This is a genomic window from Citrobacter rodentium NBRC 105723 = DSM 16636, assembly GCF_021278985.1.
Taxonomy (GTDB): domain Bacteria; phylum Pseudomonadota; class Gammaproteobacteria; order Enterobacterales; family Enterobacteriaceae; genus Citrobacter_A; species Citrobacter_A rodentium.
This window is the reverse complement of the sequence record NZ_CP082833.1, coordinates 1,951,109-2,008,779: the sequence shown is the minus strand read 5'-3', so window position 1 is coordinate 2,008,779 and position 57,671 is coordinate 1,951,109. Positions and strand designations below refer to the sequence as shown.

Genomic DNA, 57,671 nt, shown 5'->3' with positions numbered 1-57,671 from the left:
TTTGCGGACCGCTTTAACCGCATCGATCGCCTTTTCAGTCAGTTAACTGGCAGTACGCCGTTACCCACCACGCCTGCGTATAATATCCGGCGGCTGGGGGATAATCGCTATGAACTGACGCTCAGCGTACCGGGCTGGAAAGAGAGCGAACTGGAAATTGAAACCGTCGGCGCACAGCTGAACATCAGCGGGAAACGCGAAGAGGAGAAAACGGAAAACGGCGATGAAGGCTGGATCCATCGCGGCATCAGCCGTAGCGACTTCCGGGCCAGCTACAGCCTGCCGGAACATGTAAAAGTGACTGGCGCGTCGCTGAAGAATGGCTTGCTGACGGTTGAACTGTTCCAGGATATACCGGAAGAGGAGAAACCGCAGCGAATCGCCATAAATAATAGCCCGGCGATTGAGCACAAGCCGTAATCCTTGGGTGAAGTTATTTTCGCGCCCGGCAAACGCCGGGCGTTTTGTTTGGCTCTACGCTACCACCGTTGTCACCTGTCCCGGAAACACGATTTGAATCACTCCGCCCCAGTTGCACATCAGCTTCGACTGTGCGGTGAGTGCAGGCATGCCGCCTGTCAGCACCGTTGGCGAACCGGGCACCCAGGGGGCCATGGTCATGGGAAGGCAGGGCATCGGCGTCAGCACCCCAAGCGCTGCGGCGGTGGCGGCGGCCACGCTCGGGTTAGCCATGCTGTTGCACATCCCGAACGGTAAAATATTCACGAACGGTTGGTTGTCCATGATATTTGCCATCGGTACGCCGTTTACCAGCGTTCGGCTTTTCGGTAGCACCATTAAGGAAGCTGGCGCGAGGCCAAACGAGCATTGCAGCATCGCGCCCTGACAAACTCCCGGACAGCTCATGGTAAGACTCCCAGTTGCCGCCACAGTTGGCGGGCGGCCTCATCGCCGCTAATCAGTTCATTCAGTAGCTCCGGCAGCGGCGTATTTCCCCACACGAAGGCGCGCTGCAACAGATAGGGCACCGGACTGTGCGGCTCGGTGCGCTGCAAATAGTCAGCGACCTGCTTAATCATCCGGTAGGCCTCCTCGCGACTGTGAAAGGTTGCGCTGCAGGCGGGCGCTGGGGCAACCGCCTGCTCAACCACTGGCGTAGGTTCAGGCAGGGTGCCGCCCAGCGCCTGCTGACAGGTCTTAATTTTTTGCTCCAGCCCGCTAAAGGAGGGCGCTGAATCCTCCGGCCAGTGTCGACAGACGGCGTTCAAACGCTGTAGCCATTCCAGACTTGCCGCCAGCGCCTGAACGATCGATGCCTGTATTTCCGGGGATATCTGTCCGGCCGTTTTACCCTGCTGCCACTCGGCCAACGACACGCTCTCTTCTGAAGAGTAAAACAACGGGGCCTCAGCCACCAGCGTCGCGTAGTGCTGCGCCAGCCAACTGAGCGGCGCGGCGCGATAGTCGTAATCGCCTTCTTTAATCTGTGGGTGGAGCGCCTCCGGGTAACGCTCCAGCGCCAGTACCGGCAGCGCCAGCGCATCGGGCAGCGCAAGCAGACCACGCAGGCGGAGCCACGCTTCACCCAGCCAGCCCATAATGACCAGATCCTTACTGCCGTTAAGCGTCAGCTCGCGGGCGATATGGGCGACCTCATCCCAGTCGGCTCGCCGGAGCGTGCTCTGCCAGACGCCGGTGGGTAGCGACTCATCGTCCTGCTGTCGGGCGGCGACCAGCCGATCAAATTCCGGCGAGTAGCGCATCGATTCGCCGCAGGGGTTATCGGCGCGAATGGGCGCCAGCAGTGCTTCAATCTGTTCCATGAATATTCTCCTTATACTCCCTGCCCGTGAGCGTCACCCAGGGCAGCGGCGCTTTGCCTTCCGCATCCAGCAGCGCGACCTGTAAGTAAACTGTAGCATTTGCGCGCTGCTGTCCGTCGCCGACCGGCAGCGAGAAGCGCAGCGGCAGCGGCTGGGCCAGCGCGCCGCCGACGCGCTGCTGAGCAATCATCCGCAGTAGCGCCCAGCTCCCTTGCCAGCGCCAGCGTCCGGTGTCGCCGGTAACCGTCACGCCCGGCAGTGCAGCGCCGGGCAACGGTCGCCACGCAGAGTTGGCGGCCCAGCGCAGGCTAAAGCTCAGCGCGTCGCCGCTGCGCCAGTGCAGCTCCGCCTCTGCGCCACCGGGGTAGCTGAGGCTTTGCTGATTGCCGGTCAATTGCCAGTCGGCTATCTGATCCGCGCCGGACTCATTATTGCGCGAAGTGCGCCAGACCACCCGCAGCGCTATGCCCTGTGGCGAGACAAGCGCCGCCAGCAGCGGTTTAGCCGCCGCCAGCTGCTGGATCAGCGATGGCTGTTCGGGTAACGATTCCGGCGGCAGCGCCGCCAGCAGCGCGATAAGCTCGCGTACCCGATCGACATCGGCATCCGGCGCGTGCGGTGCGGCGGTAAACGGAAAGCGCCCCGACAGCCAGACGTTATACAGCGTGAAGATTTTTTGCGTCGCGCTGATGCCTGCCTGCTGGCGTAGTTGCCGACAGTTTTGCTGCGCGGCGGCGACCAGCGAATTCAGCGACTGGCTGTAAAAATCATTACTGACGGAGGCGGCGAACGGCGCCAGTTCGCTCTGGCAATTTTGCGCGGTCAGGGTCGGCAGCGCGGTGGCGAGAGAGGACATCTGCGCAGGCGGGCTGGTCGGATCCTGCTGCTGCAGGCGCTGCATAGTATTCAGAGAGTTAACCCAGCGGGCGATCTGCTGATTCTCCGCCGCCGACAGCCACGGACGCTGCCCGTCGAGCCAGGCGATATCCTGCTGGTAGCGGCTGAGCGTGGCGGAAATCTGCGCCGCCTGTGTGTTTGACCAGGCGGCGGCTTTTTCGCCGCTGGACTGCGCCTGTTGAGGCGTGGCGTAATGTATTGTGGTCGGCGCGACGTCAGGCAGCAGCGCGCCGCCCTGTTGACTGACGCGGGCGAGCACCTGGGCGGCGGTCTGCTGGCGCAGACGGACGGCAGACTGCGGGCGGGCAAGCTGACTGAAGGCGTCGATAACCCGATCCGCATCGGCGGTGCTGATGACGCTTCCCTGCGCCGATTCCAGCGCGTCGGCATACAGCGCCTGGCTCATGGCATTGTCTGTCGCATTCTGCGCCAGCGTAACCAGCTTTGGTCGCCACAGGCTGTCCGGTAGCTGCTGAAGGTAGCGCTGGTAGCCGCTGAACAGCAGTTGCGCCTGCTGTAGCTGCGGGGCGCCAGGATAGCCCGTCGCGGGAACCGGCGTCGGGTCTGCGCCGCGCTGCCAGAAGGGCTGGTTGAGCAGGTCGCGCAGGCTTTTTTGCAGGGCAAGTACGTCCGGCGAAACGCTGAAGCTGCCGTCCGGCGACTGCTCTGTTAGCGATGAAAAGTGCAGCCGGGAGTCGTCAACCTGCGCAAGGAAGCGCTGGCGCAGTAGGGCCTCATGGCGCTGCAGTTCCTGGATCACGCGGTTGTCGATAAGCCGCAGGCCGCGCGCCTGGGCCAGCAGTTCATCAAGCGGCAGACGAATAGGGGAGTGCGCCGCATCGCGGCTCAGGTTATTTATGGTCGTCAGGGTAGTCTGCAAACGACTAATCTGGCGCACCAGCGAACGAACAGCGGCGTGACCCGCGTGTCGTTGCTGAACAGCGAGAGTAGCTTTTCCAGCTGTTCTTCGCTGTCGTCAAGACGGGTGTTGCCATAGCTCTGCTCCAGCCAGCGCATTATCCCATGCGAGAAACGCTCGTTGTTGCGCCGCGTCAACTCGCTGGCGTCGGGCAACTGTAAACGGCTCACGTTGAGGGTCGCGAACAGTGGCTTCAGCTGCTCCTGCCCGGGCAGAGCATCGACGTCAACGGTCATTCCCCAGACAGAAGAAGAGACGTTCGCCAGCGTCGATACCGTCGGCTGTTTCACCTGTAGCAACTGGAGCAGCGGCAGATAGCGGGTCTCCATCTGTTTTATCTGGTTCAGCAACGCCTCGATTTGCCGGTAGCGCTCTTCCGGCAGGAGATCCTCACGAGTGTCCTTTTCGTCGCGCAGGTCGTTCTGGTTTTGCTGGCAGACGCCGTTGGCGGCGGGCAGCAGCAGGCTGGACATGGTCGCGTTGTGAAACGTTTCGCGCAGTTTGCTGTCGGTGCGGCTGAACAGCGAACCTGGCCAGATCGCTGAACGAAACTGCCACTGTGGAATAGCGTTGAGCATGCGCCAGTATAAGGCGGCGGTACGTTCGCCGGAGGTCCCGCTCTCCGCGCTCCTGGCGAGCAGTTGCAGCTGATCGTGTAACACCAGGGCGTTGGTGTGCTGATACTGCCAGCGCCAGCTCATCACCACCAGCCATAGCACGCACAGGCAGCTGTAGCAGGCGAGAGTAAAAAACTGGCGGCGCAGATTCAGACGCAGCAGACGACGAACCGGCAGCGCCAGACCGCGCTCGGCGGCGATTTTGCCGCTCAGCAGGCGCTGGCAGAACTGCATCTGCGCTCTGTCGTCCGTTACGCTGCGGGCGACGAACCAGATGCCGCGCAGCAGCGGCGGTTCATCGCGGGCGTTACTGTTGAGCAGCGAATCAAAATAGTCATGCAGCGGCGCGGCGAGAGACGGAAAAAATTCCGGTAGCCGGAACAGCGCCTGCGGCGTCTGCCCGTTCAGGGTGCCGAGTTCGCTAATCGCCTGGCGCAGAGTGTGTCGGGTATTGTCCAGCGCCTCGTCGATCCACTGCGGCTTCCATACCGCTTCCCGGGCCAGCGGTATGGCGCTGCCGAGGGCGCAGCGCCGTGCCTGTTCCGGCAGGAGCTCCAGGAGTTCCTGCGCGCCGTCGACGCTTTCCAGACCGCCAATCAGCAAATAGATCGGCAGACTCAGCCCGCACACCTGTTGGATCTGCTGACAGTTATTAATCAGCTGAATGTGCGCGTGAGCGTCGCCGCACAGCGCTTCCAGCGGCAGGGTAATAATCAACGCGTCGAGAGGGCGCTGGGGGCGGCTTCTGACTAATGCCGCCAGGGTTTTTTGCCATTCGTTCTGGCGAAACAGATGCTTTTTACCGGGGCTTTGCAGCGCATGAGGTACGCAAAGCAAACTGCACTGCGCGTTAAACCACCACTGTCCGAACCAGTATTCCAGCCCGTCAGAGAGTGACCAACTGCGACACAGCAGGCGATTTTCCTCTTCGTCGCCCAGCATCAGAATGCGCGTGCTGTCATAGGGATCCTGCCCGCCGCAGGCGCGCTGGATCTCCTTTTGCGCGCGGGTAAAGGCGTTATTACGGTAATCCCACTGCCACCAGACGGCCCACAGGGTGAGCGCCAGCAGTAACAGCACGATAATCACCAGCGTCAGCCAGGGCTGAGTCATGATTTTTCGCCTCCGCAGAACGTGCTGACCGGGAAGACCGGTAACGTGTCGACGCCAATGGCATCTTCAATACTCAGCCACAAACGTTGACTTAACAGCAGCAGCGCCAGCAGCACAACGACGGCGATCAGGTGCAGGCGCGAGTTGTCCGGCAGACGTCGACGGGGCGGAAGCAGCAGCGGCGACCCCAGCGAACTGGCGTCAAGACGCGTCACGATGTCGCCAGGCTCGGCATCCTGCTGGAAGGCGAAATGCCAGAGCATCCGGCAGGTTTCCTTATGCGCCAGCGGATTAAAATCGCTGCGTCTGGCGCCGAAGCCAAGCGTCAGGCAGCGCAGGTAAAGCGCCGCCAGATCGCGGCTGGCCGGATTACGTTCGTCGAGCAGAGTCTGTACGCATACCGGAAAACGATCGCCCGCGCAGTGGGTCTGCCACAGGTGAAATTCCAGCGGGCACGCCTGCCAGAACGTCAGGGCGGGCCAGTCGCCGTAAAGAACGGTTTCGTCAATCAGCGCCACCAGCGCATAAACCGCGGCGTCAATGTGCGCGCGAAACGGCGCGCCCAGTTCCCGGGACAGGCGTCGACTATATTCCGCTACCGCCTGACAGCTGTAATCAAACGCCTGGCGATGCAGTTCGTCGGGGGGCAGAGGGGCACTTTTCCACTGTTCGAACTGCGCCAGCCAGCGGGAAAATAGGTCGTCGAACAGACGGCAGGCGGGCATATCAGGCGTGACCGACATCGTGATTCTCTTGGCAGTAAAGCGTAATTCGTTCCGGCGCGCCGTCCGTTTTATGCAGCGGCGCAACGATCAGCGGCATTTCTTTTGCAAACCACTGGGCAGTGAGAGTCAGCGTGAACAGGGCGATAGCGGGGTCGGTTTCCCATTCGCCGCGCTGTTGTGTCGCCAGTGGCGCAATATTCATGCCGTGCATCCGCTGGCGCCGCAACGTCGCCAGAAACGGTTGGCTGGCGATCAGGCACTGATGCAGCCAGGTCTCCGCCGGTAACGCGCAGCCGTTCGGCATCAGCACGCCGATGGTGACCCGATCGCCCGCGTTAAGGCCTTTCGGCAGCGACAGGGCGAAGTGATTCTCCTCGCTGCTGAAGTTCAGCCGCAGCAGGCGGCGTCGGATGCTGGCAAGCTGTGCTTTCAGCAGGCTAAAGAGCGAGATGAAAGCGGGCAGCATATTCTGGTAGTCAAAGCCCGGCAGCAGCGGCAGCGTTTTCTCTTCGTTGAGAATCGCCGTCTGGCCGAGGAACAGACAGAGGGCGCGCCAGAGATCCACCGGATGGGGCTTGCCGCTGTTCAGCAGGCATTCCAGCAGCGGCAAAGCGCCCTGCAGGCTTTGCAGCGACAGGGCCAGGCTCAGCCAGTCGGTGGTCTGCTGATTCTGCTGCGCCAGCTGCATCTCCCGACTGAGAAAAAGGATTTTTTCCCGCGCCTGCAGGCAGAGCTGGCGGGTATGACGGATAAGATAGCTATTTTTGTCCAGCGCCGGGGTGGGAGCGAACCAGTCGTTCTGCTGGAATCCCCCCTCGGTATAAACCACCTGTATCAGCGGCAGGCAGACGAAATCGGCGCGTTCATGCTGGCTGACCAGCCGTGGCGCGGGCTGCCAGAGCGGAATGCTCTCAGGGAACTCGCCGCTGGTGAGATCGGGCAGCGGTGCGCTGCTAATGGATCGGTAGCGACCGTCCATGGGTTGCCAGATCCCGGCGCGATTCGCCGGGGGCACGGCCAGATACAGAGTGTGCGCGCTGTCGGGCAGCGCGGGCAGCAGGCTGACGCAGTCGAATTCCAGCGGCGGATCGCGGCTGATGTCATAATCCACCGGCATGCCGTCGGGCATGATTGCCTCCAGACGCAGAAGGCGCAGCGTGCCTGCGCACAGCGACGCGTTATCCACTTCCATCCGCTTAACGCCCCAGAAGTAGGGGTTAGCGCTATGGGCAAGAGCCGCAGCGAGCGCCTCATTGCGCAGCGACTGCAGTTGAAAATGCTGCGGCAGCATCGCCATTCCTTCATACCAGCAGACCATTTCGGGAATTGCGTTCATATTACTTTCCTTGTACAGGCGCGATAACCGCCTCATCCGTCATTAACAGCAAATGCAGTGAATCAAGATTATCCAGCCGCAGCCGGTGATCGCCTGCGCTGCGGTAGCGGGCGAACAATACGATGGCCTCCGCCGGCGCGTCGCGCAGCGGGTTTTCTTCGCTGATGTAGCGAGAACCGGGAACCAGTTCCAGTGACCAGACGCGGAGACCATCGGGCGCGTCGCGCAGCAGTTGCGATTTTGCGTTAAACCACTGCGCCGCCGGGAGCGACTGAACGGTGGGGACCAGAGCGGCGTCGGCAATGGCGACGATATCCACCGCAACGGGCGCGTTATCATTGGCATCAGGCGCTGTGTCTATCTGTACCGCATTCAATTCCACTCGTTTTTGCCAGAATGCGCAGCCGCCCGTTTGCATACAGAATAAAATCAATAAAATAAGATATATTGAACGGCTGATGCTGTGGCTCATATAAATTCCCTTTATATTCCGGTAAAGAAAGTAATTAATATCGATGATTTGTTTTTTGATTTAAGTCATTATACTGCGTTGCGTATAAATAAAAACGTTCGGCCAGTTATTTGAAATATGAATATCCCAGCATGTAAATATCAATAACCTAAATAGATTGTTTTATAATGTTTTGATTTTAAGGTGAAAAGTGTATTGTCCTGTTGGTTTGTCAGCCAGGCGATTTTCTTGCGAAAAAAATCCGATTGATATTTGCTTATTGTTATGTTTTTTTATAATAAAAGAAGCTGTTAATAGACCGTGTTTTCGAATAAATGGTACCGTATTTATGGTGTCAGGGATACTTTGCTCAAAAAGGATTTGATTATGGCCGAAAGCATTCAACATAAACTCAACCAAATAAGACCGCCGCGCGTTCAAATTACCTATGACGTGGAAACCGGCGGGGCCGTTGAGAAAAAAGAACTGCCTATGGTGGTGGGGATTCTGGCCGATCTGTCCGGTCAGCCAGCCTCCCCGCCGCAGAAACTTCGCGAACGTCGCTTCGTCGAAATCGACCGCGATAACTTTGATGACGTACTTTCCTCGATCTCCCCCCGCCTGGCGATTCAGGTGGATAACCGCCTGGCGAACGATGACAGCAAGCTCAACGTTGAACTGAATTTCAGAACATTCGAAGACTTTACCCCTCTCAACATTATCAACCAGGTTAAGCCGCTTCAGCGTCTTTTTCTTGCCCGCCAGCGCCTGCGCGATCTGTTGACCAAGCTGGACGGCAACGACGATCTGGACACGCTGCTGCAGCAGGTGGTCAATGACAATGCGGAGCTGCAGGCGCTGCGTCCGGCAGAGAAAAACTCTACGACGGAAAACGTTTAACCGAAGAGGTGACGAACAATGGAAAATGTTCAGGAACAGGCTGAAACCAGCGGCCAGACGGTCACGCTGAGCGTGCTGGATCGCATTATTCAGGAAGGCCGCATGGCGCGGGATGAGCTTCAGCAAACCTACGCTCGCGACATGCTGGAAGAGCTGGCTACGCAAATTCTCGATGAAGGCATGGCGGTGGAAAACGACACTGTCGCGATGATCAACCATCGCATCGCGCAGATTGATGAACTGATTAGCGCCCAGCTTAACGAAGTGCTGCATCACCCCGACATGCAGAGGCTGGAGGCCAGCTGGCGCGGCCTGCATCAGTTTGTGATGAATACCGAAACCAGCGCCCGCCTGAAGCTGCGCCTGCTCAACGTCTCGCGTAAAGAGCTGCAGGACGATCTGGAAAAGGCGGTTGAATTTGACCAGAGCACGCTGTTTAAAAAGCTGTATGAAGAGGAGTACGGCACTTTCGGCGGCAATCCGTACAGCGTCCTGGTTGGCGACTTTGAGTTTGGCCGCCACCCGCAGGATGTGGCGCTGCTGGAAAAAATCTCGCAGGTTGCCGCCGCGGCCCACGCGCCGTTTATCGCTGCCGCCAGCCCGCGCCTGTTCGACATGGGATCGTTTGCCGAGCTGAGCGTCCCGCGCGATCTGGCGAAAATCTTCGAGAGCAGCGAGTTAATCAAATGGCGGGCCTTCCGCGAAAGCGAAGATTCACGCTACGTGTCGCTGGTGCTGCCGCACGTGCTGCAACGTTTGCCCTATGGGCCGGATACTCTGCCGGTGGAAGGGATTAACTTTGTTGAAGACGTGGATGGACTGGATGCCAGCAAATACCTGTGGGGCAACGCCGCCTGGGCGCTGGCTAACCGGATCACCGAAGCATTTACCCTCTATGGCTGGTGTGCGGCAATCCGCGGTGTGGAAGGCGGCGGGCTGGTGCAGCATCTACCGGCTCACACTTTTTCCACCCCTTCCGGCGATATCAGCCTGCGCTGCCCGACGGAGATCGCCATTACCGATCGTCGTGAGAAAGAGCTTAACGATCTCGGTTTTATCGCGCTGTGCCACAAAAAGAACACCGATACGGCGGCCTTTTTTGGCGGGCAGACGACCAATCAGGCAAAAATCTACAACACGCCGGAAGCCAACGCCAACGCGCGTATTTCAGCGATGCTGCCCTATGTTTTCGCCGCTTCCCGCTTTGCGCACTACCTGAAGGTGATCATGCGCGATAAGGTCGGCAGCTTTCTGAGTCGCGACGAGGTGGAAAGCTATCTTAATAACTGGATCGCTGACTACGTGCTGCTGCGTGATACCGCTCCTCAGGAGATCAAGGCGCGTTATCCGCTACGTGAAGCGCGTATCGACGTGAGTGAAGTGCCCGGCAAACCTGGGGTTTACCGCGCCGTTGTGTTCCTGCGCCCGCACTTCCAGCTCGAAGAACTCACTACTTCAATTCGCCTGGTCGCGGAACTGCCGCCGCCAGCTGCGGCCTGATCGATAAGGAAATAAATGATGGATGCAATTTTTTTAAAGCTGGAAGGCATTGATGGCGAGAGCTTGGTAAAAGGATTTGAGAAACAGCTCGAGATCATGTCCTACAGCCATAACGTGGCGATGCAGGTGACGAACGACGTCAGTAACACCGAGCGCACCTCCGGGCGCGCCCATGTTGGCGAATTTTCTCTGACCAAGTTTGTCGATCTCTCTACCCCGGTGCTCAACGAATACTGCTGCTGCGGGAAGGTGATCCCCACGGCGGTACTGACGCTGTGCCGTAACGACAATGGCAATATGCTGCCGTTTATTGTCTACACCTTAAACAATGTCATTATTTCTCAGCTCAACGTCAGCGGCGGATCCGGCGGTAAGCCAGTGGAGACAATGTCGCTGAACTTCACCAAAATCAAATGGGAGATCACCGCTCAGAAATCGGCCGGGCAAAAAGAGGGTAACTCTTCTTCCGTTTGGGATATGGCGATGAACCAGAAAGGGCGTTGATGAAGCAGCCCGCCATTCCGGTTGCGCTATTCGACAGACTGGTGGATGAGAATATTTCGCCGCGTGAATCGGTACGCCGTGAACTGATCTGCCTGTTTAATACCCGCGCCCCGCAGCAGACCGAAGGATTACCGCCGCTGCTTATCTGGGGCGCTCCCGAGTGGCATGGTCTGAACGTGAGCGACAAACGGGTGCTTAACGGCGTCTGCCGCCAGTTGCGCAGCGCGATCTTGCGTCTTGAACCGCGAATTGTGGCGCTGACGGTGAGCGTGAAAGAGGCGGGCCAGCAGGCATTGGCGCTGCATATCGATGCGCAGCTCTGGCACGACGACGCCCCGCTACAACTGGAGTTAGCCTGGCGCAACGGTAGTTGGCAATAGACGATACAAGGGGTGATCAATGGACGATCGACTGCTTGATAATTACCTGCAGGAGCTACGCTGGCTGCGTTCGGTTAGCGGCGACTTTGCCCGCCGTCATCCGCAGGTGGCCGCGCGCCTGCGTTTAAGCGAATTTGACTGCCCGGACCCTCACGTTGAGCGTCTGCTGGAAGGTTTCGCGTTGCAAAGCGCCCGCCTGCACCAGCGGCTGGACGACGGCTTCGGCGAACTGAGCGAGTCGCTGCTGGAACAGCTCTCTCCGCATCTGATGCGTCCTTTTCCCTCAACCGCTACCGCCTGTTTCATCCCCGATCCGTTAGCAGGCGATCTGACGCGTGGCTATACGATGCCCGCAGGAACGCCGCTGTATGCGCTGAACGCCGAAGGGAAAACGGTCTGGTGGCGGACCGCGCTGGAGCAGACCCTGTGGCCGGTGGCGATCGACGAGCTTGCCTGGTGCGACGCCGCGACCGCACAGCTTCACAGCGGGCTGGCGGATGCGCGAAGCGCGTTGCGTATTCGGCTGCGCTGCCTGGCGCCGTATCGTTTTTCGCAACTGGCGATGAGTTCGCTGCGCGTACATCTTTGTGGTTCACCGCAGGTTAACGCCGCTCTTTTCGATTTACTTTATGCCCACGCTATCGGACCCCGGCGTCCGCAGCCCGTGGGCGTACGCAATGCGTCAGATATTTTGCCTTTCGATGCCGCTACGGCGGCCAGCGGAGTGGCGCTGAGCGCGTGGATGCATTGCCCACAGGCGCTGATGTATTTCGATCTGCCGATGCCGCCAGGCGCGGAAGACGACACTATGACGTTACTGATCCCGTTTGATTGCGCTCCGCCAACCGCGCAGCCTCTGCAGCCGGATGATATACGCCCCGGCTGCGCGCCCCTGGTTAATCTTTTTGCCCGCACCTCGGAACCGCTGATCGCTGAACATACCCGCAGCGAACAGCGGCTGGTAGCGGACCATAACGACAGCGCCGTGCAGATTTATCGCGTCCAGGCGCTGTGGATGAGCAATCAGGAGTCGGCATGGCGCGTCCCCCCTTATTATTCGGCGCAGGGACACAGTGAAAGCCGCTGGTTCTGGCATACGCGCCGTCATCGCATGCAGGACAATACGCTGTGGTTGACCCTGGTGGACAGCTGTTTTGATCCGGCAGAGCCAGCGGAGGAGGCCAGTCTGACGGCCCGGCTGTGGTGTAGCAACGGCGAGACGGCGCTGTCGCTGGCGGCGGGCACCCCTCTCGCATTCGCACTGCCTGGTCCGGTAGCGCAGGCGCGTCTTCTGGGAACGCCAACGGCGCCTTCCTCTCCCATTGCCCGGCGTGACGCGCGCTGGCGGTTGGTCTCGTCGCTGGCGCTTAATCATCTGTCGCTCACCGATGGCGAAACGGCGCTCGCTTCGTTGAAGGAGATGCTGTCGCTCTACGCTCCGTCCAGCGCGTCGTCTGCCGTCTGGCAGCAGATCAACGGCATCAGCGACCTGCGCTGCGAACGGGTAAGCGAACATCGCGGCGGCGAGGCCTGGCGCGGGTGGCATAACGGCCTTCGTGTGACGTTGACGCTCGATCCGAAAGCTTTTACGGCCAGTAGCCGCCTGCTGTTTGCCGCGATTATCGCCCGCTATCTGGCGCGGAACGCCACGGCGAACTGCTTTGTTCAATGTGTCTTACAGGATGACGGGAGGACGTTGCCGCTATGGCGCGACACCGGAGAAACGGCGCTATCAGCGTAATTGAGCGTCTGCGTCGCGAGCCGTGGAGCTTCTCGCTGGAGCAATACGTCAGGCTGATTGAACTGAGCGGCATCCTCCCCGAACTGTACGGTGACACGGGACTGGCCTTCGCGCCTGCGGAGGTTGGCGTACAGCGTGATGGTCATCTGCGGGTATGCAGCCTTGGACCGGGCGGCGCCGACGGCGTGCTGCCTTACGACTGGCTGGAGTGGCTGCAGCAGGCGACTCAGGATAAAAATGCCGCTCCGCAGGATTTTCTCAGCCTGTTTCAGCGGCGGCTGATTGAACACCATTGCCGCAGCCTGAGTCTCTGGCGGCTGGCGCCCCCCTATGCCACGCGGGAACAGGCGCCAGGGTTCGCGATTATGCGCGCGCTGTGCGGCTTTGATTCACCGGCAATGCGGTATGGATCGCCCCGATTGCTGGCGCAGAGCGGATTGCTGGCAAATCGCAGGCGTTCGACAGAGGGCTTTATCGCTCTCGCGGCAGCGGTATTGAACGTCACGCTGCGCGCTGAAGAATTTATTGGTCGCTGGCAGACGTTGCCGCCTGCTTCACAGGGACGTATCGGTTGCCGCCTTGGGCGGGACAGCGTGGCGGGAAGGCGCGCCTGGAACCAGCATGCGGCTTTGCGGGTGCATCTGCAGGTCGACAGCGAGACGCAGTGGCGGACATTTTTACCCGGCGGCGAGGGATTTCAGACCCTGGCCTGGCTGGGCCAGGTCTGGTTTGGCGCAGGAATAACACTGGAACTGGTATTAAGCGGCACGCTGGCGCTCGACGCTATGCTCACCCGCAACAACCCGCCGCGACTCGGACGCACCGCACAGCTCGGTGGACGCAGGAAGTCATCATTCAGCTGCCGACAGCATCTTAAGGAGAATACAACATGGACTTAAAAGCGCTGGTACAGCGGCTGAACCCGGTTTGTCTGTACGCGCTGGAACAGGCCGCCGGGCGTAGCCGGGCGCAGGGGCACTGGTTTGTGGAGCCGGAACATCTGCTGCTGGCATTGCTGGACGACGAGCACTGCGATCTGGCGTGCTGCCTTGACGGCGCGGGGATTCCTGTCGACGCGCTGCGCGATGAGATCCGGCGCGCCCAGTCGCAGTTCAGAACCGGCTGTACGCGAATGCCGGTCTTTTCTGCGCAGTTGGTGGAGCTGCTGGAGGGGGCGCTGTTACTGACCACTTTCCGTCAGTTGAAGCAGGTGCGCTCCGCGCTGCTGCTGCTGACTCTGCTCACCCGCGATCGCCTGCGCGCCCAGTTGGCGCAGGGGCTACCGCTGCTGTTAAAGATCTCCGCAGAACAACTGGAAGATCATTGGCTGAATTGGTGTCGTGGATCCGCTGAAGCGGTGAGCGATAGATCGGACGCTGACGCGGCGGTTCGCGGCGACAGCGTGCTGGATCAATACACACACGATCTTACCCGTGAAGCCCGGCAAGGACGGATCGACCCGATCATCGGGCGTGATGCTGAAATCCGTCAGTGCATTGACATTCTGCTGCGCCGTCGGCAGAACAACCCGATTCTGGTAGGCGCGCCGGGCGTCGGGAAAACCGCCGTCGCCGAAGGGCTGGCGCTGCGTATCGCCGAAGGCAGCGTGCCGCCGCCTCTGCGTGATGTGGCGCTGCTTTCACTCGATCTCGGCCTGTTACAGGCGGGGGCGGGAGTGAAAGGCGAATTTGAGCAGCGCCTGAAAGGGGTGATTGAGGCGGTCAAAAAATCCTCTCAGCCGATCGTCTTGTTTATCGACGAAGCCCATACGCTGATTGGCGCAGGCGGCGCCGAGGGCGGCAGCGATGCCGCCAACCTGCTGAAGCCAGCGCTGGCGCGTGGCGAGCTGCGAACCATTGCCGCTACCACCTGGCAGGAGTACAAAAAATATTTTGAGAAGGACCCGGCGCTGGATCGCCGTTTTCAGCGCATTCATATTGAAGAGCCGGACGAGGATAGCGCGGTGATGATGCTGCGGGCGGTGGCCGATAAGCTGGAAGCGCACCACGGGGTGCAGATTCTGGATACCGCTATTCGAGAGGCGGTGCGCCTGTCGCAACGCTACATCTCCGGGCGTCAGCTACCGGATAAGGCTATCAGCGTCCTTGATACCGCCTGTTCGCGGGTGGCGCTGGCGCAGCATGATATCCCTCCGGCGTTGGAGGAGGTTCGCCAGCAGCTGGCTACCATTGAGGAAGAGAGCGTGCGTCTGAATCGCGAGCTGCTGGTGGGCATCGATCATCACGATCGGCTATGCGATCTGGAGGCGCAGGCGAAGCTGTTGCAGCTTCAGGCGCAGGAGGTGGAGGAACGCTGGCAGGATGAACGCCAGCGGGTCGGCGAACTGCTGGCTGCCCGTCAACGGATGCTGGCGCTGAACGCGCGGCTGGACGACGAGGAAGAACTGGAACAGGAGCTGGTGGAGTGCGCGGCACTGATCGGCAAACTGGAAACCGCCGCCGTCCAACTCCGCGATGAAGTGCCGCTGGTACCAGACTGCGTTGATGCCGCCACCGTTGCAGCAGTGATCGGCGGCTGGACCGGGATACCGATCGGGCAGATGCTTACTGATGAAGCGCACGCGCTGCGTACGCTGGTCGAACGGATGAGCGAGCGGGTGATGGGGCAACGGGCAGCGCTTGAGACTATCGCCCGGCGGCTGCGCGCCTACCGCAGCGGCCTGACCGATCCGCAAAAGCCGGTTGGCGTATTCCTGCTGGTGGGGCCAACCGGCGTTGGCAAAACTGAAACCGCCTATGCGCTGGCCGATGCGCTCTACGGCGGCGAACGAAATCTCATCACCATCAACCTCTCCGAATACCAGGAAGCGCACACCGTCAGCCAGTTAAAAGGCGCGCCGCCGGGTTACGTCGGCTATGGCAGCGGTGGGGCGCTAACTGAAGCCGTGCGCCGCCGTCCTTACTCTGTGGTTCTGCTGGATGAAATCGAAAAGGCGCATCCGGACGTGCTGGAGGCGTTTTATAACGTCTTCGACAAAGGCGTCATGGAGGACGGTACCGGATTAATTGTCGACTTCAAAAACACGGTGATGCTGGCGACCAGCAACGTCGGGGCGGAGTTAATTCTTGAAACGCCGACTTCTGAATTCAATAGCGAGTGGTTTAATACGGCGATGCGCGAAGAGTTGTTGCGCCATTTTCGTCCGGCGTTTTTAGCGAGGATGACCACAGTAGCCTATCGCGCGTTGGATGAAGAAACATTAAAAGGCATTGTGCTGGCGAAACTGGAGAAATTAGCTCAACGGTATCTGGTGGCGACAGGTGAGAAATTAAATATGGAGGATGGGCTGGTCGAAAGGGTAATGGATCAATGTAAGGGAGTGGGGGCCAGAGATATTGAGAATCTGGTGATTGGGGCAGTAATGGGCGATAAATAAATGCGTGGAGGAAAAGAACTTCGGATAGCTATTGAAAATGCCTTTACAGATGAAAAGCTTAGTGAAAATTTCGAGCTGCTGGCGCTCATGCTCTTAAGGAGTTAAAACTTAAGTGAACTGAGCGCTTATTCTTCGCTGAAGGGTATTGCTATGAAAATTGACCAGTCTACAGATTTTCTCTTATGAACAAGAAAGGAATTTCCAATGTCCGATACCGCCATTATCAGACTCAGCGCTCCATTGCTGACCGGCCTGACTGTCTCCTCAGCGCAGACTGAATCACAGCTCAACGCGCTCACTACCGCCACCGTCGCAGGAACCAGCTGTGCGCCGTTAACGTTAGACAGCGCGCTGGCAACCCATCTGACCGCCACGATAAACAATGCCGACTACGATGGGCTGATTGCCGGGGCGTACCAGCTTCCGGCGACCGGTAACGCTGACCGCTATCAGTTTGTGTTACGTCCGTGGTTGTGGTGGCTGACGCTCTCCAGCAATAACCGCGTTTTTCAGAACCTGAACGTTCAGGAGATTGTCGGAAATATATTTAAAGATGCAGGTTTTTCCGATTATAAATTCCAGCTTAAAACCACACCGGTGAAGCGTGAATACTGTCTGCAATATAATGAAAGCGACTTTAATTTTGTTTCCCGTCTGCTGGAGCAGGAGGGGATCTTCTGGTTCTTCACTCATCAGGAAGGTAAGCATACGCTGGTGCTGGCTGACGATAACAGCGCCTTCCCGCCGATTCCAGGCGACAAAAAGGTAAAATATCAGGCTGCGCAGAGCGGTGAGCGGGAAATCGGGGCGATTCGCTCGGCAGAGCTGCGTTTACAGGCTACCGCTCAGGGCTTCCAGAGCAGCGATTATAATTACGAGCAGCCGAAAGCGCCGCTGTTCTCCTGGGCGGGTGAACAGAAGGGGGGCATGCACTATCAGCATCCGGGGCGCTTTAGCGCCAAAGACGCTGGCGATGCGCTGGCGGCGTGGAAGGTTAATGCGCTGAAGACGCAGGCGAAACAGCTGGTAGGTGAAAGCGACTGCGCGGCGCTGATGGCCGGGCACTGGTTTACGCTTACCGATCATGACGACAAATCCCTGAACATCGACTGGCTGATTATCGCGGTTAACCATGAATATGATGGTTCCCGATACCATAACCGTTTTACCGCCATTCCGAAGTCCACGCCGTATCGTCCGCTGTCCGCGACGCCTGCGCCGTTTATGCATACGCAAACGGCGACGGTGGTTGGCAAAAGCGGCGAAGAGATCTGGACCGACAAACTTGGGCGGGTAAAAGTGCAGTTCCCGTGGGACAGAGAAGGCAATAATAACGAAACCAGCTCCTGCTGGTTACGGGTAGCTACCGCCTGGAGCGGCAACGGATTTGGCGCGCAGTTTATCCCGCGTATCGGCCAGGAGGTCGTCGTGAGCTTTATCGACGGCGACCCGGATAAGCCGTTGATAACAGGCTGCGTCTACAACGGCGCGAATGCCTTGCCGTATGCGCTGCCGGCAAACCAGACCCAGTCCGGCATTAAAACGAAAAGTGAAAAAGGCTTCAATGAACTGCGCTTCGACGACAAAAAAGACGCCGAGTTACTGGCTATGCAGGCGCAGAAAGATTTTCATCTTATGGTGCTTAACGACAGCAAAACCACCATCGGCCACGATGAGATTCACAGCGTCAAAAACGATCGCACCCACACCGTTGAAGAGGGGAACGAAACCGTCACCGTGAAAAAAGGTCACCGGACGGTAAAAATCGAGAAGGGTAGCGACACGCTGGAGGTGAAGGACAAGCGCAGTGTGACGGTGGAGGGCGATCAGGAACACGCGGTGGAGGGTAACGAAACGCATAAGGTAAAAGGCAACTATACCCTCAATGTTGACGGCAATCTGACCATTAAGGTAAACGGCACGCTAACCCTGGAAAGCGGTAAAAATTTGGAGGTGAAGAGCGGGGCAAATCTTAACGCCAGAGCTTCGGCCAGCCTGAAAATGAACGCCACTAGCATTGCCAGCGAAGCAGAATCCTCTTTGACTCAGAAAGCCGCCACCATTAGCCAGGAAGCGAAAGCGACCCTGACCAGCAAAGCCAGCGCCACCCAGACCGTAGACGGCGGCGGTATGTTGGTGATTAAAGGCGGGATGGTGAAGATCAACTGACGGAGACATGATGATCGAAACGCTGGAACTACAGCAGGATCGTACCCGTATGCAGGCCGCGCTGAGCGACGGCCTGCTTAACGGCGAGATGCGGATTGAGGAACAGGGACGGTTGCTGACGATCCTGCGCTATCAGCAGGGCGTGCTCCACGGCAAAATGGAGAACTGGCATCCTAACGGGCAGCTGGCGCTGGAGCAGATGTATCAACATGGCAGACTCCATGGCGTTGCGCGCTATTTTTCACCGGAAGGGAAGCTGGTGCGCGAGGAGCACTGGCATGACGGTGAGCAGCACGGTGAAAGCCGAAGCTTTTACCCTTCCGGCGCGCTGCATCTGCGCGAACAATGGCTACATGGTTTGCGACATCAGTGTAGTGAACAGTTTTATCCGGACGGCGCGCTGGCGCTACGGCAATATTATGAACAAGGAAAGCTTAAAAAAGAGACCGAACGCTGGCTACCGGATGGTCGCATCATCGGCGCTGATGGCAAACTCCAGTCGCGGCTGAGCAAATGGACGGAGCGGTTGTAAAACGTCACCCTGCGCTTTCAGTCAGTGCTCGGGCGTTCCGCCTAATACATAGCTGAGGCGTGCAGGACGTGGGTAAAGCGCCCATTCAGGCCAACGTTCATTTCTTTGTCCTGTATCGTTTGCGATAGTCCTCGTAGCAGGTATTATTTTGCGCACTGCATTCCAAAATTGAATTTTTGCCTGAGCATTTTGCTCCAGGGCTGCGATCTCTTCTGAGGGCTTCATGACTAACACTAACTTTTCTCAAACGGCTGCGTTTATCTGGTCGGTGGCTGATTTGCTGCGCGGTGATTTTAAACAATCTCAGTACGGGCGCGTGATCCTTCCCTTTACGCTGCTCCGCCGCCTTGAATGTGTGTTGGCAGAGACCAAAGACGCGGTGGTGGCGAAATATGATGAATTAAAAACCAGTCCATTGCCGGAAGATGCCAAAGAGAAGTTTCTGCTGCGCGCCAGCGGGCTCTCCTTCTTCAACACCTCGAAGATGGATCTGGGCAAGATGGGCCAGAACGACATCAAAGCCAACCTGGAAAGCTACGTACAGGCGTTCTCCCCGGATGCGCGTGAAATCTTCGAGCACTTCAAGTTCAGCGAGTTCGTCGGCCTGCTGGAAGATGCCAATCTGCTGTTTAAAGTAGTGAAGAAATTCGCCACCACCGATCTCAGCCCGAAAGCCATTTCCAACTATGAAATGGGCCTGGTGTTTGAAGAGCTTATCCGTCGTTTCGCGGAAAGTTCTAATGAGACCGCCGGTGAGCACTTTACCCCACGCGATATCGTGCGTCTGACCACTTCACTGGTGTTTATGGAAGATGATGAAGCGCTGACGCAGGACGGTATTATCCGCACCATTTATGACCCGACGGCCGGAACAGGCGGCTTCCTCTCTGCCGGTATGGAATATGTGCACGAGCTGAATCCTAATGCGGTCATGCGTGCCTTTGGTCAGGAGCTGAACCCGGAATCCTACGCTATCTGTAAAGCCGACATGCTGATCAAAGGTCAGGACGTCAGCCGAATCAAGCTGGGTAACACCCTCTCTAACGACCAGTTACCGCAGGACCAGTTCGACTACATGCTCTCTAACCCGCCGTTTGGCGTAGACTGGAAAAAGATTGAGGGCGAGATTAACGACGAACATACGCAGAAAGGCTTTAACGGTCGCTTTGGCCCGGGCCTGCCGCGTGTTTCCGACGGTTCGCTGCTGTTCCTGATGCACCTGATCAGCAAAATGCGCGACAGCCACAATGTGGATGGCACCGTGAGCAACGGCGGGCGTATCGGGATTATCCTTAACGGTTCCCCACTGTTTACCGGTGGTGCGGGCAGCGGTGAGAGCGAAATCCGTCGCTACATTCTGGAAGCCGATTTGCTGGAAGGCATCGTCGCGCTGCCAACGGATATGTTCTACAACACCGGCATTGCCACCTACGTCTGGATCCTCTCAAACAAGAAAGCGCCTGAGCGTAAAGGTAAAGTGCAGCTGATTGACGGCACCAACCTGTGCGGCAAGATGCGTAAGTCGCTGGGTTCGAAGCGTAACCTGATGGGCGAAGACGATATCAAGCTGATCACCCAGACTTTCGGTGATTTTAAGGTGGTGGATGCCACAACCCTGGAAGAACTGGGTCTTGAAAAAGCCGCCGAGCAAAAATCCAGCCGTGGCCGTCAGCCAGCCACCGCCAAAACCGAAGCGACTAAAACCTTTGCCAGCAAAATCTTTAACAGCACCGACTTTGGCTATCGCCGCCTGACCATTGAGCGTCCGCTGCGGTTATCCGCTCAGGTGACGGATGAAGCGATTACGACTCTGCGCTTTGCGCCGAAACCGTTTAACGCACCGATGGAACGCCTGTATGACGAGTTTGCGGCCCAGTGGCAGGAGGAAACCTATGGTGACTTCTCCGAACTGGAAGCAGAAGCGCGCGCCATCATCAAAGCTGAATTTGCCGAGCTGAAAGAGAAGCAGATTAAAGACCTGCTCGACAGCAAACTGTGGCTGGCGCAGCGCGCCTTGCTGGAAAAAGCGCAGCAGATTCAGGCTGCTCTGGGTACGCAGGCGGGTGGTAAAACGCTGGTGAGTAATGACTTCAACCAGTTCCAGATGACCCTGAAAGGGGCTATCAAAACGGCTGGCGTGAAGCTGGACGCTAAAGAGAACAAGCAGTTTATCGATGCTATCACCACGAAAAACCCGGATGCCGAGCCGGTGGTGAAGAAGGTGCTGAAGGAAGCCGCTCAGCCGCTGTACGGTGCGTTTGAATACAAAGGCAAGGTTGTTGAGTTTGAGCAGGACGGCGAGCTGCGTGATAACGAAAACGTGCCGCTAAACCCGGCAGTGTCCACCAGTGACCTGATTGAAAACTATTTCAAAGCTGAAGTGCTGCCGCATGTGAATGACGCGTGGATCAACGCTGATAAGCGAGACGCGAAAGATGGTGAGGTGGGGATTGTCGGTTACGAGATCCCGTTTAACCGCCATTTCTACGTCTATCAGCCACCGCGCCCGCTCGAAGAGATTGATGCCGATTTGGATGCTGTCAGCGCCGAGATTATGAAGCTGCTGCAGGAGGTACATTCCTGATGGCTAAGTATAAAGCGTATCCGGAGTATAAGGATTCTGGGGTGGAGTGGTTAGGAGAGATCCCTATACACTGGAAAATGTTACGACATAAATATGTGGCATTTTTTACAAAGGGTAAAAACCCAACGAATTTACTTGAACAACCGTTAAAAAATACACTTCCTTATCTTTCAATGGAATGTTTGAGGAACAACACTACTGATAAGTATGCATTAATATCGAATGATGTACGTGTTGCTTTGGAAGGACAACCTTTAGTTATATGGGATGGTTCAAATGCAGGGGAGTTCCTCAAAGGAAAGTCAGGGATTTTATCCTCGACTATGGCTGCCGCGACATTAATATATCCTTTGCATTCACAATATTACTGGTATTTATGTATTTCTATAGAGCCAGAAATGCGTAAGAATGCAGTTGGTATGGGTATCCCGCATGTAAACGGTGATGAATTAAGAAGTATTAGTTTCGGCATCCCTTCGATCTATGAACAAAAGCAAGTAGCAGATTTCCTCGATCACGAAACCGCAAAAATCGATAATCTGATCGAGAAGCAACAGCAACTGATTGAACTGCTGAAAGAAAAGCGTCAGGCAGTGATTAGCCATGCCGTCACCAAAGGGTTAAACCCTGATGTACCGATGAAAGATTCTGGCGTTGAGTGGTTGGGAGATGTGCCGGAGCATTGGCGTGTAAGTCGTATTAAAAATTATGCAAAAATAGAAAGTGGACATACGCCTAGCAGAACAAAACCAGAATACTGGATCAGTTGTAATATCCCGTGGGTGTCGTTAAATGACTCAAAACAATTGAAGGAAATAGACTACATAGAAGATACTTTTTATAAAATAAGTGAACTTGGAATGGCTAATTCTTCCGCTCATTTATTACCAGCACGTGCTGTAGTTTTCACACGTGATGCATCCATTGGACTTAGTGCGATAACAACAAAATCAATGGCGGTTTCGCAACATTTGATTGCATGGATCTGTGATGAAAAATTTATCATTCCAGAATTTTTACTCCTTGTTTTTTATGCGATGGAAAAAGAGTTCGAACGTTATACTTTTGGTGCTACTATAAAAACTATCGGAATGGACAATGTTAGAGGGTTAAAATCTACGTTTCCACCTGTTGAAGAACAGCGTAATTTAATCGACTGGGCATTTAGCAAAATTGAGAAAATTAAAAGCAGCATAAATAAAGTTGAGGATATGCTTTCTTTACTCCAGGAACGCCGCACTGCCCTTATCTCCGCTGCCGTCACCGGCAAAATCGACGTCCGCGATTGGGTTGCTCCTGACACGCAGGATATTGAGATAATTCAGGAGGCCATCTCATGATCATGGACAGCACCAAAGAGCTGATTTTCCAGGATGAGATAATCGCTCAGATGATCGATCGAGGCTGGGTTCGTGGAAAAACCGACGACTATGATCGCGAACGTGCGCTGTACTCGCAGGATGCGTTGACCTTTGTGCAAACCACGCAGCCGCAGGAATGGGAGAAGTTTGCCAAAATTTACCCTACTGATACCGAGCGTCATTTTCTCGATGCGCTGGTGGCTCAGCTGAAAAAAGCGGATATCAACGCTACCGATATGCTGTCGCGCACTTACGGCACGCTCGGCGTGCTACGTCATGGTATCAAAAGCCATAATGCGCGTTTTTCCCTATGTCAGTTTAAGCCGGAACATAACCTTAATCCGGAAACCCTTGCGCGCTACAAACAGAATATCTGCCGTATTGTGCCGGAGCTGGTTTACAGCCCGCATGCCTCGAACGCCGCATTTGAAGAAGCAGGCGTTAAGGCGAAGAAATGGCGTATCGACCTGGTGTTGTTCGTTAATGGTCTGCCGGTAGCGACACTGGAACTAAAGTCTGAATTTAAGCAGACGGTGCAAAACGCCATCACGCAATATAAGAAAACGCGTTTGCCAAAGGACCCAGGCACCAATAAGCCTGAGCCGCTGCTGACCTTTAAACGCGGCGCGCTGGTGCACTTCGCTGTCAGCCAGTACGAAGTTTTTATGGCGACCAAACTCGAGGGCGATAAAACCTTCTTCCTGCCGTTTAACAAAGGCACCCATGACGGCGGCGCGGGGAACGATATTCCGGAAGATGCCAACGACTATGCCACCAGCTACCTGTGGAATGAGGTACTGCAGCCGGACAATCTGCTGAAAATTCTTGCCAGCTTCGTGCATCTGCAAATCGTCGAAAAAGAAAACGCCCTTGGCCTGAAATACAAAAGCGAGAGCCTGATTTTCCCACGCTATCACCAGTGGGACGTGGTGAATAAGCTGATCACCGCTGCAACGCTGGAAGGGACCGGCAATAAATACCTGATTCAGCACAGTGCGGGGTCGGGCAAATCGAACTCTATCGCCTGGACGGCCCACCAGCTTTCCCGCCTGTACGATGAAAATGGCGAGAAGCAGTTCCACTCGGTGATTGTGGTGACGGACCGTACTGTGCTCGACGATCAGTTGCAGGACACCATCTATCAGTTCGAGCATCAGGATGGCGTGGTCGGGCGTATCAATAACAAAGAAGGCGACGGTTCTAAATCGGAGAAGCTGGCGAGCGCACTGGAAAACTCGCAGCCGATTATCATCGTCACCATTCAGACCTTCCCGTTTGTCCTGAAGGCGATTGAAAACAGCGTCAGCCTCAAGCAGCGTAAATACGCGGTCATTGCCGATGAAGCGCACTCCTCGCAGAGCGGCTCTACGGCGCGTCAGCTGAAAGAAGTGCTGATGACCGAAGAAACGGACGACGATGTGGAGATGTCTTCAGAAGATATTCTGGACGCCACCGTCGCCGCACGCAAAGGCAGCAACAATCTCAACTATTACGCCTTTACCGCCACGCCGAAAGCCAAAACCCTGGAGCTGTTTGGCCGTCGTCCTAATCCGCAGGAACCCGCATCGAAAACGAACAAACCGGAAGCGTTCCATGTTTACTCCATGCGTCAGGCCATCGAAGAAGGCTTTATTCTTGATGTGTTGAAGAACTACACCAACTACAAGGTGGCGTACAAGCTGCTGCAAAAGCTGGACGACTCTGACCGGGAAGTGGACAGTAAGAAAGCGAAGATCAAACTGAACCAGTGGGTCTCGCTGCACGACCATAACGTGTCGCAGAAGGTGATTGTTGAGCACTTCCGTAAGCATGTGATGCACCTGTTGGGCGGGCAGGCAAAAGCCATGGTGGTGACCAGCTCCCGGAAAGTGGCGGTGCGCTACAAGCTGGCATTTGATAAATATATCGCTGACCATAAGTACGACAAAATCAGCGCCATGGTGGCATTTTCCGGTGAAGTGGAGTTCCAGGAAAATGACCACGGCGGCCTTGCGCTGCTCAACCAGAAGTTTACCGAGATCAACATGAACCCAGGCCTCAAAGGCCGGGATATGCGTAAAGCGTTTGATACCGACGACTACCAGGTGTTGCTGGTGGCCAACAAATTCCAGACCGGTTTTGACCAGCCCAAGCTGTGCGCCATGTACGTGGATAAAAAGCTGGGCGGCGTTGAGTGCGTACAGACTCTGTCGCGCCTGAACCGTACCTATCCCGGTAAAGCTGAGTCGGGCACGTTTGTACTTGATTTCGTTAACGAGCCGGAAGAGATTCTGGGTGCTTTCCAGCCGTATTACCAGACGGCGGAGTTGATGGACGTCAGCGATCCGCAGCTTGTTTTTGAGCTGTATGAAAAGCTGCGGGCCAGCGGTATTTTCCTGTGGAGCGAAGTGGAACAGTTCTGCGAAGCGTTTTTCAGCAAAAACAAATCCAATGCGGCGATTAGCAATATCTGCAAACCTGCGGTAGAGCGCTGGAAGCATCGTTATACCTCAGCGATTGATGCGTATGTGCTGGCTAAAGAGATGTTTGAACGCACCAAAAAGACCGGCGATATTGTGCTGATCACCAATGCGGAGAATACCTTTAAGGACTGTGAAAAAGAAAAAAGTAAGCTGGATATCTTCAAGAAAGATCTCGGTAGCTTTGTCCGTTTTTACGAGTTTATGTCGCAAATCATCGATTATGATGACAAGAATCTGGAAAAGCTGAGCCTGTTTGCCCGTCACCTGCGCCCGCTACTGCATGAACAACGTATCGAAGAAGATGAGATTGATTTAAGCAACGTGGAAATGAGCCATTATCGCTTATCGAAGCTTCACGAGCAGCACCTGAAGCTGCAGGAAGATGCGGCGGAGTACAAAATCAAACCGGGTAATGATATCGGTACGGCGAAGCCGAAGGATAAGAAAGAAGAATTTCTGTCGAATATCCTGGCGCGTCTTAACGAGCTGTTCGTCACCGACAATCTGACCGATAAAGACATGATCAATTATGCCTTCGCAGTGCGCGACAAGCTGTCAGAAAACCAAGCGGTGATGACCCAGATTGCCAACAATACGCGCGAGCAGGCGATGCTGGGCGATTTCCCGAAAGCCATTGATGATGCCGTCATGGACAGCAACGACGCCCAGCAGGAGATGATGGTGCAATACCTGTCTAACCCTGAGCTGGCGAAGGGCTTTGCCCGCGTGGTGTTTGATATGTTGAAAGGAGCTTAATTGTTTCACTGATTGGGAGCAATAGGCCAGGAAATCACCGAGAACGGATGATGTGCCTGCTTTATTCCTTCTTACTTCTTGAGTTATTTGCGTTCATTTACAGGAGCAAGCTATGCCTACCGTAGGCTGGATTCAGGAGACGGCCATTGACCTCTTTCTTGAACGAGGTTTTTCAGCGCAAGAAAAAGGGTCTACGACCAAATTTAAATGTCGTGAATGCCCGATGGAATTTTCTTCTATGGCAGAGCGTAGCCAACATGAACGCCTTCATCCTGTTGCAAATCCTATGCTTACCATCGATGGACGAGAGGTCATGGGAGATAACTTCAAGCTTACTCGAGCGGTGGGTCCGGAAGACATTGTATTGAGTTGTGTTGATGAAATTGAACTGAACGGTAATGTTCTCGATCACCCGGACGAGTTATTGAAGCAACTCAGTTCAGCGAAGAAAGGCTTTTTTGATATCAAGTTATCGCGCCGGGGGATACGCCCTAAGCGCATTAAGATTGATTTGCTGGTGGCCTCCCTGACTCAGCTTGAACAGGTCGATCAGAGTTTCTTGCGCCTGTTTGGCCGGGATGATTTTGATGGCGATACGATATCTCACTTCATAAGTGAAACGGAGGGCTGCGATGAAGTCATCTGGTACAGAGATGGGCTTGTTCGTTATTTACATGGCGTGATGGCGAAGGATCAGCGCGCTGAACGATTAACCACTGAAGACTTTGCAAAGTGTTTTAATCGATCACATCAGTTGCTTGTGCAGTATCCCACGGCGTTATCGTATTCACTATCTCAACTCATTAAATTCTCATTTAATGATTTTTCAGATTTCCGTAGCCGAACGTCTATTTCTCGTTTGGATGACGCGTTGATGCTCTTCCGGGGGGATACTATTTCGACCAATGCTGGCGACCAGAATGCCATTTTAAAATTACCGACAGACCATATTACCAGCCGTATTCTGAATGATTATGTTGCCCATTTTCCGCGCTATACACTGGAAAGCCTTGAGCTGGCTATCGATCAAATTAACACCTCGAAACTGGTTAATCAGGATCGCCAAAAACTGAATTACCTTCGTTATCTCAAGGCGTCAGAGGAAGGTAATCTTAAAGCTCAGCGTAACTACGGTACAAAATTGAAATATAGTGAAGTTTTTAACGTTACAGTCCCAGAATCAGAGGCTTCAGATGTCTGAAAATAAAGAAAAAAAGATGGGGACCTTATCCTTGAAACGAAACAGGGATCATGCGGAACCTCAAGTTAATCCAGCTACCACTGAAACTGAATCAGTGATTGCCGAAACCCAGGCCGAGTTCGACAAGGCAGAACGTTTTTCAGACAAAGCGTCGTCAGAAGTAGTTGTGAGCAGTAGCAAAGCGAATGATGCTGAAAAAATAAAAACACTAGAGAATATCTTAAGCCAGCTGTTTATTCCTGTGACGAATAAGGACGGCAAGGTGCGTGCAAGTGCGCTAACTCAGGCATTGCAGTCTGATTTAAAGCGCATACAGCAGCCGGGGAGAATACCTAACGAGGTACTTGAGAAGCTGGTTGCATCTGTCGGGATGTCAGATCCTGAGTTCAACAAACTGTCGCAAATAGTGATTCTCACTCAAGGGAATCATGAGGTTAGCAAGGTAGTACTCGATTTTGCCGTAAAGGCATTAAGTGCGCATTGGGTGGGTAAACACCTGGGGTACTCAAATCTCTTTCTGTCGGCGGCTGAATCTCTGAGTTTGAGTAATCCGGGGATTCTGGCGCACTTGACCCGTAGCTTTAGTGAACGCTATGAAGCAAGAATTAGGTCGATTAAGGAGCAGCTTAAGCAGAAAGAGGGCTCAGACACATCCTCTTCTTCGCTTCGCTCTTTAACTCCGGAGCATCTTCGCCAACAATGCGAAAATTTGCTGACTATCTGTTATTTGTGGGCGGTAGAAACAGGCAAATGTGATGTAAAAATAGGTATTCAGGCATTCGAAAAACGCATCGTAGAGCGCGGCGATGGCTTAATCAATGAGAAGAATTCCTGAGGGGACATTGCTGCCGACCCGTGGAAATTCGATTAGCTATCCACAATCCATGTATTGCACCGACCCTCGAGATGGGAATGCACTTGCTTCGTTTAAACGACCACAAATGGTAGGTAAAACAGCTGCCGCAGATCCGCGTACCAACTATGGTGAATTGGTTATCCCGATTAACCCGGATTTTCCCCCTCTGGAAGAGAGGATTGAGCTGGAAATTAGCATCGATGAAAATCTGATTGTTCATGTTTCTGGTGTTGGTGGGGATATGCAGATCCCGCGTTCGACCGAGTTTTATGATCTTGAATTCGGTCTTGCAACGATGACGGTTCAGCCGGAATCAAAAAAAAAACGGCTTAAGTTAAAAGGCGAAAAAAAACTTCCTCATGGCTTGATGATCAGAGCTAATGTGACGCCTGATAAAGAAAACTGGGGGCTTGTACCTGGAGAACTTTTGAAAGCTTACAATGACGAACATCCGTTTCTGAGGAAGACTTTGACGGAACAACAGAGAACCGAATTTGTTCGTTATCAGCCATGCAGTATTTGTGGTGCCAGGTGGGGCAAAAATTGTTGCTCGAACGGTTGAGAAAGCTGATTAACCTACCTACGGCCTTTTATCGTTGTGATTCGACGCAAACAATAAATATCCTCCGGCATAGCCGGAGGTTTTTCTGATGCGCCTGTAAGGCTCTCTTACCAGCCGCGCCCTAACAGGCGCATACGATCTGACATTTGCATCAAGATTAGTCACTTACGGCCCGTAAACGGGCTACCCGGATATGGGATCGATAACTGCTCTCCCATTTTATCCTCTTCAAGCTGGTGCTTTGTAAGCGGCTCGCCAGAACCGTATTGATATTTACTGAGAGCTCAGATCAACTTTCCAGGGCAACAGATCGCGTACCCGATTTGCCGGCCAGTCCTGGATATGCTCAATGACGTAACGCAGCCATTTTTCTGGCTCCACATTGTTCAGACGGCATGTGCCGATCAGCGAGTACAACACCGCCGCATGTTCGCCACCGCTGTCAGAACCCGCGAACAGCCAGTTTTTCCGGCCTACGGCCACTCCCCTTAAGGCGTTCTCTGCGATGTTGTTGTCGATTTCCACCCAGCCATTACTGCAGTACACGTTCAGGCTATCCCACTGTTTCAGCAGGTATGCGAACGCTTTTGCCGTATCCGAGTGACGCGACAGTGTTTTCATCTGAGTCTGTATCCAGTCATACAGTGACTGCATCAGTGACGCAGCTCTGGCTTTTCTTGCCGCCAGACGCTGTTCTGCTGAACATCCCCGGACTTCTGCTTCGATGGCATACAGTTCACCGATACGCTGCAGGGCTTCCGTGGTGATATCGGTTGGCGCTCTTGCATGCACATCGTGGATTTTTCTCCGGGCATGGGCCATACACGCGGCTTCCGTTATTCTGCCGGATTCGTATAACGCCCGGTAGCCACCGTAAGCATCGGCCTGAAGCACTCCGCTGTAACCGGACAGGTGATTCTGTGGATGTATGCCTTTCCGGTCCGGGCTGTACGCGAACCAGACCGCCGGGGGCATCTGTGAACCGGCGTTACGGTCATCACGGACGTAGACCCACAGCCGGGCTGTCCGGGTTTTACCGCTGCCCGGCTCCTGGACCGGGACGGGGATATCATCAGCATGGACTTTACCGGGCATCAGCACATACTGGCGCAGGACGTCATACAGCGGCTCCAGCAGTTCAGCAACAGCACCTGTCCAGCGCCCCAGTGTGGCACGGCTCAGCTCCACTCCCTGACGACGGTATATTTCTGACTGGCGGTATAACGGCAGATGGTCTGCATATTTCCCGGTGACAACATGGGCCAGAAGCCCCGCTCCGGCATAACTGCGTGCAATGGGTTTTGAAGGTACTGGTGCCTGCACGATATGGTCGCACCGGCAACAGGCCAGTTTCGGACGTTGTGTTTCGATAACCTTAAAGGCGCTGCTGATAAGCTCCAGTTGCTCTGACACATCACATCCCAGAGAACTGAGTTCACCACCACAGGCAGGACAGCATTCCTCTTCCGGCCGGATAACCCGGGTTTCACGGGGAAGTGAGGCCGGTAACGGTTTACGGGCTGAAGACTGGCGCAGGGCGGATGGCAGTGCCGGGTCATATTGCTCACCCAGCGTTTCAGCCATTTCTTCCTGAAGTGCGCTGATTCTCTCCTGTGCATCCTGTATCTGCCGTTCGGTTTTTGCGCGAAGTTTTTCTGAGCTTTTACCGAACTGCATACGTTGCAGTTTCGCAACCAGCGCCTTCAGCCGGTTGATTTCGGAAGCATAAGCCGCCACCCGCTGTGAGAGCAGGCGGTTGTATTCGGCCATCTGGCGGATGGTGTCCTGTTGCGTCTGCAACAGTGCCCGCAGGCGGGCGTTCTCATGAGCAAGTGAGGTGTCCATATCCTCACTTTACAACGGGTTATATGCGGATTCCAGCGCGTTCCGTTCGTTTCGGGTGCTTCCAGTTGATACCTTCAAGAAGCATGGATAACTGAGCCGGAGTAAGGTGCACCTTGCCGTCACGGGTGACTGGCCAGATGAAGCGGCCCCGCTCCAGGCGTTTGGTGAAGAGGCACAGTCCGTCACTGTCAGCCCACAACACTTTTATCTGGTCACCCCGGCGTCCGCGGAAGATGAACAGGTGTCCGGAGAACGGGTCATCCTTCAGGACGTTCTGAACTTTTGATGCCAGGCCGTTAAAGCCATTTCGCATATCGGTGATACCTGCAACCAGCCAGATACGCGAACCTGCAGGGAGAGATATCATCAGTGGCTGCTCCCTTTTATTTCGCGGATAAGTGTCTGTAATAACGCCGGCGTCAGTTTACCTTTAAGCCTGAGAGTTCCGGCCGGCAGAACCAGCTCACAACACAGACTGTCGGACGGTGTATTTATCTGCTCTGGTTCCTGTGCGGGGGCCGGGATTTTATTATCCGGCTCCGGCGTTAACGTCACGGGAAGCAGTGCCGGCATATTTTTTCCGGAAGGCAGCAGGCCACCTTTCCGGTATTGATGGCGCCAGTTGAAGAGCAGGTTATCGTTGATTCCGTTTTCCCGGGCGATCTGCGCCACACAGGCTCCGGGCTGCAGTGACTGCTCCACTAAGGCGATTTTAAACTCATAAGGGAAGTTGGGCCGCCGGGGACGTTTTTTTACCACGGGGGTTTCGGATATAACGGTGCTTTCAGGACGTACGACTGGTACCGTGGAAAATTGTCCGTAAAGGCAGGCATCAAGTTCCTGCTCCGACATGCCTGCGGGCAAAGGCCACGAAAGGCCAGCTCTCCGAAAGCGCACGAACATACTACAAACTGTTGATTTTGGTACACCCAGGCGACGTCCGGCCACAACCCGAGGTAAATGTTCTTCGAAGTGAAGGCGTAAAGCTTCAGTAATCCAGGTCCGGTATTCCATACGATAGTGTCCACTAAAAATGATGGACATTATTTTTGTGGAGCCGGAGGAAACAGACCAGACGGTTTAAATGAGACGCTTACCTACCCACTGGATCGTTCAACCGATCATTTTGCTTAACCGATCGGTGTTATCCGAAGCGGAGGCTTTTTCATGGCTCAGGGTTACGACCGCTGACGGAATTTTCGGGTCAGCGGTTTCTCAATTTCAACAATCAGGAACAGCGCGACGCCGATCGCCAGCGTAATGCCCCAGTAGCGCAGCGGCAGCGCCTGTGTACCAAACATCATCTGCAGGAACGGAACATAGATGATGGCCAGCTGTAGCAAAAGCAGAATGCCGCTGACCAGCCAGATGCCCTTATTCATCAACAGCCCGCGCCCCAGCGAGAAGCCATCAGACACGCGGCAGTTCAGCATATATACCCACTGCGCGGTGACCAGCGTCTGCAACAGCACGGTGCGGATGAACTCCGGACTATGTCCGCGCGGCTGGAGCCAGGCCTCCAGCATAAAGGCGCTGGCGGCGATCAGCGTGCCGACAAAGCCCACGCGCCAGACGGCAAAGCCATCCATCACGTTTTCGTTGGTCTGGCGCGGCGGGCGGCGCATAATGTTGCGCTCCCCGGCCTCAAACGCCAGGCCGAACGACAACGTGGCGGAGGTTGCCATATTCATCCACAAAATTAACACCGGCGTCAGCGGCATCAAATTTCCCGCCAGCAGCGCGACGATAATCAGCAACCCCTGCGCCAGGTTGGTCGGCATGATAAACAGGATGGTTTTCTTCAGGTTGTCGTAGACCCGGCGGCCTTCCTGCACCGCGCTGGCGATGGTGGCGAAATTGTCGTCCGTCAGCACCATATCCGCGGCTTCTTTAGTAACTTCGGTCCCTTTAATCCCCATCGCGATGCCGACGTCAGCCTGCTTCAGCGCAGGCGCATCGTTCACGCCATCGCCGGTCATACCGACGATCTCGCCTTTATTTTGCAGCGCTTTGACCAGACGCAGCTTATGCTCCGGGCTGGTGCGGGCGAAAATATCGTAGGTCACTGCGGCTTCGGCGAGTTCGTCGTCGTTCATCTGCTCCAGCTCATAGCCCGTCACCGCGTGGGCGCAATGATGAATGCCGAGCATACTGCCAATGCTCATTGCCGTTTGCGGATGATCGCCGGTGATCATTTTGACGCGGATCCCGGCCTGCTGGCAGGCGGCGATCGCATCAATCGCTTCCGGGCGGGGCGGATCCATCATGCCGGCAATGCCGAGGAAAATCAGGCCATCGCGCAGGCTGTCGTGCGTCAGCGCGTCGCCTTGAGCGGGTTTCCAGGCGGCAGCCACCATGCGTAAGCCCTCTTTCGCATAGCGGGCGATTTCCGCTTCCCAGTGCGTCTGGGTAAAGGCTTCAGCGCCGCTGGCGGTTTGCTGGAGCTGGCACAGTTTGAACAACACATCCGGCGCGCCGGTCACCAGCACGTGTTCCTGCTGGCCGATGCGGTGATGGGTCGCCATATATTTATACTGCGAGTCGAAGGGGATTTTGCTGCGCAGCTCCGCCCCGACGGCGGGCAGGTCAGACTTCGCGGCCAGCACCTTCAGCGCCCCTTCGGTTGGCCCGCCGGTGATGCCCCAGTGCCCCTGCTCGTCCTGGACGAGCTGGCTGTCGTTACACAGATCGATGGTGCGCAGAAAGGATTCCAGTACGCTACCGGGACGAATGACCGCCGGTGCGTCTTCTTCCTCCGCGTGGATCTCGCCCGTTGGCTCATAGCTGTTGCCCTCAACGCGATAGTTTTTCTCCGCGGTGATGATGGCTTTTACCGTCATCTCGTTCATCGTCAGCGTGCCGGTTTTATCGGAGCAAATCACCGACATGGCGCCCAGCGTTTCCACCGTTGGCAGCTTGCGGATAATGGCGCGTTTGCGGGCCATCGTCTGGACGCCCAGCGACAGGATAATTGAGATAATGGCTGGCAGACCTTCCGGTACGGCGGCGACGGCAAGGCTAATCAGGGAAAGCAGTAGCTCGCCCATCGGCATATCGCGCAGCAGCAGACTGAAGATGAACAGGCCGACCATCATGGCGAGAATCAGCGAGAATATCGCTTTGCCAAGCTTATCCATCTGCACCAGCAGCGGCGTCCGGTGTTTTTCGATGGTGCTCATCATCTGGTTAATATGCCCCAGCTCCGTCGCTTCGCCGGTGGCGATCACCACGCCAAGCCCGGCGCCAGCGCTGATGGTGGTGCCGGAAAACAGCAGGTTTTTGCGATCGCCAAGCGGCAGCTCCCCTTCCAGGGTATCCGCTGTCTTATCGACGACGGTTGATTCGCCGGTCAGAATCGCTTCTTCCACCCGCAGATTATGCGCTTCCATCACCCGCAGATCGGCAGGGATACGGTCCCCCGCGCGCAGCACCACGATATCGCCGACCACCAGACCGGTCGTCGGCACTGTTTCATGCTGGCCGTTACGGATCACCACCGCCGAGCTGGAAAGCATATTGCGGATACTTTTCAGCGATTTTTCCGCGTTGTTTTCCTGTGTGTGGCCAATCAGCGCGTTAATCACCGCTACGCCGAGGATGACTGCGGTATCGACCCAGTGACCCATAACGGCGGTCAGCGCTGCGGCGGCAATCAGAACGTAAATCAGGACGTCATGGAAATGGGCGAGAAAACGCAGCCAGGCGGGTTTACCGGCTTTCTCCGGCAGGGCGTTGGCGCCATCTCTGGCAAGACGCGCGCTGGCTTCGTTTGGCGTTAACCCTCCTGGCTGGCTCTGTTGCTGTTTTAAGACCTCATCCACAGAAAGCTGGTACGGTTTTTTTCCAGCGCATGGCGCAGAATGGAGACGATTGCTGTTCGGCATTCTGGTCAAAGTAAAATCCCTCTCGATATAAAATTATAATTTTAGATAACTCAGGTATGCTATTTAAATAATGCGTTCGGGTTTTTGATATTAATCAATGGCGTTTCCCTAAAGAGTATTTTATCTTGGCGTTAAGCCTCTTTTTTCTCCAGCCAGTTCAGCGAGTCAAAAGACAATGTAAATTTTGGAAAGGAGAGTGTATGTTTGGAATATATAGCGCAAGGAGATTGATTTTATTGATAATTTTCGCGGTCATTATTGCGATGATTAGCGGTATTTCTACCTATATGTTCGTAAAATATATTGCGTAAGAAATAATAAAATAGTCTTCCTTACATAACTTTTAAAACCTGAATAATAATGACATTAGGTAAATACTGATATCACGTAAATATTTAACTTAAGGATCGGCGGCAAATGAACAGACTGCTGACGACTGACGCGCAAAATATTAACGTGGCAGTAGCAGGTTAAAAAAACTGTTCACTCTTTGTCGTAAACTGCCAGCATGCATAACCCAGACTCCGCTTTTTGCGACACGTCAGGATCGCCGCAGCGTTTTGCCCTGAATGACAATGCGCCGCACGGTGGCGGCAGGTGCCGGATGGCGCCGCGTTTATTCAGCCAGTACTCAGTTCCCTGGATAAAGCGCTTGCGCCGCCATCCGACAGCGTACCATCAGAACGTCAATGACCCCTGCAGGTACAGCGTGCGCGGCTGCCCGGCATAGATCCCTTTGTTGTTATCGTCATAGGCGCGGGTGTAATACTCCTGGTCGAAAAGGTTCTTCACCCCGAAGGCAAGGTTCAGGTTGGCGGCCTGCGGGCCAAAGTCATAGGCCACCCGCGCGCCCCACAGCATGTAGCCCGGAATACGTCCGGTACTGCCGTCGGCGCTCTCTTTGTTGGTGTTAGCGTTATCCGCAAACTGACTGGACTGGAAATCGCTGCTCAGGTTGAAGCTCCAGTTGCCAGGCCGGTAATCCACGCCCAGGCTGCCTTTATGCTTCGGCGAGAAGGGCACCTGGTTGCCATAGGTGTCGCCTTTTTCGCGGATGACGGCGTTTACGTAGGCGTAGTTGGCGTAGACGGAGACACTCTCCAGTATGGGCGTTATTTCGCCGAGCTGATAACGCACCTGCGTTTCCAGTCCGCTATGACGGGTTTTCCCGCGCGCGGTCACCGTGTCGTTGATCTGACTGGAGTTGTACTGATTATTAAAGTTAATCAGGAATAGCCCCATTTCGGCGCTCAGCGTGCCGTTGTCGAAGCGGGTGCCGACTTCCCAGGTTCGCGCTTTTTCCGGCTCCACATTGCCGCTTCGCACAGCCTTGCCAATTTGACTGTACTGTACGGTCCCGAACGAGCCTTCGGTGTTGGCATACAGATTCCAGCTGTCTGTCAGGTGATACAGGACGTTAAATGCCGGAAACGGGGCGTTATAGCTCACCTCTTCGCGCGTGCCTTTGATGTTGTTGTCCTGGTAAGAACGAATATGTTCGAAACGCATCCCTGGGGTGATGGTCCAGTTACCGATATCGATTTTGTCATCAAGATACCAGGCGTGCGCCCCGGTGCCGGAGCGCGTGTTGCGATCGTACGGACTGGAGGTGGAGGGCAACTGTTTGCCTGCGGTGGGCGCGTAGTAACGCATTTCATGCGTCGATTCACTGACATAGCGGTAGCCAGCGCCAACTTCGTGCGCCGAAGCGCCGAGCATAAAGCTCTGGCTGTAGCGCGGTTCAATGCCGCGCACCCAGTAGTCGCGCGGGGAGAGGGTAATGCGCTTCCCTTGTTGTAAAAAGCCGCTGCGCAGGGTGCGGGTGTAAAAGCCCTGAACCGTGAACTTGTGCTGGCTGTCTGGCTGATACTGATAGCCCAGGCTGGCAAGCTGGCGGCGGCCCCAGAAACGGTCATAAGGGCGCGTGGACTGCCAGCGATCGGCGTCGTAGTCGGCGCGGGACAGACCGCCGGGCATCTCTGCTTCGCCATCGTAATATTGCAACAGGCTGTTAAAGGTATGCGCCTCGTTCGGCGCGTATTTGCTTTTCAGCAGCACGTCATCAATGCGGGTATCGCTGTGTTCGCGCCAGTCGCTGCCGCGCGTGCCGGAATAGAGTAGCGCCGCGCCAAAGCCATTTTCCGCCGTACCGCCCACCAGCAGGCTGTGCGTCTCTTTCGGGTTGTTCTGCGATGACTGAGGGCTTTGCAGCCCTTCCATGCTGGCTTTAATGCCAAAATCCTGCGGAATGGCGTGGGTGACAAAGTTTACGACGCCGCCGACGCTCTGCGGCCCGTAACGCACCGCGCCGCCGCCGCGTACCACGTCAATCGCGTCCATATTGCCCGGCGATACGGGGGCCAGGGACAACTGCGGCTGGCCGTAGGGGGCAAAGGGCAGCGGGATACCGTCCATTAATACCGTCGAGCGACTTGCCAGACGCGGGTTCAGGCCGCGAATCCCAAAGTTCAGCGCCAGATCGTGGCTGCCGGTGCCGTTATTTTCCGGGGCATTGACGCCGGGGATGCGGTTCAGCGCTTCACGCACGGTGGTTGCGCCGGTTTTGTTCGCTTCGTCATGGCGGATGACATCTCGCGCTCCCGCGTGTTCGAACACGTCGTTTTCTCTCGCTTCGCCCAGCCAGTCGCCGACCACGGTAAGGGAATCTTCCGCGCCCGCCGCCGCGGGTTCCAGCGTCCAGGCGTTATTGTCCAACGATTTAACCTGCAGGCCGCTGCCCTGGAGCAGGGTATACAGACCCTCCTCATGCGCGAAATCGCCGTGCAGCCCGTGACTGCGCTTTCCCCGGGTGAGCGAGGCGTCAACGGATAACATGATGCCGCTTTCGGCGGCGTACTGATTTAGCGCTTTATCTAAATCCCCGGCGGCAATGTCAAACCGGGCGGCGAAGGCTGGCAGTGAAAGTAGCCCAATGAGCGGCAGCAGGCCGGAACGCATCGCTTTAGCCAGCGGTACTGTGTTATGAACGGTCATTATGTGTTATCCCATCATCATTACTTTTTTATTCACTTATCAGGTCGAACGAGCGGGCGAAGAGGGACAATAAGATTGCGATTTTTTTTCATTATTGTTCAGTCGGCAGGCAGGAGAGTGGCCCAGTAGCGGGTAACAAACTGAATTTTAACGGGCAGCGTTTTGGCTATCGCCCTGAGAACGGCATCGCTGTCGGCGAGAGGAAAGGTACCCGTCAGGCGTAATCCGGCGACGGCGGGATCGCAGCGCAGCACGCCGCGGCCAGCAGCAACAGCCCTTTCAGAACATGGCGACGTTTCAGGCCGCTGTCTTTCAGCGTCTGGCTGGCCAGCGCGCCCGGTACGCTGTTTATCTGGCAGCGCAGGCTTTCCACCTGCCGCCACGCCCACTGATGATCTTTGTCCTGTTCATACCACTGTCGCCAGCGCGCCGCCTGCTGTGGACTCACGCGCTCGCCGCTTAACACGGCATACCAGTGAGAGGCGGAACGCAGCGCCAGGCGACGGGAATCGGTCAACGCTTTCACAGCCCGTGCTCCAGGCGAAACAGCAGGCAATGTTCGGTGGCTTTTGCGACATACTTTTTCACTGAACTGACGGAGACGTTCAGGCGTAGGGCGATGTCGCTGTAGGTCAGACCGTCGAGCTGAGAGAGCAGGAACGCATTTCGCGCTTTGTTTCCCAGCCCGTCCAGCATGCGATCGATAAGCTGAAGTGTTTCAAGTTGCGACTGCTTCTCTTCCGCCGAAGGGGCCAGCGCCTCCGGGAGTTGGGCGAGCATATTGAGATAGGTTTTTTCCAGCGCATGGCGGCGAAACAGGTCGATCATCACCCGCCGGGCGACGGTGCATAAGAAAGATTTCGGATCGCGAATAGTGGCCAGCGATTCACCGTTGAGCACCCGCAAAAAGGTATCCTGCGCAATATCATCCGCGTCAAAAGCTGACTGAAGCTTACGCGTCAGCCAGCGCGTTAACCAACCGTGATGCGCGCGATACAGCGTTTCAGATGGATGAGGTGTGCATGGCGCGGAAGTAGACATAGGCGATTGTTTCAACGGTTAATCATTACGTTCGCATACTAATATGAGAATGCTTCTCATTTCAACCATGTTAAAAATGCGTTTTTAGCGCTTTCAGAAGGGACGATTGGGTTGTTTTTTTAATTTTTATTTTTACACAAATATAAGGGAATATATTATTTGGTGAATAATCAGTTAAATTAAAAGTAAAAATATCTGGGAATGGTTCTTATTATTATAAAAAAACGCAAAATGGTCTTTCTGACGTTTATTTTGGTTGATAAAAATCAATTACCCCTTGTGGATTAACACCGATCATACCCTTTTTTAAGGGGATGAAATGCAACAGCAAGAAAATAGAGAAGACGGCCATTCTCTGGCCGTTTCACGGCGGGGCATGTTAAAAGCAAGCGCAGCGTTAGTCACGCTGCCTTTTATTATGTCCAGAGAGGCCAGCGCCGCCGTATCCGGGCAGCCGATCGCAGCGGCGGAAGCCGCGGCAGAGCGCGTGGTGCCTACCTGTAGCACTTTTGACTGCGGTGGAAAGTGTGATATCCGGGCGCACGTCAGCGATGGCGTCGTTACGCAAATCACCACCCGTCCGGATAATGAACTCGATCCCGATATGCCCATTATGCGCGCCTGCGTGCGTGGCCGGGGATACCGTAAATTTGTTTATCATCCCGACCGCCTGAAATATCCAATGAAACGCGTGGGTAAGCGCGGCGAAGGAAAATTTGAACGTATTACCTGGGAAGAGGCTGTAACACTTATTGCTAATAATTTACAGCGTATTACCAATAAATATGGCCCGGCTTCCCGCTTTGTTCATAATAACACCGCAACCAGCGGCGGCACTTTTTCCGGCGATAAAATGATCCGTCGCCTGTTAAACCAAACTGGCGGCTATCTCGAATATTATCATTCGGTGAGTCTTGGCAATACGGTTGCCGCCACGCCTTATACCTACGGCGTCGCCGCCAGCGGTAACTCTCTGGATACCCTGGAGAATACGCCGCTGGTGATCCTGTGGGGACATAACCCGACAGAAACCATTTTCGGTCATACCAACCACTACTTCCAGCGGATGAAGCAGAACGGCACCCGCTTCATTGTGGTCGATCCGCGCTATTCCGATACCGTTTCGTCGCTGGCCGATCAGTGGATCCCGCTGCTGCCGACTACCGATAACGCGCTGATGGACGCGATGATGTACGTGATCGTCAGCGAGAATCTGCACGATAAAGCGTTTATTGAGCGCTACACGCTGGGCTTTGATGAATCCTCTATGCCGGAAGGCGTACCGGCGAACGAATCGTTAGTCTCTTACCTGATGGGTAACAAAGACGGCGTGCGCAAGACGCCTGAGTGGGCGGAAAAAATCACCCACGTGCCGGCGCAGACTATCCGCCAGTTGGCGCGTGACTACGCCTCCACCAAACCGGCGGCGCTGATTCAGGGCTGGGGTCCACAGCGGCATATCTGCGGTGAACGCACCGCGCGCGGCTCCACCATTCTGGCGACCATTACCGGCAACGTCGGGATCAAAGGCGGCTGGGCGGCGGGCTACGGCGGCTGCGGCAATCGTCTGTTTGCCGCCGGTCCGGAGATGCCGGAAAACCCGGTGAAAGAGAAAATCTCGATCATGAACTGGGTGCAGGCGGCGGACGATGCCAGCAAAGTGACGCCAGAGCAGGGGCTGAAGGACGCGGAACAGCTCAACAGCAATATCCGCATCCTCTTTTCGCTGGCGGGCAACTATCTGGTGAACCAGAACCCGGACGTCAACCAGGCCGCGAAGGTGCTGGAAGACGAGTCGAAAATCGAGTTTATCGTGGTCAGCGATCTGTACATGACGCCAAGCGCCAGATATGCCGACGTGCTGCTGCCGGAAACCAGCTTTATGGAGCGCTGGAACATTGGCGAGACGTGGGGTACGGCAAGCTATCTGGTGCTGTCGGAAAAACTGGTGGAACCCGATTTCGAACGTCGCTCTGACTATGAATGGATCCGCGAAGTGGCGGCGAAGCTCGGCGTGGAACCGGCATTCAGCGAAGGGCGTAATGAGAAGCAGTGGATAGAGCACATCTGGGAGCAGACGCGCCTGTCGATGCCGGAACAGCAGCTGCCGGACTTTGCGGAATTGCAGAAAAAACGTCGCCACCTGTTCAAGAGCAAGCCGTACGTGGCCTTCGAGGAGAATATCCGCGATCCGCAAAATCACCCGTTCCCGACGCCGTCGGGCAAGATTGAGATCTTCTCTAAGCGTCTCTACGACATGCAGCACCCGGAAATTCCGGCGCTCTCGCACTATGTGCCAGCGCATGAAGGGCCGCAGGACGCGCTGACCAAAGCGTTTCCGTTGCAGCTGATCACCTGGAAGGGCAAGAACCGCGCGAACTCAACTCAGTACGCCAACCCCTGGCTGCAAGAAGTGCAGGAGCAGAAGCTGTGGATTAACCCGATCGATGCGGAAAAGCGCGGCATCGCGCACGGCGATACCGTTCGCATCCACAACAACCGCGGCGTCAGTCTGGTGCCCGCGGAGGTGACGCCGCGCATTATTCCGGGCGTGGTGGCGATGCAGGCTGGCGCGTGGTGGCAACCTGACGCGGAAGGCGTCGATCGCGGCGGCTGCCCGAACGTGCTGAGCTCAACGCGCATTACGCCGCTTGCCAAAGGTAATTCACATCAAACCATGCTGGTGGAGGTTGTTAAAGCATGAGTCAGTTTAAAGAGTATCCGTCAGTCAGCGACAAGCAGCTTGGTTTTTTCATCGATACGTCGCGTTGTTCCGGCTGCAAGGCGTGTCAGGTGGCGTGCAAAGATCGCCATAACCTGGAAGTGGGACGCCGCTTCCGCCGGGTGTATGAAGTCAATGGCGGCGGATTTGTCGCCACCGGCCAGGGCGGCGTGGCGAATAACGTTTTCGCGTATACGATGTCGATCTCCTGTAACCACTGCGCCGATCCGATTTGCACCAAAAACTGCCCGACCACGGCGATGCACAAACGTCCGGGCGACGGCATCGTGCGCGTTAACACCGATAAATGCGTCGGCTGCGGCTACTGCGCATGGTCGTGCCCTTACGGCGCGCCGCAGATGGATACCCAGGCCGGGCAGATGTCGAAGTGCGATATGTGCATCGACCTGCTGGTAAAAGGGGAGCAGCCGGTATGCGTGGCGACCTGTCCTCTGGAAGCGATTAAGTTTGGTCCGATTGAGGAACTGCGCGCGCAATACGGCAATGTCTGTGACGTGCAGGGACTGCCCGACTCCTCCATAACGCATCCGAATTTAGTGATTAAGCCACACCAGGGTGCAGAAAAGGGAGGCAAACGCCATGCATGAGTTACCGCTGCTGATTTTTACCCTGCTGGTGCAGGGCTCGGTAGGCCTGACGTTGTTTATGGCCTTCAGCGCCGGCGACAGGCGCGCGCTGCTCCCGGCAATGCTGGTCGCCTGCGTGATGGGCGGTCTGGGGCTTATCGCCTCGACGCTGCACCTCGGCTATCCGCTGAACGCGTTTAACGCCCTGCGTCATGTGGCAAGCTCATGGCTGAGCCGGGAAATCGTCTTTGCCAGCCTCTATCTGGCGATTCTTGGCATGGCAACGCTGCTGGTGCTGTTTAAAAAACAGCCCTCGCGCGTTTTGCTTGCGCTGGCGACACTGGCCGGGCTGGTCGACGTTTACTGTATGGGGGCCATTTACGTCCATTCATCGGTGGCGACCTGGCAGCACTTTAATACCTGGGTCATGTTCTTCGGGGCTGCGGGTATTCTGGGCGCGGTTATGGGCAACGCCCTGCTGCCGGGCATGACGAAGCTTCTGCGCGTAGCCGCCGTGCTGGTACTGGCGATTACTGCCATTCGCCTGCTGGTACAGCCGGAATATATCAACTTCCTGGCAACCGCAAGCCTGAGCGATGTGGTGACGTTCCCGCATCAGCCGCTGGTCGCCTTCCACCAGCTGGCGGGAATGAGAATTTGCGCCTGGGCGCTGTCCGTTCTGGCCACTCTGCTGTTTGCCATTGGCGCATGGCGCGCGAAACGCACCGCCGTACTGCTGGGGGGAGTGGGGCTGATTGTCGCTGAAGTGCTGCTGCGCTTTATGTTCTTCAGTATCCATTAATGACCCTTTTTACCCTGATGAAAACTCCCGCACCGCCAGGTGTGGGAGCGTCCTGCGTTCGTCAGCATTTTCCTCGCCATACCTGCGACGCCTGCCGTCAGGCGTGTCCCGTCGGGGCTATCTCGTTTACTGCCAACGCGGCTACGCTGGACAGTGAGCGCTGCATTCGCTGCGGTCACTGTGCGTTTGCCTGCCCCGTCGATGCGCTGGAAAATGTGCCCACCGCCCGGCGACCGTTTCGCCACGGGATGCTGGTCGCGCCTTTTACCGCTCAGGCGGCGTCGGTTGATGAACTGCTGATGTGGCATCTTCAGTACGGGATCCGCGCGCTTGAAATTGAGCCGGACGCCCATCCGGCCTGGGTGCTGGCGGTGGCGGCGTTGAACATCCAGCTTAACGCCCTCGGCGAACCGCAGTGGCAGTTAATTCCACCGACAACGAAACCCGTCAACGTGTTTCGCCGCCATTTACTGCACGTCAGTGAAGAGAAGGTACAGACCGCCAGCGTGGACGCATCGCAGCGTGTGCGCCGAAGCGGTATGCCGCATGTACAGGAACATGCCGTGTTGCTTGATGCCGTGAACTGCGTACTGTGCGGGGCGTGCGAGCGGGTTTGTCAGCAGCAGGTGATTAAGATTGATGAACTGGCGTTACGCACAGACGCGGCGCGCTGTACGGGGTGCAATAACTGCGCGGTGGTGTGTCCGACGAAGGCGATAGCGACCAAAGCCGTAGCGGGCGTTAGCCAGCCTGCAACGTTTACGTTCACGCGTAAGGTCTGTCCGGACTGCCGACGAACGTTTGCCACGTTCACCGCGGAAGATAAACGCTGCCCCATCTGTCAGCGTCACGAATATGGTATGCGGGGGCGATGACGTAGCGGCCAGGCCCCCGGAGAAAGGGGGGATCAGGTCAGAACCATCGGCCATTCAGGCGGAGTCTGGCTCATCACCTCCACCATAACGGCTTCAATATTCTTCCAGATGGCAGACATATCCATCATGGTGATGCCAAGCAGTCCGGTCGCAAACCAGCAGGCGGCAACCACGCCCAGACCACTGCTGATCACCGCGAGGCCAATGTAGTCAGATTTGCGAAAACGAATATTAAGCGTGCTGGCTAAAAACATGAGCACTGCGCTCAGCAGCTGCCAGCGGAGAAGAACCACGCCAGTGGTTATGGTAGCCATGAAACATTTCCTCTGAAAATAGCAGGCGCCCTGACAGCGTGGCGTTTTCACGGCGGGCGCGGCACGCTCTGGCTATCGACAGGCATTCGGATCGACATCATTGAAACAGCGTTTCTGTTTCATGATTTTTGTGAACTATATCACATTGAGCGCTGAGTTTTCCAGCACGAAAGCCACTTTTTTGAACGATTTTTAACCTTATTAATTGCAGGGTTAACGTCTGGTCGCCCGTTAACGATCTCCGCAAAACAGCCGTGGCGGCGCTTAACGTAATAAATATACACAAATTCGTAACTTTTCTGTTTTGTCAAAAAATAAACGCTGAATAAATTTAACTTAATTCCATTTTGCGAATCATCCGGCAAAAAATTGATCATTTTTTACCGGCTTCAGATAATGCATTACGCTTAACAAAATGGCGCTTTACCTCAGGTTTAGTTTTATGTGCGTATATTATTAACCGTAGTCAATATCGGACTTTTACTAATAAAAGTCAGTTGCTAATATTGACAGATTCATGCAACGTAACCACCACAGTGATTTAGCATCTGCCTTGATGATAACAGGCACATAATATGCAGGGAAATAGGGCTGAAATGAATCATCGGGCGCGACGGAAGATGCTGGGGCTCTTTGGGATAATCATGGCGGTGTTGCTCCCCATGATGCTGATGCTTTGGTTTGCCCACTTTCGGGCGGTTTCGCAAACCAGCCAACAATTAGCTACTTTCGCTCAGCTGGCTTTAGATAAAACTGAACAGGTCATTTTACAGGTGGACCTGGCCCGCGATGCCGCCGAGCAGTATCAGGGGCAACCCTGTTCGCCAGCGCATCGCCAGCGAATGTTGAATATTATTCGCGGGCGTTTATATATCAACGAGTTAATTTATGCGCAGGGCGAACGCTTTTTATGCTCGACGGTAATGGCGCCGTCGACGCCTTATATTATGCCGGGCGCGGACTATAAACGAAAACCTGATGTTTCGATTTATTATTTTCGCGATACGCCATTTTTTACTGGTTATAAAATGACGTATATGCAACGTGGAAACTACGTTGCGGTGATTAATCCGCTGTCCTGGAGTGAGGTGATGAGTGAAGATCCCTCGCTGGCCTGGGGAGTGTATGACACGATAACCAACACCTTCTTTTCCGTTAGCGAACAGGCATGGGCGGCTGAGCTTCTGCCGCTGGTGCAGCGCGACAAACCTGTGTTTCAGCAGGGCGGCCGTTTTTATACCATCGTCCATTCAGATAAACGTCCCATTGCGGTGATTGTGTCGACCTCGATGGAGCGGTTCTACCACAACCTGGTGCAGCAGCTGTTAATTGCCCTGCCGATCGCCATTCTCTGTAGTCTGTTGTTGCTCCTGCTGCGGGCGAGGGCGCGTCGGCAGTACTGTTCGCCGCGAAGAATGCTTCAGCGCGCGCTCAGGCAGCGCCAGCTTAGCGTGTACTACCAGCCAATCATTGATATCAAAAATGAGAAATGCGTCGGGGCGGAGGCGCTGCTGCGCTGGCCGGGAGGCAACGGACAGGTGATGAGCCCGGCTGAGTTTATCCCGCTGGCGGAAAAAGAGGGGATGATCGCGCAGATTACCGACTATGTCGTGGAAGAGGTTTTTCGCGATATGGGGGATTTTCTGGCCGCGCATCCGCAGCTCTATATCTCTATTAACCTTTCAGCTTCCGATTTCCACTCTTCCCGGCTGATAGCCCTGATTGCGGAAAAAGCGCGTGAGCACCGCGTGCAGGCGCAGCAGATTAAGGTGGAGGTGACCGAGCGGGGCTTTATCGATGTGCCGAAAACCACGCCAGTGATCCAGGCGTTTCGCCAGGCGGGTTACGAAGTGGCGATCGATGATTTCGGCACCGGCTACTCTAACCTGCACAATCTTTACTCGCTGAACGTCGATATTCTCAAAATCGATAAGTCGTTTATCGACACGCTCACCACCAACAGCACCAGCCCCCTGATTGCGGAGCATATCATTGAGATGGCGCAAAGCCTGCGGCTGAAAACCATCGCGGAAGGGGTGGAAACGGCGGATCAGGTGAGCTGGCTGCTTAAGCGCGGCGTGCAGTATTGCCAGGGCTGGCACTTTGCGAAGGCGCTGCCGCCGCAGGAGTTTATCCACTGGCTACAGCAGCCGCCCGCGCTGCTGACGTCGCGCGGGCAGTAATGTTACAGGCGGTGACGATAGTCGCTGGGGGTGCGATCAAACTCCCGGCGAAAGACGCGGGAAAAGGTCTGCTGCGACACATAGCCTAAATCCATCGCAATATCGAAGATGGGGCGTTCGGTATTGCGTAACTCCACGGCGGCTAACAGCAGCCGACGCTGACGGATGTAGTCGCCCAGCGTCTGGTGCATCACCGTCCGAAACATCCGCTGTAAATACCATTTTGAATAACCTGATTTTTTTGCGACCACATCAATGTTCAGCGGTTGGTCGATATGTTCATCAATCCATTCAATAAGAGTCTGAATAATTTGCTGATGGGACATATGGCTGCCTCTTTCTCAGTGTTCGATTCGTCTTTTGTCTGCGGGCGAGTATAATTCCTCAAGTTAACTTGAGGTAAAGCGTTTTATGGAAAAGAAATCTCCCCGCATAAAAGCCCTGCTGACGCCGGGTGAAGTGGCGAAGCGTAGCGGCGTGGCGGTATCCGCGCTGCACTTCTATGAAAGCAAAGGGTTGATCAGCAGTATGCGCAACAGCGGCAATCAGCGGCGATATAAGCGCGATGTGCTGCGTTATGTGGCGATTATCAAAATCGCGCAGCGAATCGGCATCCCACTGGCGACTATCCGCGAAGCGCTGGGGGTGCTGCCGGAAGGGCATACGCTGAGCGCGAAAGAGTGGAAGCAACTGTCGTCGCAATGGCGCGACGAACTGGACCGGCGCATTCATACCCTGGTGTCGCTGCGCGATGAACTGGACGGTTGCATCGGCTGCGGCTGTCTGTCGCGTAAGGATTGTCCGTTGCGTAACCCTGGCGATCGGCTTGGCGAGCAGGGGACCGGCGCGCGGCTGCTGGAGGATGATTAACGTATATCAGATGACATGCAACATATACTCAACGCCGTAGGCCGGATAAGCGCAGCGCCATCCGGCAGTGTAGAGTAAACATTCAGTGCCGTAGGCCGGATAAGCGTAGCGCCATCCGGCAAAAGAAGCCGCATAAAACTAAAGCGCCGCAAGGGCGCTTTAGTTTTTTTCCCCGGTCTTTGTCTTTCGCTCTATCCCGCTTATATCACGGGAGGGTTTCCCCCGACATCAACACCCCTCATTCGGGCACGTGGTGGAGGTTCCGGTTTGTGTTGATACTGTAATTGTATGCCGCGGCCTTCGGTTTTCCAGCCGTAATGATGATTTTTTAGCCAAATTTTTTTCGCCATCTTCAACAATTTTCTATAGTTAATGAGATGAAATCACGGGAGAACGCCATGCTGACGGTGCACCATTTAAATCAGTCCCGATCCCAGCGCATCCTCTGGGCGCTGGAAGAGTTATCGCTGCCGTATCAGATTGTCCGCTACCAGCGTGAAAAGAGTATGCTCGCGCCGCCAGCCCTGAAAAAAGTGCACCCGCTGGGCAAGTCGCCGGTAGTGGAAGATAACGGCGCGATCCTCGCCGAGTCCGGGGCGATTCTCGAATACCTGCAGGAAACCTACGATCGCGAAGGCAAATTTAAGCCCGCTGAGGCAGAGGCGAAGCGGCAGTATCGTTTCTGGCTGCACTATGCGGAAGGCTCGCTGATGCCGCTGCTGCTGATGAAGCTGGTATTCGTTAGCCTGGGCAAACCGCCGGTGCCTTTCGGTTTGCGCACGCTGGGCGGCGCGTTGGGAAAAGGGGTACAAAAAGCGTATCTCAACCCGCAGCTGGAGACCCATGCCCGCTTTATTGACGCGCATCTGGCCACCCATTCCTGGTTTGCCGGCGAGCAGTTCAGCATGGCGGATATTCAGATGAGCTTCCCGCTGTTTGCCCTGCTGGCCCGCGGCGGTATCGACAACCTCACCCACATCCAGGCGTGGAAAAAGCGGGTGGAGCTGCGTCCGGCCTGGCAGCGGGCAATTCAGCAGGGCGGGCCTTTCGACCTTCCCGGCGGCTGACGACGCAGATCGCCAGCGTGAAATATGTTGCCAGATTGCGCATCGACGATAACGTTTGCGCATCAGTTGACGATTTCTTCGTCGTTAGCGCAAGAAATAGGTAAAAAGCGACAAAGTTCGGTTGAAAAGCGGCATATGATCGCTGGATAATCGTTTGCTTTTTTTTACCACCCGTTTTTTTATGCGCGGAGCTAAACGTTTGCTTTTTGCGACTCCCCTTTTTGTCGCGACGGAGCACAGGGAATTGACGTTTCGCTGGCAGTGGATTGTCCACCACGCATAAAAACGAAAAATAAACTCTCAGGGGATGTTTTCTATGTCTACGCCTTCAGCGCGTACCGGCGGTTCACTTGACGCCTGGTTTAAAATTTCACAACGCGGAAGCACGGTCCGTCAGGAAGTGGTTGCCGGGTTAACAACGTTTCTGGCGATGGTGTATTCGGTTATCGTCGTTCCCGGTATGCTGGGCAAAGCCGGATTCCCGCCTGCCGCCGTGTTCGTGGCGACCTGCCTGGTGGCAGGGCTTGGCTCTATCGTTATGGGCCTGTGGGCGAATCTGCCGCTGGCGATCGGCTGTGCCATTTCGCTGACCGCGTTTACGGCGTTCAGCCTGGTGCTGGGTCAGCAGATCAGCGTGCCGGTGGCGCTGGGCGCGGTATTCCTGATGGGGGTGCTGTTCACCATTATCTCGGCAACCGGCATCCGTAGCTGGATCCTGCGCAATCTGCCGCAGGGCGTCGCGCACGGTACCGGCATCGGTATCGGCCTGTTTCTGCTGCTTATCGCCGCCAACGGCGTGGGGCTGGTGATTAAGAACCCGCTGGACGGTCTGCCGGTGGCGCTGGGGAATTTCGATACCTTCCCGGTCATCATGTCGCTGATTGGTCTGGCGGTGATTATTGGTCTGGAAAAGCTGAAGGTGCCGGGCGGGATTTTACTGACCATCATTGGCATTTCCGTGGTTGGCCTGATTTTCGATCCGGCGGTGAAATTCTCCGGTATTTTCGCCATGCCGTCGCTGAGTGATGAAAACGGCAAATCGCTGATTGGCAGCCTGGACATTATGGGCGCGCTGAATCCGGTCGTGCTGCCGAGCGTGCTGGCGCTGGTGATGACCGCGGTGTTTGACGCTACCGGCACCATCCGCGCCGTCGCCGGACAGGCGAATCTGCTGGATAAAGACGGACAGATCATCGACGGCGGCAAAGCGCTGACCACCGACTCCTTAAGCAGCGTTTTCTCCGGTCTGGTCGGCGCGGCTCCGGCGGCGGTGTACATTGAGTCCGCGGCGGGTACGGCGGCGGGCGGTAAAACCGGCCTGACGGCGATTACCGTCGGCGTGCTGTTCCTGCTGATCCTGTTCCTCTCCCCGCTTTCTTATCTGGTTCCGGCTTATGCGACGGCGCCTGCGCTGATGTACGTCGGTTTGCTGATGCTGAGCAACGTAGCGAAAATCGACTTTGCCGATTTCGTTGATGCGATGGCGGGTCTGGTGACGGCGGTATTCATTGTGCTGACCTGTAACATCGTTACCGGCATTATGATTGGCTTCGCCACCCTGGTGATTGGCCGTCTGGTTTCCGGCGAGTGGCGTAAGCTGAATATTGGTACGCTAGTGATCGCCATCGCGCTGGTGGCGTTTTATGCCGGCGGCTGGGCTATCTGATTCCGAACTTGACGCAGATAACGGGTGGCTTTGGCCGCCCGTTTTTATTTTCAACGCCCATTTTGTTGACTTTTGCGATACTCTGGGAAGAATAAAAATGAGGCACGATGCCTCTCAGGCACACATAAGAAACATTGCAAACAGGGAACGCATGGAAATATTCTTCACCATACTCATCATGACCCTTGTGGTCTCACTTTCCGGGGTTGTTACGCGCGTGCTGCCCTTCCAGCTGCCGTTACCGCTCATGCAGATCGCCATTGGCGCACTGCTGGCGTGGCCGACGTTTGGCCTGCATGTCGAGTTTGATCCCGAACTGTTTCTGGTTCTGTTCATCCCGCCGCTGTTGTTCGCCGACGGCTGGAAGACGCCGACGCGCGAGTTCCTCGAACACGGGCGGGAGATATTCGGTCTGGCGCTGGCGCTGGTGATTGTCACCGTGGTCGGCATCGGCTTTCTTATTTACTGGATGGTGCCGGGCATTCCGCTGATTCCGGCCTTTGCGCTGGCGGCAGTGCTGTCGCCAACCGATGCGGTCGCGCTCTCCGGCATCGTCGGGGAAGGGCGTATTCCAAAGAAAATCATGGGTATTTTGCAGGGTGAAGCGTTAATGAACGACGCTTCCGGCCTGGTGTCGCTGAAGTTTGCCGTCGCGGTGGCGATGGGGACGATGGTGTTTACCGTCGGCGGCGCGACCGTTGAGTTTCTGAAAGTGGCGATTGGCGGTATCCTGGCGGGCTTCGTGGTGAGCTGGCTGTATGGACGCTCGCTGCGTTTTCTCAGCCGCTGGGGCGGCGATGAACCGGCGACGCAAATCGTGCTGCTGTTTCTGCTGCCGTTCGCCTCTTACCTGATTGCCGAACACATCGGCGTTTCCGGCATTCTGGCGGCGGTGGCGGCCGGGATGACCATCACCCGTTCCGGCGTGATGCGTCGTGCGCCGCTGGCGATGCGTCTGCGCGCCAACAGCACGTGGGCGATGCTGGAGTTTGTGTTTAACGGCATGGTCTTTTTGCTGTTGGGCCTGCAACTGCCGGGGATTCTCGAGTCGTCGCTGGTGGCGGCGGAAGCCGATCCGAACGTTGAAATCTGGATGCTGTTTACCGACATCGTGCTGATCTACGTCGCGCTGATGCTGGTGCGCTTCGGCTGGCTATGGACGATGAAAAATTTCAGTATGCGGTTCCTGAAAAAGAAACCGATGGAGTTTGGTTCATGGAGCACGCGTGAGATTCTGATTGCCTCCTTCGCCGGCGTGCGCGGGGCGATTACCTTGGCCGGTGTGCTCTCTATTCCGCTGCTGCTGCCCGACGGCAACGCCTTCCCGGCGCGTTATGAACTGGTGTTTCTCGCCGCCGGGGTGATTCTGTTCTCGCTGTTTGTCGGCGTGGTGATGCTGCCGATTCTGCTGCAACATCTGGAAGTGGGTGACCATTCGCAGCAGCTGAAAGAGGAGCGCATTGCGCGCGCCGCGACGGCGGAAGTGGCGATTGTGACGATCCAGAAAATGGAGGAGCGTCTGGCGGCGGACAGCGAGGAGAATATCGACAACCAGCTGCTGACCGAGGTGAGTTCGCGGGTCATCGGTAACCTGCGTCGTCGCGCCGACGGGCGTAATGATGTTGAAAGCTCGTTGCAGGAAGAGAACCTGGAGCGCCGCTTCCGGCTGGCAGCGCTGCGTTCCGAACGCGCCGAGCTGTATCACCTGCGCGCCACCCGCGAAATCAGCAATGAAACCTTGCAGAAGCTGCTGCACGATCTCGACCTGCTGGAAGCGCTGCTGATCGAGAATCAGTGATTCGGCAGCGTACAAAGCGGAATGTAGGCCGGATAAGGTGCAAGCCGCCATCCGGCGGTGACGTAATGCCTGATGGCGCTACGCTTATCAGGCCTGGGGAAGTATAAATCTGGATGTAGGCCGGATAAGGCGTAAGCCGCCATCCGGCGGTGACGTAATGCCTGATGGCGCTGCGCTTATCAGGCCTGGGGAGTACAAAGCGGAACTGTAGGCCGGATAAGGCGTAAGCCGCCATCCGGCAATGACGCATTAGCCCTGCGGGGCGGACCAGAATCCTTCACAACACGAAAGCCACGCTCTGGCGCTGTGCGAGAGATATATGCCTTCGCGCCAGATCATCCCAAGCTCCCAGCGTAAATCGCTCTCCAGCGGGATCCAGCGCAGCGTATTTTTATCCAGCCGCTCGCAAATCGGTTCCGGCAGGTTCGCGACGCCGACGCCCGCCTGCACCATCGCGGCGAGAAAGTCCCACTGTCCGCTGCGCACGGCGATGCGCGGCTTCACGTTATGCTCGCTGAAAAGCTGCATCAGCTGGCGGCTCAGGGCGAACTCTTCGTTGTAAATGAGCAGCGGATGCTCTGCCAGCGCTTCGGGCGACACCGACTTGCGCTCCATCCACTGGCCGAAACGGGGAACCAGTACGCACAGCGGATGGCTGAACAGCGGTAGCGTCGCCAGACCGCTCTCCGCTTCTACCGGTAGCGCGGTCATCGCCACGTCCAGTTCGCCATTCATCACCGCCTGCTGTACCGTCAGGCCGCCAAATTCCGCAATCTTCAGTTCCACGCCGGGGTAACGCTGGCGAAACAGACTGACCGGACCGGCCATCAGCATCCCGACCATTGGCGGTATGCCCAGCCGTAACAGCCCCTTATTCAGTTGATTAATATCGCCCAGCTCCGCTTCCAGCTGGCGAAACTCCGCCAGAATCGCCTGCCCGCGTTCAAACACCACGCGGCCGGTATCGGTAAGCAGCAGCTTTCGTCCGTTGCGGATCAGCAGCGTCCAGTTAAGCTCATCTTCAAGGTTTTTCAGCATTTTGCTGATAGTTGGCTGGGTGACAAATAGCTTCTCCGCCGCGCGGGTGAAACTTTGCTGGCGCACCACCTCGACAAAATAACGCAGCGTTCTGATGTCCATAACTATTCCTGGTGACTATGCCCGCAATGATTTTAATTCATTTCATTCATCGACGGGCGCTCAGGATGTGTTTTCCGCACGTTTCTTTAGCGCCGCGGGTCGCGAAGCGTAATGTTCTGACCAGCGGCCCTGGCGTTATTTCAACCGCGACACCAGTTCAAACTCATGAAAATGGACCGGGCGCTGCTGTTGCATGGAGATATTTCCGGCGATGCCGGTGAGAATAGACATTGCACCGGCGCGGTGGTCGGCGGCGCGCTGAAGCGGGTCGTGCTGGCGCTCGCCAAACAGGTCGGCGAGCATCGCGTTGTCGCCGCCGCCGTGCCCGCCTTCGCCCAGCGTGAATTCAGCTTTCCACGGCGCGGCGAACATCGGAAAGATGGTGATATCGCACATCTCGAGGCAGCCTTCACTGGCGCGCTCGCCGCCTGCGTTAACGTATGACTTCTCGACGATCTTCATCTCCAGACGGCCTGCGCTGCCGTTAAACACCACGTTCAGCCCTTCCCACGGCAGGTAGGTATTCAGCGAATAGGTCAGTTGCACCTCATTCTGATATTTCACCAGCACCGACATGGTGTCTTCAATGGTGATGCCGTCGCTGAACACGCTCTGGTCGCGGAAATAGTTATCCTCATGCTCGGCATCGAGATACAGCGCCTTTAGCTGCGGGTTGTCTGCCATTTGCAGAGCGAAGGGATCGTCTTTCGCCTGCGCGTAGCCGTGGGCGCGCGGATAAAACTGGGTTACGCCACGGCGCTCCGCGTTTTCCCTGCCGTAAAAACGCAGGCTGCCTTCGGCGTAGACCCGCGCCGGATAGCTGCCCAGCCAGAAGTTCATCAGGTCGAAGTGGTGGGTCGATTTATGCACCAGCAGGCCGCCGCTGTTGCGCTTTTCACGGTGCCAGCGGCGGAAATAGTCTGCGCCGTGCTCGGTGTTCAGCAGCCATTCAAAGTGAACGGAATACACCTCGCCGATCGCGCCGTTCATCAGCAGTTCGCGCACTTTGCTGTGGTGCGGCGCATAGCGATAGTTAAAGGCGACGCGCACCTGGCGTCCGGTCTCCTCAATGGCGTCCAGAATACGCAGAGCGCGCTTTTCATCGATGGTCATCGGTTTTTCGGTGATCACATCGCAGCCCGCATGCAGCGCCCGGACGATGTAATCATCGTGAGTGCGGTCCATAGTGGTAACGATGATGATGTCCGGGCGCGTTTCACGGATCATCTCCTCAAACTGCTGCGCTTTCCAGGTCGATACCGGCGCTGCGCCCTCTTTTTCCAGCAGCGTGTTGGCGTAATTCATCCGGGTCTGGTTAGTGTCGCAGAAGGCAACCAGCCGGGCGTTCTCTTTCCATTGCCCGCCAATTGCCGAAATATACAGTCCCGCGCGACCGCCGGTTCCCACCAGGGCATATTTCTTCATCGTATCCTCTTTTCGCAAAATGAATTAACGTGTTGATGTAATAAAAACAGCGTTTCAATATCATTCTGGTACTTTAGCGCTATCGCAGAAGAGGGGTAGATCGCAGCGAGAAAAATGTGATCCCTGGCCATAATGCCGGAGAAGCGTGCTTTTCTGATTTTCATTGCTGGTGCTACTTAATTTTATCCGTCCCCCTTACAATAACGATGAATTTCACTCGTCAGCGTAAGGATACTCTGCATGAATTATTGTTGGCTCCTGGCCGCGTTGTTCGGCGTTAGCTGTGCCGCTCAGGCCTATTGCCCGGATGAAGATCAGCAGGTGACGTTTCAGGGAACGCTGATACAAAAGACCCTTCCCGGTCCACCGAATTACGAAAGCATCAGGGAGGGTGACGAAGCGCTTACTTACGATTATCTTCAACTCGAACAACCGTTTGAGTGCGGGGGTGACAATGGGGAGGTGAGCGTTTCTGAGGTGCAGCTTATTTTGCCAGACCAGGATCGGATTGCTTATTCCGACCTGGCGCCCCGTCTGGGTAAAGAGGTGCTCGTCAGTGGGAAAACGATGTTTGCGCAGTCAGGCCGCCACTTTACCCCTGTTTTGCTTATTCTGGATGACGTCAACGTCGTGACTTCCATCACCACGCCAGAACAAAAGAAAAGCGCGTTGTTACAGTGGCAACAGTTCCAGCAGGCATTAAGGGAAAAAAATGTCGCCGCGCTGAAAAGATATTTTGTCTTTCCTGTGCAGGGGGAGCTGTTTGACTTTATTCCTTATGATGAAAATCATCCGATGGAAACGTTCACCGAAGCCGTGTTTGATGACAATGCCGGGCAAATTATTGCTGGCTTGCAGAAGCTTGCCCGCCTGGACGTCAATCCTCAATCCCTGACGATAAACGAGTACAGAATTAATGCGCTTTCGGCAAAGGAACGGCAGAGACGCTATTTTCCTCAGGATCAGGACGGCAGATTTTATTATGAAGAAAACGGGCAGCGTCATACCGTTGATGGCGTCTGCGACACGGTAGTCGGGGGCGCTTTTGAAAACGACACGTTGCAGATCAGTCAGGGAACCCTCGCTAACAGGCAGTTGCCGGGGATGTCTGAAATGTGTGACGGGGCATCGGTATATATATTTAAGCTGGTTGAGGGAAAACTGCGGATGACGGGTAGTTTTACCGCCGGGTAATGTCGGATTGCCAACAGAAATAAACAACATAAACGCTCACGCTTCTCCCCGGCCACAATGACCGGGGAGTTGAAGAGTGATTAATGCGCGCGGCCCTGTTCGATACCGTACCCGGTCTGGGAGCGGATAAACTGGGCGCGGAACTGTTCGCGTTCGCGGTTTCCTTCCGCCGAGTTATCGGTCGCCGAGAAGAACCAGATACCGAGGAACGCCACGGTGATCGAGAACAGCGCCGGGTATTCATACGGGAAAATCGCTTTCTCATGACCGAGGATCTGTACCCAAATGGTCGGGCCGAGGATCATCAATACTACCGCCGTCAGCAGTCCCAACCAGCCGCCTATCATCGCGCCGCGGGTAGTCAGCTTCGACCAGTACATGGAGAGCAGGATGATCGGGAAGTTACAGCTCGCGGCGATAGCAAACGCCAGGCCGACCATGAAGGCGATATTCTGGTTTTCAAACAGCACGCCGAGAATGATAGCAATCACGCCCAGCACCAGCACGGTGATTTTCGACACCCGCAATTCGTCACGCTCGGTCGCGCCTTTACGGAACACGTTGGCGTACAGATCGTGCGAAACCGCCGAAGCGCCCGCCAGCGTCAGCCCGGCGACTACCGCCAGAATGGTGGCGAAAGCGACCGCGGAGATAAAGCCGAGGAACATATTGCCGCCGACCGCGTTAGCCAGATGCACCGCCGCCATATTGTTGCCGCCAATCAGCGCGCCCGCCGCGTCTTTGTACGCCGGGTTTGCGCCCACCAGCATGATGGCGCCAAAGCCGATGATAAAGGTCAGAATGTAGAAGTAACCCATAAAGCCGGTGGCATAGAACACGCTTTTCCGCGCTTCGCGCGCGTCTGACACCGTGAAGAAGCGCATCAGAATATGCGGCAGACCGGCGGTGCCGAACATCAGGCCAAGGCCCAGCGACAGCGCGGAGATCGGATCTTTCACCAGTCCGCCCGGACTCATAATCGCGGTGCCTTTCGGGTGAACCGCCATCGCTTCAGTGAACAGGTTATTGAAGCTGAAGCCGACGTGCTTCATCACCATAAAGGCCATAAAGCTGGCGCCGAACAGCAGCAGCACGGCTTTGATGATCTGTACCCATGTGGTCGCCAGCATACCGCCGAACAGCACGTACATCATCATCAGCACGCCCACCAGCACCACCGCGATGTGATAGTTCAGACCGAACAGCAGCTCGATCAGCTTGCCCGCGCCGACCATCTGGGCGATCAGGTACAGCGCCACCACCACCAGCGAACCGCAGGCGGAGAGAATACGGATCGGCCCTTGCCTGAGGCGGTAAGAGGCCACGTCGGCAAAGGTATAGCGGCCGAGGTTACGCAGACGTTCAGCGATCAAAAACAGAATGATTGGCCAGCCGACCAGGAAGCCCAGTGAGTAGATCAGCCCGTCATAGCCGGATGTGAACACCAGCGCGGAAATGCCGAGGAAGGAGGCGGCAGACATATAATCGCCCGCAATCGCCAGCCCGTTCTGGAAGCCGGTGATATTGCCGCCCGCCGTGTAGTAGTCGCTGCGTGAACGAACGCGTTTAGAGGCCCAGTAGGTAATTCCGAGCGTAAACACGACAAAAATCAGGAACATAATAATGGCCTGCCAGTTCGTCGGCTGGCGCTGTACGGCACCGCTAAGGGCATCCGCCGCGTTGGCCGCGAAGGGTAGTGTGGCGGCAAGCGCCGTCAGGACTCTCTTCATGATGCTTTAACCTCATGCAGTAACGCATTATTAAGACGGTCGAATTCGCCGTTCGCCCGCCAGATATAAATGCCGGTCAGAATAAAGGAGATCAGAATCACCCCCACGCCAATCGGAATACCGCGGGTGACGCTGGTGCCCGGATGCAACGGCGTGCCAAGCCAGCCTGGCGCGAAGGCAATCAGTAAAATAAAGCCGATATAAATCACCAGCATGATGATTGATAAAATGGTGGCAAACCGTTGCCGTTTTTCGACTAACTCCCTGAAATGCGCACTGTCTTCTATCCGCTGATAAATAGAATTATCCATCACAGAGTCTCCAGAGGCCCCTGCGTCTTTCGCGCTGCACACTTGCCCACCCCGGTTACATAGCGATCTATGCTCCTGGGGATGTGCTCGCTTGCCGCCTTCCTGCAACGCGAAATCCTTTGGGGGAGATTTTTATAGTTCCCTCCCGGTGAAGAGAGGGTAGGGTTAGATTTGTAGGCCGGATAAGACGTCTCGCGTCGCCATCCGGCATATACTCGTTATGACGGCATCGCGATAGCCTGCTTCTCTTCGAGCAGCTTCTCTACCACGCCCGGATCGGCGAGGGTCGAGGTGTCGCCCAGATTGCTGGTATCGCCCGCCGCGATCTTGCGCAAAATACGGCGCATAATTTTGCCGGAACGGGTTTTCGGCAGTGAGTCGGTCCAGTGCAGCACGTCCGGCGTCGCCAGCGGGCCAATCTCTTTGCGCACCCAGTTGCGCACTTCCGCGTACAGCTCGGGTGAGGGGTCTTCGCC

46 protein-coding genes and 2 pseudogenes (2 of these 48 running past the window's edge) are annotated in these 57,671 nt (G+C 55.7%); 26 read left to right on the top strand and 22 right to left on the bottom strand.

Annotation, left to right across the window (positions count from 1 at the left end):
- On the top strand, positions 1 to 420 hold the 3' portion of the coding sequence (locus K7R23_RS09485) for an Hsp20 family protein (RefSeq protein WP_012907472.1). 51 nt of this gene lie to the left of the window's left edge; 420 of the gene's 471 nt are visible here — the last part of the coding sequence; its start codon lies off the left edge, out of view; its stop codon occupies positions 418 to 420.
- A gap of 54 nt (positions 421 to 474) precedes the next feature.
- Here the strand turns inward: K7R23_RS09485 and K7R23_RS09480 are convergent, their stop codons facing one another.
- From K7R23_RS09480 to K7R23_RS09450, 7 genes are read right to left on the bottom strand one after another with little or no spacing between them, the layout of a single operon-like run.
- Positions 475 to 867, bottom strand: a complete 393-nt coding sequence (locus tag K7R23_RS09480; RefSeq protein ID WP_012907473.1) for a DUF4280 domain-containing protein — start codon at positions 865 to 867, stop codon at positions 475 to 477.
- Entirely contained in the window at positions 864 to 1,784 is a 921-nt protein-coding gene (gene tssA / locus K7R23_RS09475) for a type VI secretion system protein TssA (protein ID WP_012907474.1), read from the bottom strand. Before tssA ends, K7R23_RS09480 begins: the two co-directional genes overlap by 4 nt.
- Positions 1,771 to 3,579, bottom strand: a complete 1,809-nt coding sequence (locus tag K7R23_RS09470; RefSeq protein ID WP_231851578.1) for a hypothetical protein — start codon at positions 3,577 to 3,579, stop codon at positions 1,771 to 1,773. Before K7R23_RS09470 ends, tssA begins: the two co-directional genes overlap by 14 nt.
- Positions 3,546 to 5,330, bottom strand: a complete 1,785-nt coding sequence (locus K7R23_RS09465; RefSeq protein WP_231851579.1) for a type VI secretion system protein — start codon at positions 5,328 to 5,330, stop codon at positions 3,546 to 3,548. The genes K7R23_RS09470 and K7R23_RS09465 overlap by 34 nt, the downstream gene beginning before the upstream one ends.
- Positions 5,327 to 6,073: a DotU family type IV/VI secretion system protein gene (locus K7R23_RS09460; protein ID WP_012907475.1), complete on the bottom strand. Its 747-nt coding sequence runs from the start codon at positions 6,071 to 6,073 to the stop codon at positions 5,327 to 5,329. Before K7R23_RS09460 ends, K7R23_RS09465 begins: the two co-directional genes overlap by 4 nt.
- The gene (gene tssK, locus K7R23_RS09455) at positions 6,057 to 7,391 is read right to left on the bottom strand and encodes a type VI secretion system baseplate subunit TssK (protein ID WP_012907476.1); all 1,335 of its coding nucleotides are present in this window, start codon (positions 7,389 to 7,391) and stop codon (positions 6,057 to 6,059) included. Before tssK ends, K7R23_RS09460 begins: the two co-directional genes overlap by 17 nt.
- A gap of 1 nt (position 7,392) precedes the next feature.
- A complete protein-coding gene (locus K7R23_RS09450; protein ID WP_012907477.1) occupies positions 7,393 to 7,863 on the bottom strand; it encodes a hypothetical protein in 471 nt (156 codons plus the stop codon).
- A 366-nt stretch (positions 7,864 to 8,229) separates the two neighbouring features.
- Between K7R23_RS09450 and tssB the strand changes: the two genes are divergently transcribed.
- From tssB to K7R23_RS09375, 15 genes are all read left to right on the top strand, one after another.
- Entirely contained in the window at positions 8,230 to 8,742 is a 513-nt protein-coding gene (gene tssB, locus K7R23_RS09445) for a type VI secretion system contractile sheath small subunit (protein WP_012907478.1), read from the top strand.
- 18 nt (positions 8,743 to 8,760) lie between these two features.
- Positions 8,761 to 10,242 carry a type VI secretion system contractile sheath large subunit gene (gene tssC / locus K7R23_RS09440; protein ID WP_012907479.1) on the top strand — a complete coding sequence of 494 codons (1,482 nt, stop codon included), beginning with the start codon at positions 8,761 to 8,763 and terminating at the stop codon, positions 10,240 to 10,242.
- An 18-nt stretch (positions 10,243 to 10,260) separates the two neighbouring features.
- Positions 10,261 to 10,746 carry an Hcp family type VI secretion system effector gene (locus tag K7R23_RS09435; RefSeq protein ID WP_012907480.1) on the top strand — a complete coding sequence of 162 codons (486 nt, stop codon included), beginning with the start codon at positions 10,261 to 10,263 and terminating at the stop codon, positions 10,744 to 10,746.
- Positions 10,746 to 11,126, top strand: a complete 381-nt coding sequence (iraD, locus tag K7R23_RS09430) for an anti-adapter protein IraD (protein WP_012907481.1) — start codon at positions 10,746 to 10,748, stop codon at positions 11,124 to 11,126. The genes K7R23_RS09435 and iraD overlap by 1 nt, the downstream gene beginning before the upstream one ends.
- 19 nt (positions 11,127 to 11,145) lie before the next feature.
- Positions 11,146 to 12,867: a type VI secretion system baseplate subunit TssF gene (gene tssF, locus K7R23_RS09425; RefSeq protein WP_012907482.1), complete on the top strand. Its 1,722-nt coding sequence runs from the start codon at positions 11,146 to 11,148 to the stop codon at positions 12,865 to 12,867.
- Positions 12,831 to 13,766 carry a type VI secretion system baseplate subunit TssG gene (locus tag K7R23_RS09420; RefSeq protein ID WP_012907483.1) on the top strand — a complete coding sequence of 312 codons (936 nt, stop codon included), beginning with the start codon at positions 12,831 to 12,833 and terminating at the stop codon, positions 13,764 to 13,766. The genes tssF and K7R23_RS09420 overlap by 37 nt, the downstream gene beginning before the upstream one ends.
- Positions 13,757 to 16,264 (top strand): type VI secretion system ATPase TssH, encoded by a 2,508-nt coding sequence (tssH, locus tag K7R23_RS09415; RefSeq protein ID WP_012907484.1) that lies wholly within the window; start codon positions 13,757 to 13,759, stop codon positions 16,262 to 16,264. Before K7R23_RS09420 ends, tssH begins: the two co-directional genes overlap by 10 nt.
- 204 nt (positions 16,265 to 16,468) lie before the next feature.
- Positions 16,469 to 18,433: a type VI secretion system Vgr family protein gene (locus K7R23_RS09410; protein ID WP_012907485.1), complete on the top strand. Its 1,965-nt coding sequence runs from the start codon at positions 16,469 to 16,471 to the stop codon at positions 18,431 to 18,433.
- A gap of 7 nt (positions 18,434 to 18,440) precedes the next feature.
- Positions 18,441 to 18,965 (top strand): toxin-antitoxin system YwqK family antitoxin, encoded by a 525-nt coding sequence (locus K7R23_RS09405; protein WP_012907486.1) that lies wholly within the window; start codon positions 18,441 to 18,443, stop codon positions 18,963 to 18,965.
- A gap of 223 nt (positions 18,966 to 19,188) precedes the next feature.
- Positions 19,189 to 21,549 (top strand): type I restriction-modification system subunit M, encoded by a 2,361-nt coding sequence (locus K7R23_RS09400; RefSeq protein WP_012907487.1) that lies wholly within the window; start codon positions 19,189 to 19,191, stop codon positions 21,547 to 21,549.
- Complete coding sequence (locus tag K7R23_RS09395; protein ID WP_012907488.1) at positions 21,549 to 22,889, top strand: restriction endonuclease subunit S; 1,341 nt, start codon at positions 21,549 to 21,551, stop codon at positions 22,887 to 22,889. Before K7R23_RS09400 ends, K7R23_RS09395 begins: the two co-directional genes overlap by 1 nt.
- Positions 22,886 to 26,128, top strand: coding sequence for a type I restriction endonuclease subunit R (locus K7R23_RS09390; protein WP_012907489.1), 3,243 nt, complete (start codon positions 22,886 to 22,888; stop codon positions 26,126 to 26,128). The genes K7R23_RS09395 and K7R23_RS09390 overlap by 4 nt, the downstream gene beginning before the upstream one ends.
- A 112-nt stretch (positions 26,129 to 26,240) precedes the next feature.
- The gene (locus K7R23_RS09385) at positions 26,241 to 27,329 is read left to right on the top strand and encodes a hypothetical protein (RefSeq protein WP_012907490.1); all 1,089 of its coding nucleotides are present in this window, start codon (positions 26,241 to 26,243) and stop codon (positions 27,327 to 27,329) included.
- Positions 27,322 to 28,164: a hypothetical protein gene (locus K7R23_RS09380; protein WP_024132912.1), complete on the top strand. Its 843-nt coding sequence runs from the start codon at positions 27,322 to 27,324 to the stop codon at positions 28,162 to 28,164. The genes K7R23_RS09385 and K7R23_RS09380 overlap by 8 nt, the downstream gene beginning before the upstream one ends.
- Positions 28,148 to 28,747 (top strand): hypothetical protein, encoded by a 600-nt coding sequence (locus tag K7R23_RS09375; RefSeq protein ID WP_148222102.1) that lies wholly within the window; start codon positions 28,148 to 28,150, stop codon positions 28,745 to 28,747. The genes K7R23_RS09380 and K7R23_RS09375 overlap by 17 nt, the downstream gene beginning before the upstream one ends.
- 161 nt (positions 28,748 to 28,908) lie before the next feature.
- On the opposite strand, the pseudogene K7R23_RS09370 reads toward K7R23_RS09375, so the two are convergent.
- The 8 genes and pseudogenes from K7R23_RS09370 to fecI form a co-directional block, all read right to left on the bottom strand.
- Positions 28,909 to 28,989: pseudogene (locus K7R23_RS09370) on the bottom strand (IS200/IS605 family transposase); the annotation flags it as partial.
- 31 nt (positions 28,990 to 29,020) lie between these two features.
- Positions 29,021 to 30,592 (bottom strand): IS66-like element ISCro1 family transposase, encoded by a 1,572-nt coding sequence (locus K7R23_RS09365; protein ID WP_012904571.1) that lies wholly within the window; start codon positions 30,590 to 30,592, stop codon positions 29,021 to 29,023.
- A gap of 19 nt (positions 30,593 to 30,611) precedes the next feature.
- Positions 30,612 to 30,959: an IS66 family insertion sequence element accessory protein TnpB gene (gene tnpB, locus K7R23_RS09360; RefSeq protein ID WP_012904570.1), complete on the bottom strand. Its 348-nt coding sequence runs from the start codon at positions 30,957 to 30,959 to the stop codon at positions 30,612 to 30,614.
- Positions 30,959 to 31,636 carry an IS66-like element accessory protein TnpA gene (tnpA, locus tag K7R23_RS09355; protein ID WP_012904569.1) on the bottom strand — a complete coding sequence of 226 codons (678 nt, stop codon included), beginning with the start codon at positions 31,634 to 31,636 and terminating at the stop codon, positions 30,959 to 30,961. Before tnpA ends, tnpB begins: the two co-directional genes overlap by 1 nt.
- A gap of 134 nt (positions 31,637 to 31,770) precedes the next feature.
- The gene (locus tag K7R23_RS09350; RefSeq protein WP_012907493.1) at positions 31,771 to 34,476 is read right to left on the bottom strand and encodes a cation-transporting P-type ATPase; all 2,706 of its coding nucleotides are present in this window, start codon (positions 34,474 to 34,476) and stop codon (positions 31,771 to 31,773) included.
- 678 nt (positions 34,477 to 35,154) lie between these two features.
- Complete coding sequence (fecA, locus tag K7R23_RS09345; protein WP_012907495.1) at positions 35,155 to 37,470, bottom strand: TonB-dependent Fe(3+) dicitrate receptor FecA; 2,316 nt, start codon at positions 37,468 to 37,470, stop codon at positions 35,155 to 35,157.
- A 253-nt stretch (positions 37,471 to 37,723) separates the two neighbouring features.
- Positions 37,724 to 37,996, bottom strand: a pseudogene (locus K7R23_RS25940) (DUF4880 domain-containing protein); the annotation flags it as partial.
- Positions 37,993 to 38,511: a ferric citrate uptake sigma factor FecI gene (fecI, locus tag K7R23_RS09335; RefSeq protein WP_012907496.1), complete on the bottom strand. Its 519-nt coding sequence runs from the start codon at positions 38,509 to 38,511 to the stop codon at positions 37,993 to 37,995. The gene fecI and the pseudogene K7R23_RS25940, both read right to left, overlap by 4 nt.
- A 319-nt stretch (positions 38,512 to 38,830) precedes the next feature.
- Between fecI and K7R23_RS09330 the strand changes: the two genes are divergently transcribed.
- The 4 genes from K7R23_RS09330 to K7R23_RS09315 are packed head-to-tail and all read left to right on the top strand — an operon-like array spanning position 38,831 to position 43,497.
- Positions 38,831 to 41,215 carry a DMSO/selenate family reductase complex A subunit gene (locus K7R23_RS09330; RefSeq protein ID WP_012907497.1) on the top strand — a complete coding sequence of 795 codons (2,385 nt, stop codon included), beginning with the start codon at positions 38,831 to 38,833 and terminating at the stop codon, positions 41,213 to 41,215.
- Complete coding sequence (locus tag K7R23_RS09325; RefSeq protein WP_012907498.1) at positions 41,212 to 41,841, top strand: DMSO/selenate family reductase complex B subunit; 630 nt, start codon at positions 41,212 to 41,214, stop codon at positions 41,839 to 41,841. The genes K7R23_RS09330 and K7R23_RS09325 overlap by 4 nt, the downstream gene beginning before the upstream one ends.
- A complete protein-coding gene (locus tag K7R23_RS09320; RefSeq protein WP_012907499.1) occupies positions 41,834 to 42,622 on the top strand; it encodes a dimethyl sulfoxide reductase anchor subunit family protein in 789 nt (262 codons plus the stop codon). Before K7R23_RS09325 ends, K7R23_RS09320 begins: the two co-directional genes overlap by 8 nt.
- Positions 42,623 to 42,639: 17 nt before the next feature.
- Entirely contained in the window at positions 42,640 to 43,497 is an 858-nt protein-coding gene (locus K7R23_RS09315; protein WP_012907500.1) for a 4Fe-4S binding protein, read from the top strand.
- 32 nt (positions 43,498 to 43,529) lie between these two features.
- Here the strand turns inward: K7R23_RS09315 and K7R23_RS09310 are convergent, their stop codons facing one another.
- Positions 43,530 to 43,811, bottom strand: a complete 282-nt coding sequence (locus tag K7R23_RS09310; RefSeq protein WP_024132918.1) for a YjcB family protein — start codon at positions 43,809 to 43,811, stop codon at positions 43,530 to 43,532.
- A gap of 596 nt (positions 43,812 to 44,407) precedes the next feature.
- On the opposite strand from K7R23_RS09310, the gene K7R23_RS09305 reads away from it, so the two are divergent.
- A complete protein-coding gene (locus K7R23_RS09305; protein ID WP_012907503.1) occupies positions 44,408 to 45,994 on the top strand; it encodes an EAL domain-containing protein in 1,587 nt (528 codons plus the stop codon).
- A 2-nt stretch (positions 45,995 to 45,996) separates the two neighbouring features.
- Here the strand turns inward: K7R23_RS09305 and soxS are convergent, their stop codons facing one another.
- Positions 45,997 to 46,320, bottom strand: a complete 324-nt coding sequence (gene soxS / locus K7R23_RS09300; protein WP_012907504.1) for a superoxide response transcriptional regulator SoxS — start codon at positions 46,318 to 46,320, stop codon at positions 45,997 to 45,999.
- Between the two features lie 85 nt (positions 46,321 to 46,405).
- On the opposite strand from soxS, the gene soxR reads away from it, so the two are divergent.
- From soxR to K7R23_RS09280, 4 genes are all read left to right on the top strand, one after another.
- Entirely contained in the window at positions 46,406 to 46,864 is a 459-nt protein-coding gene (gene soxR / locus K7R23_RS09295; RefSeq protein ID WP_012907505.1) for a redox-sensitive transcriptional activator SoxR, read from the top strand.
- Between the two features lie 398 nt (positions 46,865 to 47,262).
- Positions 47,263 to 47,931, top strand: a complete 669-nt coding sequence (locus K7R23_RS09290) for a glutathione S-transferase family protein (RefSeq protein ID WP_012907506.1) — start codon at positions 47,263 to 47,265, stop codon at positions 47,929 to 47,931.
- A gap of 316 nt (positions 47,932 to 48,247) precedes the next feature.
- The gene (gene ghxP / locus K7R23_RS09285) at positions 48,248 to 49,597 is read left to right on the top strand and encodes a guanine/hypoxanthine transporter GhxP (protein ID WP_012907507.1); all 1,350 of its coding nucleotides are present in this window, start codon (positions 48,248 to 48,250) and stop codon (positions 49,595 to 49,597) included.
- A 151-nt stretch (positions 49,598 to 49,748) separates the two neighbouring features.
- Positions 49,749 to 51,395 carry a Na+/H+ antiporter gene (locus tag K7R23_RS09280; RefSeq protein WP_012907508.1) on the top strand — a complete coding sequence of 549 codons (1,647 nt, stop codon included), beginning with the start codon at positions 49,749 to 49,751 and terminating at the stop codon, positions 51,393 to 51,395.
- Positions 51,396 to 51,644: 249 nt separating this feature from the next.
- Here the strand turns inward: K7R23_RS09280 and K7R23_RS09275 are convergent, their stop codons facing one another.
- Both K7R23_RS09275 and K7R23_RS09270 read right to left on the bottom strand, forming a co-directional pair.
- Positions 51,645 to 52,535 (bottom strand): LysR family transcriptional regulator, encoded by an 891-nt coding sequence (locus K7R23_RS09275; RefSeq protein ID WP_012907509.1) that lies wholly within the window; start codon positions 52,533 to 52,535, stop codon positions 51,645 to 51,647.
- Positions 52,536 to 52,670: 135 nt separating this feature from the next.
- Entirely contained in the window at positions 52,671 to 53,960 is a 1,290-nt protein-coding gene (locus tag K7R23_RS09270) for a Gfo/Idh/MocA family protein (RefSeq protein ID WP_012907510.1), read from the bottom strand.
- A gap of 240 nt (positions 53,961 to 54,200) precedes the next feature.
- Here K7R23_RS09270 and K7R23_RS09265 point away from each other — a divergent pair, with 240 nt between their 5' ends.
- Positions 54,201 to 55,154 carry a DUF4431 domain-containing protein gene (locus K7R23_RS09265; RefSeq protein ID WP_012907511.1) on the top strand — a complete coding sequence of 318 codons (954 nt, stop codon included), beginning with the start codon at positions 54,201 to 54,203 and terminating at the stop codon, positions 55,152 to 55,154.
- 80 nt (positions 55,155 to 55,234) lie between these two features.
- Here the strand turns inward: K7R23_RS09265 and actP are convergent, their stop codons facing one another.
- From actP to acs, 3 genes are all read right to left on the bottom strand, one after another.
- On the bottom strand, positions 55,235 to 56,884 hold the full coding sequence (actP, locus tag K7R23_RS09260) for a cation/acetate symporter ActP (protein ID WP_012907512.1): 1,650 nt from the start codon (positions 56,882 to 56,884) through the stop codon (positions 55,235 to 55,237).
- Complete coding sequence (locus tag K7R23_RS09255; RefSeq protein WP_012907513.1) at positions 56,881 to 57,195, bottom strand: DUF485 domain-containing protein; 315 nt, start codon at positions 57,193 to 57,195, stop codon at positions 56,881 to 56,883. The genes actP and K7R23_RS09255 overlap by 4 nt, the downstream gene beginning before the upstream one ends.
- Positions 57,196 to 57,413: 218 nt before the next feature.
- On the bottom strand, positions 57,414 to 57,671 hold the 3' end of the coding sequence (gene acs, locus K7R23_RS09250) for an acetate--CoA ligase (protein ID WP_012907514.1). 1,701 nt of this gene lie beyond the right edge of the window; only the last 258 of its 1,959 coding nucleotides appear in the window; its start codon lies beyond the right edge, outside the window — the gene reads right to left on this strand; its stop codon occupies positions 57,414 to 57,416.

Bases quoted from the DNA above. Each gene is read 5' to 3' on its own strand.
- K7R23_RS09420 (WP_012907483.1), top strand. From the start codon at position 12,831: ATGGCGCGACACCGGAGAAACGGCGCTATCAGCGTAATTGAGCGTCTG.
- K7R23_RS09315 (WP_012907500.1), top strand. From the start codon at position 42,640: ATGAAAACTCCCGCACCGCCAGGTGTGGGAGCGTCCTGCGTTCGTCAG.
- ghxP (WP_012907507.1), top strand. From the start codon at position 48,248: ATGTCTACGCCTTCAGCGCGTACCGGCGGTTCACTTGACGCCTGGTTT.
- tssA (WP_012907474.1), bottom strand. From the start codon at position 1,784: ATGGAACAGATTGAAGCACTGCTGGCGCCCATTCGCGCCGATAACCCC.
- K7R23_RS09280 (WP_012907508.1), top strand. From the start codon at position 49,749: ATGGAAATATTCTTCACCATACTCATCATGACCCTTGTGGTCTCACTT.
- tssK (WP_012907476.1), bottom strand. From the start codon at position 7,391: ATGAACGCAATTCCCGAAATGGTCTGCTGGTATGAAGGAATGGCGATG.
- tnpB (WP_012904570.1), bottom strand. From the start codon at position 30,959: ATGATATCTCTCCCTGCAGGTTCGCGTATCTGGCTGGTTGCAGGTATC.
- K7R23_RS09400 (WP_012907487.1), top strand. From the start codon at position 19,189: ATGACTAACACTAACTTTTCTCAAACGGCTGCGTTTATCTGGTCGGTG.
- K7R23_RS09320 (WP_012907499.1), top strand. From the start codon at position 41,834: ATGCATGAGTTACCGCTGCTGATTTTTACCCTGCTGGTGCAGGGCTCG.
- soxR (WP_012907505.1), top strand. From the start codon at position 46,406: ATGGAAAAGAAATCTCCCCGCATAAAAGCCCTGCTGACGCCGGGTGAA.
- tssH (WP_012907484.1), top strand. From the start codon at position 13,757: ATGGACTTAAAAGCGCTGGTACAGCGGCTGAACCCGGTTTGTCTGTAC.
- K7R23_RS09310 (WP_024132918.1), bottom strand. From the start codon at position 43,811: ATGGCTACCATAACCACTGGCGTGGTTCTTCTCCGCTGGCAGCTGCTG.
- fecA (WP_012907495.1), bottom strand. From the start codon at position 37,470: ATGACCGTTCATAACACAGTACCGCTGGCTAAAGCGATGCGTTCCGGC.
- K7R23_RS09375 (WP_148222102.1), top strand. From the start codon at position 28,148: ATGAGAAGAATTCCTGAGGGGACATTGCTGCCGACCCGTGGAAATTCG.
- K7R23_RS09255 (WP_012907513.1), bottom strand. From the start codon at position 57,195: ATGGATAATTCTATTTATCAGCGGATAGAAGACAGTGCGCATTTCAGG.
- K7R23_RS09305 (WP_012907503.1), top strand. From the start codon at position 44,408: ATGAATCATCGGGCGCGACGGAAGATGCTGGGGCTCTTTGGGATAATC.
- tssF (WP_012907482.1), top strand. From the start codon at position 11,146: ATGGACGATCGACTGCTTGATAATTACCTGCAGGAGCTACGCTGGCTG.
- K7R23_RS09290 (WP_012907506.1), top strand. From the start codon at position 47,263: ATGCTGACGGTGCACCATTTAAATCAGTCCCGATCCCAGCGCATCCTC.
- K7R23_RS09435 (WP_012907480.1), top strand. From the start codon at position 10,261: ATGGATGCAATTTTTTTAAAGCTGGAAGGCATTGATGGCGAGAGCTTG.
- K7R23_RS09385 (WP_012907490.1), top strand. From the start codon at position 26,241: ATGCCTACCGTAGGCTGGATTCAGGAGACGGCCATTGACCTCTTTCTT.
- K7R23_RS09365 (WP_012904571.1), bottom strand. From the start codon at position 30,592: ATGGACACCTCACTTGCTCATGAGAACGCCCGCCTGCGGGCACTGTTG.
- actP (WP_012907512.1), bottom strand. From the start codon at position 56,884: ATGAAGAGAGTCCTGACGGCGCTTGCCGCCACACTACCCTTCGCGGCC.
- K7R23_RS09270 (WP_012907510.1), bottom strand. From the start codon at position 53,960: ATGAAGAAATATGCCCTGGTGGGAACCGGCGGTCGCGCGGGACTGTAT.
- K7R23_RS09275 (WP_012907509.1), bottom strand. From the start codon at position 52,535: ATGGACATCAGAACGCTGCGTTATTTTGTCGAGGTGGTGCGCCAGCAA.
- fecI (WP_012907496.1), bottom strand. From the start codon at position 38,511: ATGTCTACTTCCGCGCCATGCACACCTCATCCATCTGAAACGCTGTAT.
- K7R23_RS09460 (WP_012907475.1), bottom strand. From the start codon at position 6,073: ATGTCGGTCACGCCTGATATGCCCGCCTGCCGTCTGTTCGACGACCTA.
- K7R23_RS09395 (WP_012907488.1), top strand. From the start codon at position 21,549: ATGGCTAAGTATAAAGCGTATCCGGAGTATAAGGATTCTGGGGTGGAG.
- K7R23_RS09325 (WP_012907498.1), top strand. From the start codon at position 41,212: ATGAGTCAGTTTAAAGAGTATCCGTCAGTCAGCGACAAGCAGCTTGGT.
- K7R23_RS09390 (WP_012907489.1), top strand. From the start codon at position 22,886: ATGATCATGGACAGCACCAAAGAGCTGATTTTCCAGGATGAGATAATC.
- tnpA (WP_012904569.1), bottom strand. From the start codon at position 31,636: ATGTCCATCATTTTTAGTGGACACTATCGTATGGAATACCGGACCTGG.
- tssB (WP_012907478.1), top strand. From the start codon at position 8,230: ATGGCCGAAAGCATTCAACATAAACTCAACCAAATAAGACCGCCGCGC.
- K7R23_RS09330 (WP_012907497.1), top strand. From the start codon at position 38,831: ATGCAACAGCAAGAAAATAGAGAAGACGGCCATTCTCTGGCCGTTTCA.
- K7R23_RS09465 (WP_231851579.1), bottom strand. From the start codon at position 5,330: ATGACTCAGCCCTGGCTGACGCTGGTGATTATCGTGCTGTTACTGCTG.
- K7R23_RS09450 (WP_012907477.1), bottom strand. From the start codon at position 7,863: ATGAGCCACAGCATCAGCCGTTCAATATATCTTATTTTATTGATTTTA.
- K7R23_RS09410 (WP_012907485.1), top strand. From the start codon at position 16,469: ATGTCCGATACCGCCATTATCAGACTCAGCGCTCCATTGCTGACCGGC.
- iraD (WP_012907481.1), top strand. From the start codon at position 10,746: ATGAAGCAGCCCGCCATTCCGGTTGCGCTATTCGACAGACTGGTGGAT.
- tssC (WP_012907479.1), top strand. From the start codon at position 8,761: ATGGAAAATGTTCAGGAACAGGCTGAAACCAGCGGCCAGACGGTCACG.
- K7R23_RS09265 (WP_012907511.1), top strand. From the start codon at position 54,201: ATGAATTATTGTTGGCTCCTGGCCGCGTTGTTCGGCGTTAGCTGTGCC.
- K7R23_RS09405 (WP_012907486.1), top strand. From the start codon at position 18,441: ATGATGATCGAAACGCTGGAACTACAGCAGGATCGTACCCGTATGCAG.
- K7R23_RS09480 (WP_012907473.1), bottom strand. From the start codon at position 867: ATGAGCTGTCCGGGAGTTTGTCAGGGCGCGATGCTGCAATGCTCGTTT.
- K7R23_RS09380 (WP_024132912.1), top strand. From the start codon at position 27,322: ATGTCTGAAAATAAAGAAAAAAAGATGGGGACCTTATCCTTGAAACGA.
- K7R23_RS09350 (WP_012907493.1), bottom strand. From the start codon at position 34,476: ATGCCGAACAGCAATCGTCTCCATTCTGCGCCATGCGCTGGAAAAAAA.
- soxS (WP_012907504.1), bottom strand. From the start codon at position 46,320: ATGTCCCATCAGCAAATTATTCAGACTCTTATTGAATGGATTGATGAA.